The organism is Streptomyces sp. AM25, assembly GCF_058146165.1.
Genome location: NZ_JBKIWN010000007.1, coordinates 1 through 57671, shown reverse-complemented (window position 1 = coordinate 57671; position 57671 = coordinate 1). Strand labels below are relative to the sequence as shown.

The window sequence follows — 57671 nt, the reverse complement described above, 5'->3', positions numbered from 1 at the left end:
CAGGCTCTCGGACGGCAGCATGCGGGTGTCGGGGACGAGGTGGGCGAACGGGACGCCCTCCAGGTTCCGCAGCCCGATCAGCCGCTTGCGGACGAGGACGAGGTCCTCGTCGTGGGTGTCGACGGGCGGGGCGTCGTCGCGCGGTGGTGCGGGGGCGATGGCCGCGGGCGCTGCGGACCCGGCGGGAGCGGTCGTCACCTGGTGCAGGTGGCCGGCCAGGCCGTTGGTCACCAGGTGCTCGATCCGCGCCCGGGCCCCGGTGCCGCGGTCCGCCGCCCGCTGCACCTTGCCGCGCAGCCGGAGCAGCGCCGCGCCGAACTGGTGGTCGGACAGGGCGACTCCCCGGCCCGCGGTGAACGCGGTCGCGAGGCTGACGTCGAAGATGCCGTACTGCTCCAGGTGGATCAGCGCCTCGGCGGCGCAGCGCCGCCGCTCGCGGTCGCTCTGCGGCTGGACGGGCTGCGGGACGAGCGGGCCCCGGTACCAGGCGAAGGTGGCGTGCCCGGACTCGGTGTGGCAGGAGACGGGCAGGTAGCCGTCCCGGAGCCGGTCGGCCACCTCCTTCTGGTCGTCGCCGGACAGCGGGCGGTCGCCGGGCGGCACGCGCAGCAGCAGTGCGGAACCGTCAGCACCCTCGGTGTCGACGAAGTGCCGGGTGAGGGCGTCGAATCCGGGGGCGTGGTCGGGGATCGTCTCGAACGACCAGGACCAGAGCGAGATCAGCCGCAGCGTCTCGTCGGGGCCGTCGTAGGTCTCCTTGGTGCTGTCGGGCAGGTACGCCTGCCAGCCCTCCAGGGAGACCAAGTGCGCCACGTACCGGCCGCCGGCCGCGCGGGGCAGCCGGGTGCCGACGACGACGGCGTAGTCGCCGACCTGGATCAGGTCGGCGCCGAGGGCCGGCCCCTGGTGCTGCTCGTTGACCCGGCGGACGTGGGTCAGCAGCGGCAGTTCGGCCGCGGTGGGCGCGACGGCGTGGAAGACGGACCGGGGCACCCGGACGGTGCGGCACGTCTTCGGCCCGTCGTCGGGCGCGACGGGGTCGGTCTTCGTGTCGAAGGCGGGCAGGACGACCCCGGGTTCGGTGCCGGTCAGCCGGTCCACCGTCTTCGGCTCGGTCTGCCCCAGGCAGTGCGGGTCGCCGGGCAACTCGCCCTCGCCGAGGACGAGGAGGGCCAGCCACGGCAGCGGCGTGCCGTCCGCCGCCTTCCCCTCGTCCCGCTCCCACGGCAGGGTCGCCCGGTCGAGGGTGACGTGCGGCAGGACGGTGTCGTAGAGGCCGGTGGCGCCCGGTGTCGGGTAGGCGCCGTGGATCCAGTCCGGCTGCACGGTGAAGCGCGGGGCACGGACCTCGATGTCCTGGGTCACCGCGGGATCCAGGTAGCCGTCGTCGTCGACCCGGGTCCCGTTGCGGGTCAGGGTCTGGTGCGCGGTGAGGGTGTAGCGCCCGGCGGTGACCTGGGGCACGAGCGAGTCGATGAACTGCACGTCCAGCGACGGATCGGGATCCGGGGCGTACTCGGGGTGGCTCATGCCGTACCGCCTTCGGTGGTTCGGGTGTTCTTGTCGGCCGGCGGCGGCACGGTGACGGCGAGCGCCACCGGGTCGTCGGTGAGGGGGACGGTGACGTCGAGCAGGACCGGCTCGGCGCCGGCGACGTCCACGACCTGAACGGCCCTGTTCTTCGCGCGGACGACGTACATCCGGTCGCTCGCGGTGGAGACCGCGAGCGCGACGGGCTGCGGGCCGACCCACACCGGGTCGCCCGCAGCCTGCGGCAGGGCGCCGGTCGTGTCGAACACGGACACCGTGCCGGTGGTGGCGTTGGCGACGTAGAGGCGCTTGCCGTCCGGGGACGCGGCGAGGGCGCTCGGGCGCGTGCCGGTCCGCAGCGTGGCGACGGTCTTCCGGGCCGTGACGTCGACGACGGTCACGGTGGACCGCCCGGCGTTGAGGGCGTACAGCCAGCGGCCGTCGGGATCCACGGCGAGACGGGTGGGGGACGGCCCTGCGGGCAGGTCGCCCAGTTCGACGGGCCACTTGTCGCCCGTGACGTCGATCGGGGTGACCACGCCCTTGTCGGTCTTGGCGAGGTAGAGCACCTGACTCTTGTCGTCCCAGTGGGCGGCGGGCACCACATCACCGGGAACCGCCTCGACGGGGTAATCGCGCTGCTTCGTCGGCGGATCGGTGCTCAGGTCGAGGAACTGGACCTGGTTCGGCTGGGCGAAGGCCGCGTACGCCCACTTGTTGTCGGGCGACACCGACAGACCACGAGGACCCAGGTCCATCCAGATCTGCTGCGTGATCAGCGAGGGGGCCGCCCCCGGCGGGTTGGCGGAGATGTCGCGGATGTCGACGCCCTGATGGGCGTCCACGGCGACGAGACGACGCCCGTCGGCGCCGACGGCCAGGCAGGGCGGAACACCCTGGAGGCCGAGCGTCACCGGCTCGTACGGCGTCAGGCTCTCCGCGTCGACCGGCGTCACCGTCCTCGACTCGCCCAGCACATAGAGCCGTTCGCTCGCGGTCGGCGTGCCCGGAATGGAGTGGTCCGGCTGCGCGTCGATGTCACCGGCCACCAGTCCGTCGGTGGCGGTCAGCCGCTCGTTGGTGCCGGGGCTCACCGCCAGGTAGTCCATGGCGGCGAAGAGCCGGTCGCGGGACTGGTCGACCAGGGTGCCGGTCATGCCGCCGGTGATCGCGCCCACCTTCGGCTGCACCGGTGCGGTGCGGGCGAAGAGGACCGCCGCCGTCGGCAGCGCAGCGGCAGCGGGCTTCCGCAGCGGCAGGATGCCGTCCGGCGTCCGGTCGTCGAACGCGATCGTCCCGGCCTTGATGTGTCCGGTCGTGCTGTGCTGTTCGGGCAGCGGCAGCCGCAGGTCGACACCCGTCAGCCCGCCGTCCACCTGCTGCGCGCTGTTCACCGTCAGCTTGCCGTCGTAGGCTCCCCACAGGGCGGCGGGCAGACTCGCCCGGTTCTGCGCCGTGTCACCGGCGTACCAGGTGCTGAGGTCGTGGACGTCCGCGCCCTTGCGCAGGGTGACCGTGAGGGTCGAGTCCAGGTCCTTGCCGCCGTCGCGGCAGGGGCGGATGTTGACCGCCGCGCCCGGGATGTCCTGGGAGGCGCCGGAGTTCTTCGCCAGGCTCAGCTTCGAGAGCGGGACGGCCGTGCGGACGGCGAACGAGAAGGCGCCGGGGGTCACCACCCACATCCCGCCCTCGTCCTCGGCGGGCATCAGCCCCTCCCGGGGCACCAGCCGGACGGCGTCCTCCTTGGCGGGAAGCTGCTTGGCCACGTCCTTCCAGTCGGCGGCCTTGGCGTCGCGGCCGCTGTCGTCGCCGAAGCCGATGGTGAACGAGATGAACCAGAGGTGGACGGTGATCTCACCGGCCGTCGGCGGTCCCCACAGCTTCAGCGAGGCGCCGACCTCGACGCTGATCGTCTCGCGGAACAGGCCCAGGTCGAGGACGTAGCTGACGCCGATGCCGATGCCGATGTCCGCCTCGAAGTGGAACGGCGCCCATTCGATGAGGAGGTCGGCGTACGCCGTGAGCCAGGCGTGCAGGTCGCCGGCGCGGTAGTTCACGTCCAGCGCACCGCCGGCCATGATGGCGCCCGGGGTGAGGGCGAAGTACGAGCCGCCGCCGATGGTCAGTTCCGAGGTGACCGGCCAGGAGAAGCCGAGCCGGGGCACCTGCGGATAGTGCGCGGGCACCGGGTACTTGGGGTGGTATCCGCCCAGGGTGAAGGCGAAGTCCCCGGCGTGCGCGCCCTCGAACCAGGTGTAGAGCGCGAAGCCGCCGGTGAGCACGCAGTTCTCGTCGAGGAGGAACGAGCCGGGCGCGAGCTGCGCGGTCACCTTCAGGATGCCCTCGCCGGCCCGGTACTTGGCGGAGAGCCCCAGCCGGACGCTCGCGTACGGGGTCCCCTCCTTGGGGAACTGCGCCGCGGCCGTGCCGAGCACCGCCACCGCGAAGTCGTCGCCGACCTCCAGGACCAGCAGCGCCTGCCCGGCGAGGAACTCGAAGACCTTGAAGTCCAGTCCGGCCGCGAACCACACCTCGCCGCTCGCCGGGCGCACCCAGGGGTCGTCCCCGCCCATCAGCTTCTCCAGGACCTGGAGCGGGTCGGCGGTCGTGAGGTCCTGGAGGAACGGGAACTCCAGCACCTTGTCGCCGTCGGGCAGCCTCAGGTCGGTGTTGAACCCGAAGCCCGCGGAGAAGCCGGTGATCTGGACGGGCGGCGGCCCGCCGAATTCGCCGTTCGCCCTGCCGAAGACGAAGAACGACGGCTGGCCGGGGTGCTCGACGGGGCGTGCGTACGCGCCCATGGCGGTGAGGCCGAACTCCTCGGCGTGGACGGCGAGTACGCCCTCGACGAGCGGGTCGTAGTCCTTGTCCTCCTTGACGACGAGCGCGCCCTCGATCGCCAGCGGGGGGCGGGAGTAGCCGACGCTCAGTCCGTCGAGCCGGAAGTGGACGTGCCCGGTGGACAGGTCGACGCCCAGGCCGAGTCCGTCCACGCCGATGGTGAGGCCGGCCATGCCGAGGGAGGCGTCGAAGAGCACCCACACGGTGCCGTCGGCGAAGCCGGCCCCGACGCGGCGCAGGGTGAGCGGGCCGGCGGAGCGCTGGACGCCGATCCAGGCGACCAGCGGGAGGCTGCTGCTGCCGCCGTCCTGGGCGAACGTCCTTGCCACGGCCTTGGTGTCACCGCTCTGCCCGCCGCCACGGACGGGGAGCGACGTCGTCCCGGTGCGGCCCGGCAGTTTGAGGTCGACCGTGAACGCCATGCCCTTGGCCAGCCCGTCGGCGGGCAGTCGGGGAAGCTTCGCGTCGGCGGCGGTCAGGGCCTTGTTGAGCCCGGTGACCCGGGCGGCGTCCAGCTTCTCGGAGGCTACCAGGGCGCCGAGCCCGCAGAGGCCGACGTCCTCGGCGTCGGGTATCTGCCCCTGGAGCAGGGGGATGTGGGAGAGCCGGGCGTCCAGGCCCAGCCCGGCCCGGACGGCCCACGCCCGGCTGCCCTCGGCGGGCTTGTCCGAGACGACGACCAGCGAGCCGCCGTTCGTCTCCTCGGCGGCGAGCACGATGGCCTTGCGGGCGGAGGCGTAGGCGACCGTGATCCCGTTCAGGGTGCCGAGCACGTCCAGTACTTGCTTGGCGGACGGGTCGGTGACGCCGAGGAGGCGGGCGAGGTCGGCGAAGGAGACGCCCTTCGAGTCGGTGCAGGTGGCCGTGAACTCGGCCTGCTGCACGTCCTTGACGGTGAACGTCAGCGTGCGGCCCTCGGCGATCTCCAGGGTGAGGGTGCCCGCGTACTCCTGGTCGTAGCCGGGCTCGCCGTCGGTGCGCTTGGCGAGCTCCACGGTGACGTCGAGGTCCGCCGCCGCGGTACCGAGCGGGAACGCGGCCTTCGCGTGCAGCCCGAACTTCTTCACCGCGCTGTCGTACGTGACCGTCAGCTGCTCGACGGTCACGCCCTGGAGGACCGGCGGCGCCTGGATCCCGAACGCGGCGAAGGCGTCGCCCAGGCCGACGTCGGTGGCGTCCAGCTCGAACTGCCAGCCGGCGCCGGTCGCCCAGGTGCCGTGGACGTCGACGGTCGCGTCGCCGAGCTGCCAGGTGGCTTTCGCCTCGGCGGACGTCGTGTCTCCCGCGTGGAGCAGGCTCAGCGTGACCTCGGACAGGGTGATGTCGTCGTTGACGTGCCAGACGTCCTTGACGTCCACGTCGATGCCGTAGCCCCAGGCGGGGTGGCCCAGTTCGGCGCCGACGGCGAGGCGTGTCACCGTGAGGCCGTCGGGCACGGGTACGTCCGGGAAGCGCCGGGCGAGCAGGGCGCCGAGCGCCAGGGGGCCGATCAGGGAGCCGTGGAGGGACTTGCCGGGCAGGTCCACCCCGACGTCGACCACGACGTCCTCGGCGAGGGTGACGCGTCCCCCGAGCACGGCGGCTGCCGCGCAGGCCTTGCCCAGCGGGTCCACCACGGAGAAGTCCGCGTACAGGCCGTCCAGTTCGACGAGTCCGGGCAGCGGCTTCCAGGAGTGGCCGAGTTCGAGCCGCATGCCCGCGGCCAGCCAGCGGACGGCCGGGGCGCCGCCGCCCTCCGGCTCGTCGAGGGCGAAGCTGAGGGAGAGCGAGGTCAGGCCGAAGGACGCGCCCTGGACCACGTCGTCGGGAAGCAGGTCGAAGCCGCCTCCGGGCAGGTCGGCCCAGGGGCGCAGGGCGTCCGGTCCGGACAGCGGCACCGTGCCGAACTCGCCCGCGAGCCGCCAGCTCTGCCCGTCGTCCGCGGGCGGGTAGCCCCAGATGTACGGCCTCGTGGTCGCCTGTTTGTCCGGGAACAGCAGTTCCACGCCGCAGCCGACGACGGGCTGCGGACCGGCGTCGCCGCCGGGCTCGATCCCGAACACCAGGTGCTCCGGGCCGAGGCCGATCCGCTCCAGCGCCGAGGGGACCGGGGCGAGCTCGGCGGGCAGGACGGCGCCGCCGGGGAGGAGGGTGACGTCGATGCGGATGCCTTCGACGGTCTGGCCGGTGGCGTCCGTGAGGAACACGACGTGCGCGGTGGACGCGTCCTGGCCGGTCAGCGTGACCCGGCCGGCGGCCCGGAGGCCGTCGGTGTCGACGAGCGTGACGTCCTGGACGTCGAGCACGGCGTCGGGCAGGAAGCGGGCGAACAGGTCGTGTGCGAGGTCCAGTTGGAGGAATCCGGGTTCGACGCGGAGGTGCCGGTCGCTGCGGGCCTGTTCCAGGGCGGCGCACAGATCGGTGGTGTTCAGTGGCATTGGGCTGGTCCCTTCCTACTCGTACCAGATCTCGAAGGAACCGGGTGCCGCGTCGTCCAGCCGCAGGTGCCAGTCGACGCCGCGCCATCCGGTCGCCGTGCCCGTCGCGTTCGGCACGGCCATCGAACTGAACAGGGGGTCGGTCGCCGGGAGGTGCACGAAGGGGCCGCGGGGGCCGGCGGTGTCGTCCTGCACGACGTAGCCCCAGTTGGCCGGGGTCTTCGCCGTGGGGGCCGGGATGCCGTGCGCCGTGCGCACCGTCTGCCAGTGGGGAAGGAGCCGGTTGGTGATGTTGCTGCGCGTGCACGTCGCGGTCTTGCCGCCGAACGCCTTGGGGCCGGTGCTGACGAAGAGGCCGTCGGGGGTGGTGTGGTCCAGCCAGGCGTTGTCCGTGGACGTCACGCTGCCGTGGTGCCCGATCTTGAGCCACAGGTTGCTCTCCCGGCGGCACAGGGCGTCCGCGGTGCCCGCGAGGTAGCGCTCGTTGAGCGTCACGGCATCGGCCATGAGCAGCACCTTCTGGCGCTTCCCGAGCGCGTCCGGCTCGCCCTGGACGACGGTCACCAGGCTGGAGGCGTTGGCGATGGCCTCCTTCGGGCCGGACTCGTACTTGTACACGTCGTTGAGGTTCTCCGGCCCGAGCACGCCTCCGACCATGAGCACGTCGGCCCCCAGGGGCCTGGTGCCGGAGAGCATGGACTGCGGCGACGACGGCATCGTCACCAATTGGGGTTGTTTCATTACCCGTTGGCCGCTCGGCCCTGCGAACGTTTTCCAGTGGTGGAACAGCGTCCACAGGAAGTCCCCGCCGCGTTCGCGGTAGTCCAGCGGGTGGAGGGCGTACATGACCTGCCGGATCGTGTACTTCAGCTGGGGCGGGTCCAGATCCGACAGCAGGACGCGCTCCAGCAGGTTGAAGTGGTCCTCGTCGGGATGGGTGACGACCAGGCAGTCCAGGGTGTAGGGATTGCGCAGACGGCTGAGGTACTTGTCGAGCTTGCCCTGCAGCCGGGTGACCATCTGCTCCTTGGCCGATGCCGTCGTCGGCGTGGCGACGGGGTTGAGGGGGGCGAGCGGCTCGGTCGAACCACAGTCGATGAGCACGGCGTGCGTGCCGACGTTCTTGTTGCTCCGGTCGTAGAACCAGAGCAGCGTGCAGTCGCCCTGCCCGACATTGAAGAAAACGACCTCGACCGGCATGTACCTCTCCGCGCCACGGGGACCAGGGACGTCCCGGCCGCCTCAGCACTCCCCCGTGGCCGGGACAAGGGAGAATCATGGACCGGCCCGACCGGGCGTTCGTCCGCTCGGACACCTTTCCGGCCATGCGGCCACGCGGCGTGATCGCGCCATCGCGGCCGGATGACGCACCCGGGCGTGACCAGCGGCGCAGCATGACCGTTGCCCGGCAGGCAAGTTACCGACCGTCACCGCTGCCGCTCTCCGCACAGGCGGGGACACGGAAAGTGTCCGAAGATCGACGACGGTGCCCGCCCACCGTGGCGGTGGGCGGGCAGGATCGACGGTTACGGCGCGGGCCGCTCCAGGTACCCGGTCGTGTAGAAGTACTCCAGGTACCGGTCCAGCAGCTCCGCATCCACGGGCGGGCACGTCAAACCGCTTCCGGCGAGGTCGCGTTCGACGTTGGCCCGGCCCAGGGCGGGGAAGGTGTCCTCGAAGTACATCTCCTTGACCGACATGTCGGCCTTGTTGCTGCGGTCCACGCACAGCGACACGAACGGGGCCGTGGCGCTCGTCGGGTGCTCCGCCACGTGCCGGACCAGCTCCTCCACCCATTCCTCGTACGGGAGTTCGCGAACGGGGTGACCGGCCGCGCGCATGCGGCCGAGCATGTCGTGGAAGTCCGCCGGGCGCGGGTTGGTCAGGTGGTAGGTGCGGCCGGCCGCGGGCCGCGTCGTGGCGATGTGCACGATCGCGTCGGCCAGGTAGTCCACCGGGACGAAGTCCATCGGCAGCCGGATGTCGGGGGCGAGCCCGGTCTCGGCGACGGTCTTGAACAGCGAGCAGATCGCGGTCTCGGTGTTGCAGGCGCCCGTGCGCCGGTCGCCGGTGATCTCGTACGGGCGGTAGACCGCCACCGGCACGCCCTGGCGGGCGGCGTCCTGCAGGACCTGTTCGGCGACCCACTTGCTCTCGGCATAGCCCATGGTGAGCCGGTCGGCGTGGTCGAGCGGCAGGTCCTCGTCGACCTGCCGGACGCCCGCGGTGCCGAAGCCGGCCACCACCGCGATGGTCGACAGGAAGTGCACCGGCACCCCGCGGCGGGCCGCGAGCCGGACGATCTCCCGTGTGCCGTCGACGTTGGCGCTGCGCAGCGCCTCGTACGGGTAGAGGAAGTTGACCTGCGCCGCCGAGTGGACCACGAGGTCGAGGGTGCGGGCGAGTTCCTCGGCGCGGTCCGGGTCCAGGCCGAGGCCGGGCCGGGCGAGGTCGGCGGGGAAGCACACGATGCGGTCGGCGTCCTCGGGGCGGGCCAGGCCGTACCGGGCCAGGTTCCGGAGCACCTTGTGCCGGGCGTGCGCCTCGTCGCGGCTGCGCACGGGGCAGTGGACGCGGGCCCCGGTGGTGCGCAGGAAGCGGTCGAGGAGGAAGGCGCCGACGAACCCGGAGGCGCCGGTGAGCAGGACGTCCCGGGGCTGCTGCCACCGGGGTTCGGGCCCCTCCCGCGGCGGCAGGTCGAGGCCGAGGCGGCCCTCGGCGTGGAAGTCCACGGCACGGTCCTCGGCGGAATCGTTCCTGCCCTGGACCTCGGCGACGGCGGAGGCGAAGCCGTCCAGCGTGGGACGGCGCAGCAGGCCGTGGATCAGCGTGCTGCCGTGCCGGGGGTCGAGGTCCAGCGCGGTGAGGGTGCGGGTGACGGCCTCCGCCGCGAGGAGCGAGTCGCCGCCCAGACCGAAGAAGTCGTCGCCGGGGTCGGGGCGCACCGCCAGGACCGTCTGCCACACCTCGGCCAGCGTCGCGTGCAGGCCGGAGAGCGGTGCGGGGGCGGGCCGTCGGTCGTCGTCCGGGCCGGCCAGTGCGCGCAGCCGCTTCCGGTCGACCTTGCCCGCGGACGTCACCGGGAACTCGGCGATCTCCGTCAGCCGGGACGGCACCGCGGCGGCGGGCAGCCAGGCGGCGAGCTGTTTGCGGACGCTGTCGACGGGCACGGCGGTGCCCGGACGGGCCGGCGTCACGTAGGCGGTCAGCAGGTCGCCGTCCAGTTCGACGACGGCCTCGCCGACCGTGTCGTCCGCGCGGATGCGGGCCTCGACCTCGTCCAGTTCGATGCGGTGTCCGCGGAGTTTGACCTGCCGGTCGGCCCGCGCGCGGTACTCCAGCACGCCGTCCTCGCGCCGGACGGCGCGGTCACCGGTGCGGTACAGGCGGGCGCCGGGTTCGAAGGGGTCGGCGACGAAGCGTTCGGCGGTCAGTTCCGCGTCGCCGAAGTACCCCAGGGCCAACCCGTCCCCGCCGACGAACAGTTCGCCCTCCTCTCCCGGGTCCGCGGCGGTGCCGTCCTCGCGCAGCACGTGGCACGAGGAGTTCTCCAGCGGGCGGCCTATGGGCACGGCGGTGGCGCCGGCCGGCACGTCGTGCACCAGGTGGGCGGTCGACACGACGCTGTTCTCGGTCGGGCCGTAGAAGTTGACCACCGTGGTGTCCGGGCAGGCGTCCAGCACGGCGCGGGCCAGGTCCGGGGCCATCGCCTCGCCGCCCGCCGAGACGAACCGCAGCGTCCGCAGGGCGTGCGGCCGGGTGCGCGCCACGTGGTGGAACACCCCGGTGGTCAGGTAGGCGATGGTGACCCGGTCCTCCAGGAGGCGGGCCTCCAGGGCGGCGGGGGACAGCAGTTCCTCGCGGTCCACCAGGACCAGGCAGGCGCCGGCGAGCAGGGCGGACCAGATCTCGATGGTGGAGGCGTCCGAGGACAGGCCGTAGGCGTGGAGCACCCGGTCCCCGGGCCGCGGCCGCTGGGTGACCAGGTCGGACGCGGCCAGCCGGAGCACGCCGCGGTGGGGTATCGCCACCGGCTTGGGGCGGCCGGACGAGCCGGAGGTGAACATCACGTAGGCGCGGCCGTCCGGGCCGGGCCGGTGCACCGCGTCCTCGGCGGGCGCCGGCCGGGCGGCTGCCGGGCCGTCGAGTTCGACCCGGGTGCGCACCCGCCGGAGGCGCCAGACGCCGCCCGGGAGCGTCACGACCGTGTGCACTCCGGCGTCCTCGGCCATGGCCTGCAGCCGCTGGGGCGGGAACGTGTCGTCGAGGGGGACGTAGGCGGCGTCCGCCTTGAGCACGCCGAGGAAGCCGACCAGCGCGTCCAGGGAACGGCCGCCGTACACGCCGACGTTGTCGCCGGGCCGGACACCGGCGTCGCGCAGCCGGCCGGCCAGTGCGTCGGACCGGTCCTTGAGCTCGCCGTAGGTCAGGGCCCGGCCGTGGTGCACTGCGGCCGTCGCGCGCGGACGGCGTTCCGCGCGGGCGTCGAACACCTCGTGCAACAGCCGGTCCGGTGCGCAGGATTGTCCTGCGTCCCATAAGTCCTGCGGATTTCGCGATTCTTCTGCGCGCATACCCCGTCCGGCGTGCAGAGCCGGCTCGGGACATGCGGTCGTGTCGAGCGACACCAAGGTGGACACTCTCCCGTACTGCCTGTTTCCGGTGATGGACTGTCGTGCGTTCCGCGGCATTCCGGCGCGGCTCAGCTGAACTCCGCCGCGAACGCCGAGAAATCGGCAGTGCGCCACCGCTGCGGCCGCATGCGCAGGAGAATGTCCTCGGCCAGCTGGTGGCGATTGGCCTCCAGATAGGCGGGCGCCGTCTCCGCGTCCAGGTACCGGTGCGCCAGGGCGTCCCGGTCGGCCGGAGGCACGGGATCCTCGACGGCCACGACCGGCCCTTCCACGCTCACGTACCGGTACGGCGCCGTCTCGTCCTGCACGCACAGGCTGAACCGGCCCGCTTCACGGACGAGCCGGCCCTTCACCGAATCCCGCCCGGTCTGGACGATCACCTCTCCGCCGGGGCGGTAGTCGTACCAGACCGGCACGAGCAAGGGCGCGCTCTCACCCCGCGGATCGTCCACTCCCAGAACTCCGACGTGCAGACCGGCGAGAAAATTCTCCCGGTCCTCGACGGACATGCCAATGTCCATTGCGCATTACCTCACTTCGGGACGTTGTGCCGACGCCTTTCGAGAACCCGTACGGGAATCGAAGGGCGCCGTCGCCAAAGCTGGGAACCGATGACCACAACCGTCAACGGCGCCTCGGCGGCCCCAAAAGCACTGCCCTGCCCATCCCCTTTCAATCACCCCGGAAGTCGATTGTCCGAAAACGATCAGGAGCGGTCCGGAGCGGTTACCGCAGGTCTCGGCCGGCATCGGACGTCGCGGCACCCCACGGCCGGACCGGCGCAGCCGGCCGGGGAGACTGGTCCCATGACCGTCAAAGGTGTGCTCTTCGACTTCTCCGGAACCCTCTTCCGCATCGAGTCCGCCGAGTCGTGGCTGCGGGCGGCCCTCGGCCAGGAGGAAACACCCCTGAGCGAGGACGAGTTGCAGGTGCTGGCCCGGCGACTGGAGGAGGCGGGGGCGCAGCCCGGCGGCCGGCTCCCGCGGGCCGTGCCGGCGCATCTCGCCGCGGCGTGGGCGCAGCGGGACACGAGCGCGGAGGACCACCGCGCCGCGTACACGGGGCTGGCCCGCGAGGTGCCGGTGCCCGGTCCGCGGCTCCACGACGCGCTCTACGCACGCCACATGGAGCCCGCCGCGTGGCTCCCGTACCCCGACGCGGCCGGCGTGCTGGCCGCGCTGCGCCGGCGGGGCGTGCGGACGGCCGTCGTGAGCAACATCGGCTGGGACCTGCGGCCGGTCTTCCGCGCGCACGGTCTCGACGAACTGGTGGACGCGTACGTCCTGTCCTACGAGCACGGCGTGCAGAAGCCCGACCCGCGGCTGTTCGAGGCGGCGTGCGCCGCCCTGCACCTCCCGCCCGCCGAGGCGCTCATGGTCGGCGACGACCCGCGCGCGGATGCGGGGGCGGCGGACGTGGGGTGCGCGGTGCGGCTGGTGGAGCACCTTCCGGTCACGGAACGGCCCGACGGGCTGCGGCCGGTGCTGGACCTGGTGGGCTGACGGCCGGCGACGGCCCCCGCGCGCGGGGGCCGTTGTCAGTGCCCCGTCCTACGCTCATGAGCATGCCCTCCCCTTCCGACTCCCCCGCGCGCCGCGACGCGGCCGCGCTCAACGCCGAGATCCGTGCGTTCCTCTCGGCGCGCCGCGACCGTGCGCTGACGCGCGAGGAGCGCGCCGAGTACGAGGCACTGCGGGCGCGTTGGGTGGAGGCGGTGCGGGCCGGGCTGGGGACGGCGGCGTGAGGCGGGCCGCCTCAGCCGGCGGGGGCGGGCTCCTCCGGTACCGCGGCCGCCTTGTCGGCCCACGCCCGCAGCGCGGCACGGCTGTTGAAGTGCGCGACGTTGTGGTCGATGCCGCCGGACTCGCTGTACTGGTGGAACGTCCACGCGTGCTGCACGCCCGGGTGCCCCGCCGAGTGGTCGGGGTCGGCGATCCACAGACCGTCTCCCGCATTGTCGGTGGTGTCCCGGTGGAACCAGTAGTCGCGGTTGCAGTACAGCACGACCCGGTGCCCGGGGGCCTTGGCCCTGGCGTCGGCGAGCCAGCGGTCCTTGTCGTGGCCGGAGACGCCGGAGTCCTCCCAGTCCAGGGCCAGGACGTCGCCCTTCCGTAAGGCGATCTTGTCGAGGAAGTAGCGGCACTGGGCGGACATGGAGCCCGCGGTGACGAAGTGGTAGTAGCCGACGACGAGCCCGTGGTCGCGGGCCCGGTTGCGCTGCGCCACCCACTTCGGGTTGACGTAGGACGTGCCCTCGGTGACCTTCACGAAGACGAAGTCCACTCCGCTGACGGAGTAGTTCACGCTGTTGTGACTGCTGACATCGATGCCGTGGAGCATTCCGGTCTCCTCCCGGTGGGGGCGGACGGAGCGGACGGGGATGTTCGAAGTATCGTTCCTGCACCGGGGGGTGCGGCAATATCTCCGCAGCCTGTTCGATTGTCAACTTCTCTTGTAGCGCGCAGTTTTACGGCCATGACGGCCACCACGACCGCATCCACCGGCACGACCGCGGCGAGCACGGCGGCCGACCCGCCGCCGCCCGCACCACTGCGGCGGCCGGTCCGGCAGGTGGCGGCCGTGGCGGCGTTCACCGTGGCGCTGGCCTGGCGGGCCGACGCCCGGCGGCTCAGCCTGGTGCTGGGGATCCAGCTGGTGCAGGGCGCCGGACTCGGCGTGGCCCTGCTGGCGACCCAGCGGACCCTGGCCCGGGCCACTCCCTGGGCCGGCGGCGCAGGGCTCGCCGGGCGGCTGCTGCCCTCCGCCGGGGCCGTGGCCGGGGTGGCCGCGATGGCACTGGCCGGCGGGCTGCTGCGGGTCGTCGTCCAGAACGTGCAGCGGGTGCTGCGGCTGAACGTGGACCGGCTGGCCACCCAACAGGTCCTGGACGCCGCCCTGAACGCCGACCTGGCCACGTTCGAGGAACCGGACTTCCACGACCGCCTGCAGCGCGCCGTGTCCGCCTCCCGCTTCCAGCCGCTGCTGCTGGTGGTCACGCTCACCAGCCTGGTCCGGACCGCCGTCTCCCTGCTCGCGGTGGCCGTGTCGTTCGCGGTCCTCGCGTGGTGGCTGCTGCCCTCGCTGCTGCTGATCGCCCTGCCGGTGCTGCGCAACGCGCGGCGCGTCCGCCGGGCCCGCCACGACCTGCACCTGAGCCTGGCGGAGAACCGACGGGTGCGGCAGTACGCCGAACAACTGCTGACCGGCCGCGAAGAGGCCCCGGAGATCCGCGCGTTCGGCATCGGCCCGGCGCTGCGCCGCCGCTGGTCCGAGCGGTACGAGGCCGAGATCGCCCAGGAGGCCTCGCTCGCCCGGCTGCTGGCGGGCCGGCAGGCGCTGGCCCGGCTGTCCTCCGACCTCGCCGCCGCCGGTCTGCTCGGCCTGCTGCTGTGGCTGGCCCGCACCGGCCTGCTGAGCGGGGCGACCGCGGCGACCGCGCTCATGGCCCTGCTCCTGCTCGGCACCCGGGCCCAGTACCTGGGCGACCTGCTGTCCACGACCGGCGAACAGATCCTCTATCTGGACGACTTGCGCGCCTTCGCACCCTCCGGCAACCCGGCGCTGCCCCGCGCCGCCGCGGCCGCGGCTCTGCCCTCACCGCCCGCCTTCCGCGTCCTGGAGGCGCGCGGGATCACCTTCACCTACCCCGGCGCGGCGGCACCGGCCCTGCGCGGGGTCGACCTGACCCTGCCGGCGGGCCGGACCGTCGCCCTGGCAGGGGCCAACGGCTCGGGCAAGACCACTCTGGCCAAGCTCCTCTGCGGCCTCTACACCCCGCAGCACGGCCGGCTGCTGCTGGACGGCGAGCCGGTCCCCGACCCCGCCGTGCTGCGGGAGCGGACGGCCGTGGTCTTCCAGGACTTCGTGCGGTACAAGTTCACCGCCGAGGAGAACATCACCCTGGGCCGCCCCGACCTCCCCGGCACGACGGACCGCGCCCGCCACGCGGCCCTGGCCGCCGGTGCCGACGCCTTCCTCGCCGCGCTGCCCGACGGCTACGCCACCCGGCTCGGCAAGGAGTTCACCGGGGCCACCGACCTGTCCGGAGGGCAGTGGCAACGCCTCGCCCTGGCCCGGGCGTTCTACCGCGACGCACCGTTCGTCATCCTGGACGAACCCACGGCCGCCCTCGACGCCCAGGCCGAGGCCGCCCTGTTCGCCCGCATGCGGGCGCTGTGCGCCGGGCGCACGGTCGTGCTGATCTCCCACCGCTTCTCCAGCATCCGCGCGGCGGACCACATCTACGTCCTCGACCGGGGCCGCATCGTCGAGGAGGGCAGCCACCGGGATCTCATGGCGCGCGATGGTGCGTACGCGCGGCTGTACCTGACGCAGGCCGCGACGTACCTCGCCGATTGAGGGGCCGCGCCCGTAAGGGGCGCGGGGCTGTATCGACGTGCGGCTCCGCCGCGTGGGCGCGACCGGCCACGACGCGCCCGCAGTCGACGTTCTCGGGGCTCCGCCCCGGACCCCCGGGGTGGTGCGTCGGCTGCAGGCCGGCGGTGGCTGATCGCGCCCACGCGGCGGAGCCGCCCCGCGCCCCTACGGGGCGCCTTACGGGGCGCCGCGAAAGGCCCGCAGCAAGCGCTCCGCTGCCACGCCGGCCGGCAACGTACCCTCACGCACCTGCCGTTCAAGATCCGGCCCCAGCCGCCGCACCTCGGGGTGGCCGTGCAGCTCGGACAGCAGCTGGTCGCGGACCATGGACCACGTCCACTCCACCTGCTGCGCGCGGCGCCGCCCGTCCAGCCCGCCCGTCGCGGACAGCACCCGGCGGTGCTGCTCGATCCGCTCCCACACGGTGTCCAGCCCGGTGTTCTCGCGCGCGCTGCACGTCAGCACGGGCGGGTTCCAGGAGGCGTCCGGCGCCTGCAACAGGCGCAGGGCCCCGGCCAGTTCGCGTGCCGCGGCCCGGGCGTCGCGCTCGTGGGGGCCGTCCGCCTTGTTGACGGCGACGACGTCGGCGAGTTCGAGGACGCCCTTCTTGATGCCCTGGAGCTGGTCGCCGGTGCGGGCGAGGGTGAGCATCAGGAAGGTGTCGACCATGCCGGCCACGGCGGTCTCCGACTGGCCGACGCCCACGGTCTCGACGAGCACCGCGTCGTAACCGGCCGCCTCCATCACCACCATGGCCTCGCGGGTGGCCCGCGCGACCCCGCCCAGGGTGCCCGCGCTGGGCGAGGGCCGGACGAAGGCCGCGGGGTCGACGGCGAGCCGCTCCATGCGGGTCTTGTCGCCCAGGATGCTGCCGCCGGTCCGGCCGGAGGACGGGTCCACGGCCAGCACGGCGACCCGGTGGCCGAACCCGGTGAGCATCGTGCCGAAGGCGTCGATGAACGTCGACTTGCCCACGCCCGGCACGCCCGTGATGCCGATCCGGCGCGCCGCACCGGTGTGCGGCAGCAGCTCGGTCAGCATCCGCTGGGCGGCTGCACGGTGGTCGGCCCGTGTCGACTCGACGAGGGTGATGGCCCGCGCGACGGCGGCCCGCTTGCCGTCGAGCACGCCCTTGACGTACGCGTCGATGTCAATCGTGCGCGCCATGGGCGCTCACAGCTCGTGGCCGAGGACCCCGGCGAGGGTCTTCAGCAGGTCGTGGGCGGCGTCCGGGACGACCGTGCCGGGCGGGAAGACCGCGGCGGCGCCGATCTCCAGGAGGACGGGGACGTCCTGCGGCGGGATGACCCCGCCGACGACGATCATGATGTCCTCCCGTCCCTGCTCGGCCAGTTGCTCACGCAGCGCCGGCACGAGCGTGAGGTGGCCGGCGGCCAGCGAGGAGACGCCGACGATGTGCACGTCGGCCTCCACCGCCTGCCGGGCGACCTCGGCCGGGGTCTGGAAGAGCGGGCCGACGTCGACGTCGAAGCCGAGGTCGGCGAAGGCGGTGGCGATGACCTTCTGGCCGCGGTCGTGGCCGTCCTGGCCCATCTTGGCGACCAGGATGCGAGGGCGGCGGCCCTCCTCCTGCTCGAAGGCCTCGACCAGCGCGCGGGTGCGCTCGACTCCGGTCGATGCTCCGGCTTCCTCGCGGTACACACCGGAGATCGTACGGATCTGCCCGGCGTGCCGCCCGTACACCTTCTCCAGGGCGTCCGAGATCTCGCCCACGGTGGCCTTGGCGCGGGCCGCGTCCACGGCGAGGGCGAGCAGGTTGCCGTCGAGACCGGGACCGGGCTCCGAACCGGCGGCGCGGGTCAGGGCGTCGAGGGCGTCCTGGCAGGCCGCCTCGTCGCGCTCGGCGCGCAGCCGCCGCAGCTTCTCGATCTGCTGGGCGCGCACGGAGGAGTTGTCGACCTTGAGTACCTCGATCTGTTCGTCGCTGTCGACGCGGTACTTGTTGACGCCGATGACCGGCTGACGGCCGGAGTCGATGCGGGCCTGGGTGCGGGCCGCGGCCTCCTCGACGCGCAGCTTGGGGATGCCCGCGTCGATGGCCTGGGCCATGCCGCCGGCCGCCTCGACCTCCTCGATGTGCTGCCAGGCGCGGCGGGCGAGGTCGTGGGTGAGCCGCTCGACGTAGGCGCTGCCGCCCCACGGGTCGATGACCCGGCAGGTCCCGGACTCCTGCTGGAGCAGCAGCTGGGTGTTGCGGGCGATGCGGGCGGAGAAGTCGGTGGGCAGGGCGAGCGCCTCGTCGAGGGCGTTGGTGTGCAGCGACTGGGTGTGGCCCTGGGTCGCGGCCATGGCCTCCACGCAGGTGCGGGCCACATTGTTGAAGACGTCCTGGGCGGTCAGCGACCAGCCGGAGGTCTGCGAATGGGTGCGCAGGGAGAGCGACTTGGTGTTCTTCGGGTCGAACTGCTTGACCAGCCGGGCCCACAGCAGCCGGGCGGCGCGCAGTTTGGCGATCTCCATGAAGAAGTTCATGCCGATGGCCCAGAAGAACGACAGGCGGGGCGCGAAGGCGTCCACGTCGAGCCCCGCGCCGAGTCCGGCCCGCAGGTACTCGACGCCGTCGGCGAGGGTATAGGCCAGCTCCAGGTCGGCCGTGGCCCCGGCCTCCTGGATGTGGTAGCCGGAGATGGAGATGGAGTTGTAGCGCGGCATCTTCTGCGAGGTGTACGCGAAGATGTCGGAGATGATCCGCATCGAGGGCCGGGGCGGATAGATGTAGGTGTTGCGGACCATGAACTCCTTGAGGATGTCGTTCTGGATGGTCCCGGCCAGCTTCTCGGGCGGTACGCCCTGTTCCTCGGCGGCGACGATGTAGAGCGCGAGGACGGGCAGGACGGCGCCGTTCATCGTCATCGACACGCTCATGCGGTCCAGCGGGATGCCGTCGAAGAGCTGCCGCATGTCGTAGATCGAGTCGATGGCGACGCCCGCCATGCCGACGTCGCCGGTGACGCGCGGGTGGTCGCTGTCGTAGCCGCGGTGGGTCGGCAGGTCGAAGGCGACGGACAGGCCCTTCTGGCCGGCCGCCAGGTTGCGCCGGTAGAAGGCGTTGGACTCCTCGGCGGTGGAGAATCCGGCGTACTGGCGGATCGTCCAGGGCTGGTTGACGTACATCGTCGGGTACGGGCCGCGCAGGTAGGGCGCGATGCCCGGGTAGGTGCCGAGGAAGTCCAGCCCGTGCAGGTCCTCGGCGGTGTAGAGCGGCTTGACGCCGATGCCCTCGGGGGTCTCCCAGACCAGGTCCTCGGCGCTGTGGCCGGTGTGCTCCTTCAGGGCGGAGCGCCAGGCGGCGTGGTCCGCGGAGGCGGCGGCCGGACCGAGGCCGATGCCGGAGAAGTCAGGAATCCGCATCACGCCACTCCCATGCGGTCGAGGACGGAGGAGAGCACGGCGACCGCGTCGCCGCCCGCGAAGACGAACTCGTCGACTCCGGCTCGTACATATGCTTCCCGCTGCTCCGTGCCCGGCCGCCCGGCGAGGAACACCCGGACGGCGCCTGCGGACTTGAGCGCCGCGGCGACGTCCTCGGCCTGCTCGGCGTACAGCTTGTCGCCCGAGCACAGGCAGGCGATGCTCGCGCCGCTGCGGGCGAAGGCCTCGGCGACGGTCGCGGCGTCGACGGTGGCCGGTTCGTGGACGGGCTCGATGCCGCCGGCCCGGAAGAGGTTGGCGGCGAAGCCGGCCCGCGCGGTGTGCGCGGCGGCCGGGCCGAGGGCGGCGAGGAAGACGCGGGGCCGGGAGCCCGTGGTGTCCAGGTGGGCGTCGGAGCGGGCCCGCAGGGCCTCGTAGGCCTCGTCGCGGCGCACCCTCGGCAGCCCGCCGGGTGGCGTGGCGGGGGCGGGTTCGCGGTGCACCGGCTGCTCGCCGAGGTGGGGGAACTCGCTGACGCCGGTGATGGGTTCGCGGCGGGTGGCGAGGTCGGCGGAGCGGCTGCGCCAGGTGGCGGCGAGCCGGTCGGCCACCAGGCCCGAGCGCAGGGCGGCCTCCTGTCCCCCGGCGCGCTCGATCTCCTGGAACCAGTCCCAGGCCGCGTGCGCCAGTCGGTCGGTCAGGCTCTCGACGTACCAGGAGCCGCCCGCCGGGTCGATGACGCGCGCGAGGTGGGACTCCTCCAGCAGGACGGCGGAGGTGTTGCGGGCGATCCGGCGGGCGAAGGCGTCGGGCAGTCCGAGGGCCGCGTCGAAGGGCAGCACGGTGACGGCGTCCGCGCCGCCGACGCCCGCGCCGAGGCAGGCGACCGTGGTGCGCAGCATGTTCACCCACGGGTCCCGACGGGTCATCATCACTGCGGAGGTGACGGCGTGTTGGCGCTGCGCACCGGCCGCCGCGGCGGCGCCGCTGGCCTCGGCCACCCGGGCCCACAGCCGCCGTGCGGCGCGGAACTTGGCGATGGTGAGGAACTGGTCGGCGGTGGCCGCGTAGCGGAACTCCAGCTGGCCGCAGGCCTCGTCGACGGTGAGCCCGGCGTCGGTGAGGGCGCGCAGGTAGGCGACGCCGGTGGCGAGGGAACAGCCGAGCTCCTCGGCGGCCGAGCCGCCGGCGTCGTGGTAGGGCAGGGCGTCGACGGTCAGGGCACGCAGGCCGGGGAGTTCGCGGGCGCAGCGGGCGGCCAGTGCGGCGGCGGATCCGTCGTCGTCCTGTCCGGTACGGGCCAGGGTGCCCAGCGGGTCGGCGCCCAGGTTGCCGGTGAGGGCTGTGCGGGGGACGCCGCGCTCGTCGCAGAGCCGCAGCAGGGCCTCGGCCGCGGGCCCGGTCTCCGCGCCGGCGTCGAGGACGACGGCGGCCAGGTCGAGGTAGACGCCCTCCAGGGCGGTGGTCAGGCCGGAGACGGGAAGTCCCGTGGGGCCGACGGTCAGCCAGAGGGAGGTGACCCCGTTCTCCAGGTCGGCCAGGACGGCCTCGTTGGCCTTGCGGGGGTCGGACTCGCGGTGCTGCTGGCGTACGTCCCAGCCGGAGACGGCCGTTGCCCCCGCCCGGCCGCCGCGCACGAACGGCGGGAAGCCCGGGTGGCCGGCCGCGCCCGCGCCGTTCTCGGCGGTGTAGAGCGGGCACGTGGTGAGCCCGTCCTGGAGCGCGGTGGCCAGCACGTCCTCGGCCGCCGCCCCCGCCGCGTCGGTGCCCGCTTTGCTCAGCACGCCTTCGACAAGACGCTGCCATTGCCCGCGGGTCGCATCCGGGAACTCGGCGGCCAGGGAGAAGCCATCATCAGGCAGGACCGTCATGCTCCGAAGGCTAGGCGAGCCGGTGCTCACCGCAGCAGGGGCAAGGGCTGTGACCTTGGCCTCTTCCGTGTTCATGCGACTGCGGGTTGTGTGTGGTTGCTCGCGCAGTTCCCCGCACCCCTACGGGGTCGCGGTACTTCAATCGCGCCCCGTAAGAGGCGCGGGGCTGTATCGATATGCGGCTCTGCCGCGTGGGCGCGACCAGCCACCGCCGGCCCGCAGCCGACGCACCGCCCCGGGGATCCGGGGCCCTTACGGGGCGCGTTCGTGCCGCCCCGGCACGACGAACTCGCACCACACCGACTTGCCCGTACCGCGCGGCTCCACGCCCCACACGTCGGCGAGCCGGTCGACCAGCAGCAGCCCCCGGCCCGACACCCCCGACTCGCCGGGCTCCCTGCGCCGCGGCAGCACACTGGACTTGTCCTCGACCTCGACGCGCACCCGGCGCTGCGGGCCGGTGATCATACGGATCGTCACCACGGCGGCGCCCTCGGTGTGCAGCAGGGCGTTGGTGGCCAACTCGTCGGCGACCAGCTCGATTTCGTCCGAGCGCTCCCGGGCACCCCAGGCCCGCACGGCGGCGCGGATCATGTGGCGGGCGGCGGAGAGGGCCTCGGGGTCGGCGGGGGCGATGTGCTGCTGGAGCCGGCCGCCGCCGCGGACGGGCTCGCCGTGACGGCGCAGCAGCAGCACGGCCATGTCGTCCTCGCCGATGCGCTCGCCGCTGGTCTCGCACAGCCGGTCGGCCAGGCTCTGCAGTTCGTAGGGTCCGTCGCGGATGACGGCCGCGAGCTTCTGCATGCCCTCGTCGAGGTCGGCGCCGGGCTCCTCGACCAGGCCGTCGGTGAACATCAGCAGGGTCTCCCCCGGGTCCATCTCCATGGTCGTCACGGGGTAGTCGAGCGGCCCGAACTCGGCCGAGAGGCCCAGCGGCAGCCCGCCGGCGACGGGCAGCCGCCGGCAGGTGCCGTCGGCGTGCCGCAGCAGCGGGTCGATGTGCCCGGCGCGCACGAGCTGGACGACGCCGGTGGAGAGGTCGGCCTCGGCATAGAAGCAGGTGGCGAAGCGGTCGGTGTCCAGTTCGTGCAGGAAGGTGGAGGCGCGGGCCATCACGGTGCCCGGGGCGTGCCCCTCGGTGGCGTAGGCCCGCAGTACGATGCGCAACTGGCCCATCACGGCGGCGGCTTGGGTGTCGTGTCCCTGGACGTCGCCGATGACGGCCCCGACCCGGCCGCCCGGCAGCGGCACCACGTCGTACCAGTCGCCGCCGACGTCGCGGCCCATGCGGGCGGAGCGGTAGCGGACGGCGATCTGCGCGCCGGGGATGTCGGGGATGCGGCGCGGCAGCATGGCCTGCTGCAGACCCTCGGCGAGGTCGTGCTCCTGGTCGAAGAGCATGGCCCGGGCGATGGCCTGGGCGAGGCTGCTGGCCAGGGCGATGAAGAGGTTGCGCTCCTGCTGGGTGAAGCCGCGGGTGTCCCGGTAGAGGATGCCGAGGGCGCCGATGGGCCGGCCCTGGGCGACGAGCGGCAGATAGGCGGCGGAGCAGATGCCGATGCCCGTGATGTTGTCCCACAGCCAGGGGTAGCAGGCGGCCCACTCCTCGCGGGACTCGATGAAACGCGGGGTGACGGTGCGGATGACCTCGCTCATGGGGAGGTTGTCGTCGATGCGGGTGTAGAGCGTGCCGGGGATGTAGTGCTCCGAGGGGCCCTCGGCGACCAGGTGGACGCGCCCGGCCTCGACGAGGCCGAGGACGAGGAGGTCGGACCCCAGGTGCTCCACGGACCGGGGGTCCTTGAAGAAGTCGATGACGTCCTGGACCGTCCTGGCGTGCGCGAGGGCGGCGGTGGTCCGCTCGACGACGCTGGTCTGGTGGCGGTGGACCTCCTCGGGCCCGGACGGCCGGGCGGAGTGCCCGAGCTCCTCGGTGGCGTCGCGGAGGATGCCGATGACGCGGCTGGGGCGGCCCTGCTCGTCGCGCCGGATGAAGCCCTGGGTGTGGGTCCAGCACAGGGAGCCGTCGGCGGTGCGGACGCGGAAGTAGGCGCCGTAGGAGTCGCTGCCGTCCTTGAGGGCCGTGGAGATCAGGGCGTCGAGGCGGGCGCTCTCGGCACGCGGCACCGGCCCGACGAGCGAGGTGGGGTCCCCGTCGAACTCCTCGGGGCGCATCCGCAGGACGGCGAGCGCCCCGGGGTCCAGGTGCAGCCGGCCGCTGTCGAGGTCCCAGTCGAAGCTGCCCATGCGGTTGAGGGCGAGGCTCAGCCCCGGGCCCGCGGGCCAGTCGTCCGGCAGGGACGGGTCCGGCTTCGCTGCGGCGTCCGGCATCGGTGCGGCGGCCGGTGTCGTGTCCCGGTCAGCCGCTCCCCGATCAACCATAGGGACACTCTGCCACCATTTGCCCGTTTATTCGATGCGACTGCGCAGGGTGACGGCACGGCCCGAAGCGGTACGGAGTGTGCGGACGCCGGGTAGGGGTCACCGTGGAATCCAGGGCCGCCGGAAATCCGAGGAGCGCGGGGATGGAGTGGTTCACGGCATCCGGGTACTGGCTCAGCCGGCTGGTGCTGCAGCGCATGCTCGCCGTCGTCTACCTGGTGGCCTTCCTGTCGGCGGCCGTGCAGTTCCGCGCGCTCATCGGGGAGCGGGGGATGCTGCCGGTGCCGCGGTTCGTGCGGTTCGTGCCGCTGCGCCGGACGCCCAGCGTCTTCCACCTCCACTACTCGGACCGCTTCTTCGCCGCGTGGGCCTGGGCCGGCGCCCTGCTGTCCGCCGCGATCGTCGCCGGCGCCGCCGACGCGGTGCCGCTGGGGGCGGCGATGGCGATGTGGGCGGTGCTGTGGGTGCTGTACCTGTCGATCGTCAACGTGGGGCAGACCTGGTACTCCTTCGGCTGGGAGTCGCTGCTGCTGGAGACGGGCTTCCTGGCCGTCTTCCTGGGCAACGCCCGTACGGACCCGCCCGTCCTGGTGCTCTGGCTGCTGCGCTGGCTGGTCTTCCGCGTCGAGTTCGGCGCGGGGCTGATCAAATGGCGCGGCGATCCCTGCTGGCGCGATCTGACCTGCCTCTACTACCACCACGAGACGCAGCCCATGCCGGGGCCGCTGAGCTGGTTCTTCCACCGGCTGCCGCGGCCCCTGCACCGCGTGGAGACCGGCGCCAACCACGTGGCCCAGCTGATCGTGCCCTTCGGGCTGTTCCTGCCGCAGCCCGCGGCGAGCGTGGCGGCGGGACTGATCATCGTCACCCAGCTCTGGCTCGTCGCCTCGGGCAACTTCGCCTGGCTGAACTGGATCACGATCGTCATCGCCCTGTCCGCCGTCGACGGCAACGCCGCCGCCGAGCTGTTCTCCCTGCCGCGCCACTCCCCCGGGCCCGGCGCGCCCGTCTGGTACGAGGTCCTCGTCCTCGCCGTCACCGTGTTCGTGCTCGTCCTGAGCTGGTGGCCGGTGCGCAACCTGCTCTCCCGCCACCAGCGGATGAACATGTCCTTCAACCCCTACCACCTCGTCAACACCTACGGCGCGTTCGGCAGCATCAACCGCCGCCGCCACGAGGTGGTCGTCGAGGGCACGGACGAGGAGCACCTCACGCGGGAGACGGTGTGGAAGGAGTACGAATTCAAGGGCAAGCCCGGCGATCCGCGGCGCGTGCCACGGCAGTTCGCGCCGTGGCACCTGCGCCTCGACTGGCTGATGTGGTTCGCGGGAATCTCGCCCGGGTACGCGGAGGACTGGTTCGGCCCGTTCGTCGAGCGGCTGCTCACCAACGACCCTGCGACGCTGAGGCTGTTGCGCCACAACCCCTTCCCCGGCACTCCGCCCACGCACGTCCGCGCGCAGCTGTACCTGTACCGCTTCACGACGTGGCAGGAGCGGCGCGAGACGGGGGCGTGGTGGCACCGCACACTGGAACGGGAGTGGCTGCCGCCGGTGGCGTTGGTGAAGCGGTAAGTGGCGCCCCGTAAGGGGCGCGAGGCTGTCCTTGATATGCGGCTCCGCCGCGTGGGCGCGAGCAACCACAACGAACCCGCAGCCGGGCTCAGACCCGCACCAACCCCCACCGCTCCCGCTCCCCCGCACTGAGCGGCGGCTCCGCCGAGGGCAACCGCCCGGGCCCCCGCAGCACATGAAGCGCAACCCCGGGAGAGAACAGGGCCGACAGCGGCCGCGACAACGTCATCACCTCCAACAATGGCCGCGTGACAGCCGGGTTGGCGGTCGCAGTCAGGATCGTCCGCTGCACATACCCCCGCAGCAGCCGGGCCGCCACCGGCGGCCGGCCGCCGATCACCCCGGGGTAGTTGACGTCCTCACCGGTCGCCAGATCCCAGGCGGGCCCCGCCGCAGCAGCAGCCGCCTGCTGCGCACGCCGGGCGAACCCCGGACCACCCGCCCCCTCCGCCCGAAGGACGACGCGCAGGGCGGCCGCACTGTGCGCGGCCACCGACATGCCGTGCCCGTAGACCGGGTTGTACGCGGCCAGCGCATCACCCATGGCGAGGAAACCGGCCGGCCACTCCGGGAGCCGCTCGAAGTACCGGCGCCGGTTGACGGTGGAGCGGGTGAGGTGCACCTCGGTCAGCGGCTCGGCGCGGGCGATGAGGTCGGCCACGATCGGGTGCCGCAGCGTGCGCGCGTAGGGCTCGAAATCCCTGATGTCCCGCGTGGGTTCACCGCCCCGGGTGCCCGCGAGGGTGACGATCCAGCGCCCGCCCTCGATGGGCATCAGGGTGGCGCCCCGCCCCGGGCGCGGCGTGCCCGCCTCCGCCTGGACACTGACCACGGGAACGTCCTCCGCCCCGGGCGGCGCACGGAACACCCGCGTCGCGTAGACCAGCCCCGAGTCGACCGTCCTCTCACGGACTTCGGGCAGCCCGAGTTGCGCCAGCCACTGCGGCGCCCGGGAACCGCGGCCGGTGGTGTCGACCACGAGGTCCGCCGCGAGGTCCTCGGCGCCGTCCCCGCCGTGCAGACGCACGCCCGTCACCCTGCGCGCGGTCCCGAGCAGGCCTGCGGCCTCGGCGCCCTCGTGCAGCGTGATCCCCGGCCGGGCCAGGACCTGTTCGCGCACGACGGCGTCGAGCAGGTCGCGGCTGCAGGCGATGACGTACTCCATCTCGGGCCAGCGCGGCAACCAGCCCTGTGCCAGGAGGGAGATCACCCCGGTCGGCAGGGGGATCCGCAGGGCCCCCGCCGCCAGCCACTGCTCGGCGATGCCGGGCAGCAGGGTCTCCATCACCCGCACGCCGCCGGACATCATCAGGTGAGCGTGGCGGGCCTGCGGCACCCCTCTGCGCGCACGGACGGTGTCCGGCAGCCGGTCGCGCTCGACGACCACGACGTCGTGACCGTGGTCCGCGAGCACCGCCGCGGCCAGCATTCCGGCCATCCCGCCACCGAGCACCACTGACCGGCGGCCGTTCGCACTGCTCATCCCGGACCTCCTGACGGCTGTCTGTCTGGTCTCCCCATACCGCGCCCGTCCCGAACACATGCGGGCGAACGGGCCGTGGCGCACGGTGGGGTGTGGAGGTGGGTGCAATGTCCGCCATGGGGCCGGTGGAGGCGCTGGAGCGCATCGCGTTCCTGCTGGAGCGCGACCGGGCGCCCACCTATCGGGTCAAGGCCTTCCGCACGGCGGCCGGGGTGATCGCCGCCATGCCGGAGGAGGAGGTGCGCCGGCGCGCGGCCGACGCCTCGCTCACCCAGGTCAAGTCGATCGGCCCCAGGACGGCCGCCGTGGTCGGCGAGGCGCTGGCCGGCAGGGTGCCGGAGTACCTGGCACACCTGGAGCAGGAGTCCGGCGGCCCGCCGGCCGAGGGCGGCGAGAAGTTGCGGGCGGCGCTGCGCGGTGACTGCCACCTGCACTCGGACTGGTCGGACGGCGGCAGCGGCATCGAGGAGATGGCCCGCGCGGCCCGGGACCTGGGCCACGAGTGGGCGGTACTGACCGACCACTCCCCCAGGCTGACCGTCGCCCGCGGCCTCTCCCCGGAGCGGCTGCGCGGCCAGCTCGACGCGGTCGCCGAGGTGAACGAGCGCCTGGGCGACGGCTTCCGGCTGCTGACGGGCATCGAGTGCGACATCCTCGCCGACGGCTCACTGGACCAGGAGGAGGAACTGCTGGAGCGGCTGGACGTGGTGGTCGCCTCGGTGCACTCGAAACTGCGGATGGACGCGGAGGGCATGACCCGCCGTCTGGTGGCCGCCGTCGCCAGTCCGCTGGTGGACGTGCTGGGGCACTGCACGGGCCGGCTGCTGGACGGGCGGGGGCGGCCCGAATCGGAGTTCGACGCGGCGATGGTCTTCGCGGCCTGCGCCCGCTTCGGCACCGCCGTGGAGATCAACAGCCGCCCCGAACGGCTCGACCCGCCGCGCCGGCTGCTGCGCCAGGCGCTCGACGCCGGCGTGCTGTTCGCGATCGACAGCGACGCCCACGCCCCCGGCCAGCTGGACTGGCAGAGCTACGGCTGCGCCCGCGCGGAGGAGTGCGGGGTACCGGCGGGCCACGTGATCACCACGTGGCCCGAGGAGCGGCTGTTGGAGTGGACGCGGTCTCACCCGTACGGGTGAGCGGGCGAGGGGCAGCGCCCCGTCAGGGGCGCGGGGCCCCTGACGATTTGCGGCTCCGCCGCGTGGGCGCAACCAGCGCCCACCGACCCGCCCGGATACCTCGACTGCGGGCGCGTCGTTGCTGGTCGCGCAGTTCCCCGCGCCCCTTACGGGGCGCCCCTTCACGGAACGTGCCCGCGCGTCACGTCAGTGGTCAGCGGTGCCAGCAGGTCGCCGAACTCCTCGGCGCGGTCGAGGACCTGCTCGGGCGTGAAGGCCAGCTCCCCCGGGTCGCGGCAGGCCGCGACCTCGTCCCAGGTGACAGGGGCGGCCACGGCGGGCCGTTCACGAAGGCGAAGGGTGTAGGGGGCGGCGGTGGTCTTGGCGCTCGCGTTCTGCGACCAGTCGATGAGCACCTTGCCGCGGCGCTCGACGCGCGTCATGGAGACCACCACCAGACCGGGGTGCTCGCCCATCATCCGGGCGGCCAGCTCCTTGGCGTAGCCGCTGACCGCCCGGCCGGAGGCGGGGTGGACGGGCGCGTAGAGGTGCAGCCCCTTGGAGCCGGAGACCACGGCGTGGGCGGTGAGGCCGTCGTCGTCCAGCAACTGGCGCAGCCGCTGGGCGACGCGGCAGCAGACGACGAGGTCGGTGCCGGGCCCCGGGTCCAGGTCGAGCACGAGCCGGTCGTGCCGGTCCGGCCCGGCGTCCGCCGTCCACTGCGGGACGTGCACCTCGTAGGCGCCCAGATTCACCATCGCGACGAGCGCGGCGGTCGAGTCGATCACGACCTGCCCGGTCACCCCGTCCCGGTGCTCCACGGACACCACCCGCACCCATCCGGGCGCCCCCGGGGGCGGGTTCTTGGCGACCCAGCTCTCCCCCTCCGGCCCCTCGGGCGCCCGCACGAACGAGGCGGGACGCCCGGCGGTGTGCGGCACCATCGCGGGCGCGATCCGCGCGTAGTACTGCAGCACCTGCGCCTTGGTGTGCCCCGTGGCGGGGAAGAGCACCCGGTCGAGATGGGACAGCGACAGCCGGCGGCCGTCGACCTCCACCACCTGCCGGTCCGGAGTGACAGGCATAAGGTAGGAATTCCCCGCGGAGGGACAAATCCATGCGCACCATGTGGAAGGGCGCGATCGGTTTCGGCCTGGTCTCCGTGCCCGTACGCCTCTACGCCGCGACCCAGGAACACGGCATCAGACTGCACCAGGTCCACGCCGGGGACGGCGGCCGGATCCGCCTCAAGCGCGTGTGCGACAGCTGCGGCGAGGACGTCCCCTACGAGGAGGTCGCCAAGGGCTTCGAGGACGACGAGGGCCACACCGCGGTCGTCACCCAGAGCGACCTCGCGGGCCTGCCCCTGCCGAGCAAGAAGCTCATCGACGTCCTGGCCTTCGTCGAGGCCGACCGCATCGACCCCCTGCAGCTGTCGAGCTCCTACTACCTCGCGCCGGACAGCACGGCCGCGGACAAGCCGTACGTCCTGCTGCGCGAGACCCTCAAGAAGACCGACCGCGTCGCCGTCACCAAGATCGCCCTGCGCACCCGGGAGTCCCTGGCCCTGCTCCGCGTCCACGAGGACCTGCTGACCCTGCACACCATGTACTGGCCCGACGAGATCCGCGACAGCACCGACCTCGCCCCGCCGGCCTCGGTGACCGTGCGCCCGCAGGAACTGAAGATGGCCACGAGCCTGATGGACACGCTCTCGGAGGACTTCGACCTCGACTCCCTGGAGGACGAGTACCAGGTCGCCCTGGACGACCTCATCGCCGCCCACCTGGACCACCGCCCGGTGACGAGGAAGGCCACCACCAAGGCGCCCGACAACGTCATCGACCTGATGTCCGCCCTCCAGGCGTCCATCGACCGCGCCGCCGGGAAGCCGGAGGGGGCGAAGGCGGGGACGAAGCCGAAGAAGGCGGCGGCGCGTCGTGAGCCGGCCAAGGCCAAGGCCGCGCCGAAGAAGCAGGCGGCGAAGAAGAGCAGCACCCGGAAGAAGGCGGGCTGACCAGGTCAGACCACCGGCGTCAGCTCGGTCCTCGCCCTGTCGGCCAGCCCCTCCGCCCCGCACTCCTCGGCGATTTCGAGGCCCTCCCGCAGTTGTCCCGCCGCCTCGTCGTCACGGCCTGCCCGGCGCAGCGCGGCACCGCGCTCCACCAGGGCGGACGCGTACTCGAAGCGGCACGGCGACCTCCGCAGGTACTCCACCGACCGGTCCAGCTTGACCAGCGCGTCCTCCGGCGTGACCACCCGGGCGGCCCGCCGCAGCGCCTCGCCGATGGCGGTGTCGGTGCCGAACCGCATGGCGTGCTGCACGGCCTGGTCCGCCAACGCGCGGGCGCGTTCGGGCTCTTCGGGTGCGACGGCCGCCGCCAGGTCCAGGGCCCACGGAGCCCAGAGGGTGTTGTGCCGACCGCGCTCGCTCAACCGCCGCCCGGCACCCTCCAGTTCGGCGACGGCCTCCTTGGTCCGTCCGATGGCGAGCAGCAGCTTCCCGGCCACGGACGCCGCATCGGGCATCACCATGGCCGGAGGATAGGGCGGGCCGAACGTGTACTTCTCCGCCACGGCGCGGGCCTCGTCGACCCGGCCGCGTGCCAGCAGGGTGTCGACGAGCATGCAGGTCCCGTCCCACTGGATCGGCAGCCCCGGACCCAGCCGGTCCGCCAGGCGGAGCCCTTCGCGCAGGAACTGCTCGGCGAGCTCCAGCCGGCCCCGCCGGAAGTGGACGAGGCCGAGGTACTCGTGGGCGAAGGCCAGGTGGGCACCGCGCCATCCGGAGATCTCGAAGGCGCGCACGGCCTCGGTGAAGAGCTCCTCGGCCTGGTCGAGACGGTCCGTGAAGGCATAGGTGATGCCGATGATGCTGGGGATCTCGAAGCCCCACTCCGAGTTCGTCCACCCCAGGCCCTCGGGGAGCCGGTTGCCCGTCAGGGTGCGGTCGGCGCGGTCGACGACCTCCATGGCGTCATCGGCACGGATCATGCCGTCGAAGGCGTGGAGCGCCAGCAGGGCCCGCTCGGCGTTGTCGCGCCCGCGGAGGCGGCCGGCGAGTGCGGCGACCTCCCGGGAGCGCTCGTGCGCCCCGTCCTCCTCCAGCTGAATCCCCTTCCAGAGGAAGTGGGCGGCCTGCAGCCGCATCCGGTCGGGGCCCGTCGGCGTCCTGGTCGCCTGATCGGCCACGACCTTCGCGGCTTCGGCCAGTTGGCTGTTGTGCGCGTACGCCTGGGACAGGCGGAACGTCGCGTTGACGCGCAGGCCGTCCGGCAGCCCCGGCAGATCGAGTGCTGCACGCAGGTGGTTGATGGTGGCGGGCGGCGAGGTCAACAGGGCCGAACAGCCCAGCTCGTACAGCACGCTCGCCCTGTCCTCGTCGGGCGGCGGCTCGGCCAGCGCCCGTTCCAGACAGCGGGTCGCGGCCTCGGGAGCGCCGACGGCGAGGTGTTCCTGGGCCGCTCTGCGCAGTTGCCGCACCAGGTCCGGGTCGTCGTCGGGGTGGACTTCGAGGAGATGCCGCGACGCCATGGCGGCGCCCTGCCCCGCGTTGGTGAGCGCCCAGGCCGCCAGCCCGTGCATCGCGGTGCGCGTGGCGGGCGGGATGGCCTGGTAGACGGCGGTGGCGATCAGGGGATGGACGAATTCGAGCTCGGTGACGCCGACGAGGATCCGGGCCTCGCGCAGCCGGTCCGCACAGGTCAGCCCTTCCGAAGGGCTCATACCGGCGACCATGGCCGCCATGCGGGGCGCGATCTCCGTACCGAGCACGGCGGCCGCCCAGGCGAACCGGGTCGTGGACGTGCCGAGTTGTTCGAGACGGGTGACCAGCCCGCTCCCGCGGGCGGCGGCACCGAGCTCGCGGAGCAGGGCCGCCGATTCCTCCGTGGGCTTGAGGCCGCGGTCCCGGGACTTGGCGATCAATTCGACGGCCTCGTACGGATTGCCGCCGGTGACGGCCCAGATCTCGCGGCAGAAGGGGTCGTCGGACCGCTCGCCCAGGGCGCCGCGCACCAGCTCGGCCACGGCTGCGGGAGTGAGCGGGTGCAGGACGACGGGGCGGTGGCCACGGCCGTCCACCAGGTCCGCGAACGCGGGGACCTTTTCGGGCAGTTCACGGGGCCGGTAGGCGGCGACCAGGAGGACCGGCAGCTCCCCGAGCCGCACGGCGAACGAACTGATCCAGTTCAGCGACTCCGCATCGACCCAGTGTGCGTCGTCGACCACCAGGATCAACGGTCCGTGCCGCATGGCGAATTGAGCGACCAGCCAGTCCAGACCGTCGCGCACGCCCTGCGGGTCGGGCTGTCCGCCGGACGGCGGCGCGATCCCCAGGGCCGGACCCGAGATGTCGTGCCAGGCGCCGAGCAGTTCCTCGCGCTCCGCCGGGGTCATGGGAGCCAGGGCGGGCTGCAGCAGTTGCCGGACGACGTGGAAGGGAACGGTTTCCGCACCCTTGCTGCCGCGGGCGGACAGCACGGTGCAGCCGCCGAGTTCGGCGGCGATCCGCCGCACCTCGCCCAGCAGCGCGGTCTTCCCGGTACCGGCCTCGCCGTTGCAGAGCAGCAGCCCGCCCCGGGGCCGGCCGCGTTCGGGACCGCCGCACAGCTCCTCGACCGCCAGCCGGGCCGCCCCGATCTCCCGCTCGCGCTCGAACAGGGCGGTGTGCGGGCGGCGTTCGTCCAGATGCCCGGTCATGACACTGCCCTCCCATTGAGTGTGATGAGGCGAGCCTAGCCCCGGCGGCGAGCCTTGGGGCGAGGTTCGCAGGACAGACTACTCACGGACTCGGGCCGGCCTCCGTACGCACAGATCCGCACTACTCAAATACATTTTCGATAACAGCTGATGCAGGGGGCATTGTGATGCCTTTCGAATTCGGTCGTCACCCCATTCTGCGAATATGACAACTTCCCGTCGGAGCACCACGCGACCGGCTACGCTCCATCTCGCGCAGCGGGTTGTGGCGACTGCAGCACGCTGCCGTCTGCCGCTGCGCTGCCGCGACCGGAGAACCTCCGCACCCCCTTCGCGCTCGGGTGGCTCCCCTTTATTCCCACGTCGCCCCCACGATTTGTTTCCGAGCGCCCGAGGTTCTCGATGGTTGGTACTGGATCGTCACATCAAGTCAGGCGGCCCGCCTCCGCACTCATATGGCTGGTCCCCCCTGTGGTGCTGGCGGTCTGCACGGCCACCGCCGCAGTATTCGCGCCACTCGGCGTGCGCACCCCGGCGGTCTGGTGCGGATCGGCGGCCACCGTGGCCGTCGCACTCACCTCCTTCGAGGCGGTGCGCCGGGGGCGGGTCATCGCCTCCCTGCGGCGGCGGTGCACAGAGCAGGAAGCCGTCCTCAGGCGCCGGCTCGCGCAACAGGAGCGCGAGACCCAGCGATTGGCCCGTGAGCTGCTGCCGCACACGGTCACGCTGCTGCAGAGCGGCGCCGGCGCCGAAGAGGTCCTCGGCGCCGTCGCCCAGCCGAACCCGTTCGACCCCGCATTCGCCGCCGCGCACCGGTCGGTCCTGCGCTCGGTGATCGACGCCGTGCAGGCCGAGGAGGGCCTGCGCGACTCGGCCCACCGGGCGTTCGTCAACATCGCCCGCCGGATGCAGGCCATCGTGCACCAACAGGCCACCGACCTGCGGGAGATGGAGGACCGGCACGGCAACGAGCCGGAGGTCTTCAGCGACCTGCTCCACCTCGACCACGGGACCGCGCTGATCGGCCGCCTCGCCGACAGCATCGCGGTCCTCGGCGGCTCCCGGCCGGGCCGCCAGTGGAAGAACCCGGTGCCCCTCTACAACGTGCTGCGGGGCGCCATGTCCCGGGTGATGGACTACCGGCGGGCGGACCTGCACTCGGTGGCGGACGTCGCCATCACCGGCCCCGGGGTGGAGCCGCTGATCCACGCCGTCGCCGAACTGCTGGACAACGCCACCCGGTACTCCCCGCCGCAGACCCGGGTCCATCTCACCGCCGTCGAGGTCCAGTCGGGGGTGGCCGTCGAGATCGAGGACGCCGGCGTCGGGCTCACCGAGGAGGCGCGCCGGCGCGCCGAGGCCGTGTTCGAACTGGCCGACCGCGGTCTCGACCTCAACGACCTCGGTGAGACCCCGCGCCTGGGCCTCGCCGTGGTCGGCAAGCTCTCCAAGATGTACGGGTTCAGGGTCTCGCTGCGCTCCTCCGCCTACGGCGGTGTCCGCGCCGTGCTGATCGTTCCGCAGAGCCTGGTCACGGCGAGCGCCACTCCGGGCGGCGAGATCGCCCGCGCCGCCACCCTGCCGCCCCCCAAGCCCCGGAAGAAGCCCGGCCGTCCCCTCCCGCCGCCCCCGGCCCTGGAGTTGCCGGGCCCGGCCTCCGAGACCCCGGGCGGGCTTCCCCAACGCCGGCGGCGGGTACCGGGCATGAGCCCCAGGGCCGGGCGCGGGGGCGCGGCCGACCGGACGCCGGGCAGCCGCAGGCAGCCTTCACCGGCCGAACCCGTACAGCCGGGCATCTGGCTGTCCGCCTTCACCGACGCCATCAACGGCAAGGAGCCCGCGGGCGGTCAGGGCAGCGAACAGTGATGAATCGTCGGACAAGAAAGAGTGGCCAAGTGACGCAGCAGCGGTTCAACATGGACTGGATGCTCAAGGATCTGGCATCCAGTGTTCCGCAGACCCGCCACGTGATCGTGCTGTCCTCGGACGGCCTGCGCATGGCTCAGCACGGCACGGACACGGACGCCGCGGACCGGCTGGCCGCCGCCTGCGCAGGGCTGCAGAGTCTGTCGGCGGCCGTGGCCGCCGAATTCCCGCAGGGCGACGGGCAGATGCGCCTCGTGGTCATCGAGGTCGACGGCGGCTTCTTCTATCTGATGGCCGCCGGTGCCGGCGCCTATCTGGCGGTGCTGGCGGACGACGACGTGGACGCCGGCCTGATGGGGCAGCAGATGCGGGACCTCGTGGCGCGCATCGGCGAGCACCTCTCCAGTCCGCCCCGTGTCACCGGGCCGGTGGCATGAGCAAACCCGAAAGGGCATGGGATCCCGGCAATCCGGACCGCCTGTACATCCTCACCAGCACGAGCGACGGTACGGGCAAGGAAGTCAGAATCGATCTGGTCACGCTGGTCGTCTCCCGCACGGAAGGCGACCCCGGCCTGCAGCCCGAGCACTGCGCCATTGCCCGGATGTGCGACTACCCCTTGTCCGTGGCCGAGATATCCGCCTATCTCACCCTGCCCGTCAGCACGGTCACCGTTCTGCTCAAAGACCTGCTGACGCGTGAACTCGTGGAGGCCAGACCGCCGGTCCCGGTCGCCACGGTGCCCGACGCCCGACTCCTGGAGGCGGTGATGCATGGACTACAGAATCTCTGATTCACCCGCAGGGCCCAGGAGGGAGGACTTCCTCCCGGCCACGACCGCGGCGGCCGTCAAGGTGGTGATCGTCGGTGGTTTCGGGGTCGGCAAGACGACCCTGGTGGGCACGGTGAGCGAGATCAGACCGCTGACCACCGAGGAGACGATGACCCAGGCCGGTGTCGGCGTGGACGACCTCGCCGGCATCGAGCAGAAGATCGAGACGACCGTCGCGATGGACTTCGGGCGGATCAGCATCAACGAGCAGCTGGTGCTGTATCTGTTCGGCACCCCCGGCCAGGAGCGCTTCTGGTTCCTGTGGGACGGCCTCTTCGAGGGTGCCCTCGGGGCGGTGGTCCTGCTCGACACGCGCCGCCTGGAGGTCAGTTACGAGGTGGTCGACCTCCTGGAGGAGCGCGGTGTGCCGTTCGTCGTCGCCGTCAACACCTTCCCCGGCGCGCCCGTTCATCCCATGCCGGAGCTGCGGGCCGCCATGGACCTGCCCGACGAGGTGCCGCTGTTCGCCTGCGACGCCCGTGACCGCATCTCCTGCCGCGACACCCTGCTGACCCTCATGCGCTACCTGTACGCGCTCGCCCACCGATCCCCGGAGTCACAGTGACACCACCAGACGAACACTCCCGTACCGAGATCGCGACCGCTCCTCCCCCGCAGTGCCCGGCACACGCCTACGGCACGGGTGGCATGGTGCGGCTGTACGGGCCCGCCGCGGAGGCCGACCCGATTGGCCTGTACGAGCAACTGCGCGAACGGTACGGTGCGGTGGCCCCCGTGCTGCTGCAGGGCGATCTCCCCGCCTGGCTGGTCCTCGGCTACCGCGAGAACCTCGACGTCATGCGCACCCCCTCGCGTTTCTCCCGCGACTCCCGCAACTGGCGTGACATGAGCGAGGGCAAACTCACCCCCGAGCACCCGCTGGCCCCGATCTCGACCTGGCAGCCCATCTGCGCCTTCGCCGACGGCCAGGTGCACGAGCGCTGGCGGGGTGCCATCAACGACTCCATGGGGCGTTTCGACCGCCGTGGAATGCGCCGGCACATCACCCGGTTCGCGGGACAGTTGGTCGACCGGTTCTGCACCACCGGCAACGCGGACCTGGTCGACGACTTCGCCGAACACCTCCCCATGCTGGTGATGACCCAGCTCATCGGCATGCCCGAGGAGTACGGTCCGCGTCTGGTCAAGGCCGCCCGCGACATGATCAAGGGCACGGAGACGGCGGTCGCCAGCAACGCGTACGTGCAGGAGACGCTGCGCAAACTGGTGGTGCGCAAGCGGGCCGACCCCGGGCCGGACTTCACCAGCTGGCTGCTGGAGCACCCGGCCGAGCTCACCGACGACGAGGTCCAGCAGCATCTGCGCCTGGTGCTCATCGCCGCGTACGAGACCACCGCCAACCTCATCGCCAACACGCTGCGCATGGTGCTCACGGACCCGCGCTGCCGTGCCAATCTGGCGGGCGGGCACATGACGCTCCCGGACGCGGTCGAGCAGATCCTGTGGGACGAGCCCCCGTTCACCACCATCCTGGGCCGCTGGGCGACCCAGGACACGGAGCTCGGCGGACACAAGATCAAATCCGGTGACCCGCTGGTGCTGGGCCTCGCCGCCGCCAACCTGGACACGGCGATCCGGCCCGACCCCACCGCCCCCGTCCACGGCAACCGCTCCCACCTCGCCTTCAGCGGAGGGGCCCACGAATGCCCCGGCCAGGACATCGGCCGGGCCATCGCGGACACCGGCATCGAGGCGCTGCTGACCCGGCTGCCCGACATCCGGCTGGCCGTGCCGGAGGACGAGCTGGCCTGGGTGTCCGCACTGATGTCACGTCATCTCGTGGACCTGCCCGTGGAGTTCACACCCCAGCAGCCCCAGCCGATGGCCCTCCCCGAGCTGCCGGCTCCGGCCCCGGCGGCGCCGGATGCCGAGGAGCCCGCCGATTCCGCCCCGGACCGGGCCCTGCCGGCCCCGTCGGCCTCCACGCGACGGTCCTGGTGGGCGTCGCTCACGCGGTGGCTGCGCAGGCGGTGACGGGAGCGTCGAGCTGCTCCCACCACCAGGCCGCCGACGCTATGGGCAGCGGAGCGGTCCCGGGATCGCGAGGACTGTCCCGCCAGGTGATGCCGTAGGTCGCTCCCGGAACCGGAAGGTCGTACCGGTTCCGGGGGCTGGCATAGCGGGGAGCGGCGTCCATCCACCGGATGCAGCCGGAGATGTAGTGTCCCAGTGCCTCCAGATAACGCCGCAGGTGGAGTCCGGCGTTCCCGGCGATCTGCGCCCGCAGCTCCAGGAAGAGCGTCATGGTGCGGTCCCTTATGGCCAGGGCCTCCTCCAGGGCCTGTTCCGCCGGGCAACGCAGCTGGTGTGCGAGGACGTTGACGATGTTCTGGTCCGTCGTCTCCTGACTGTCCTCCTTGGCGTACGAGAAGAGGTCGTTGTCGCAGCTGACGATGAAGCCGGCCGCCTCGGTGAGCGCCTGCACCGGGGCCGAGTACAGCTCGTGGTCCGGGATGTGGATGCCACCGGCGATCTCGCTCCAGGAGAGGGAGAAGCGGGTGCCGTTGATGGAGGGCCGCATGGCGACGTAGTCGGACAGGCTCGGCATCACGCCCCGCTCGACATTGCTGACCTGCCATGCGGCGCCGAAGAGCCAGTCCCGCATCCCCTCGGCCACGCGCCGGAGTTGTACGGGCGTGGTCATCGCGCGGGTGCGCGCGGCGAGGTCCTCGAGCGCCGCGTCGAAGGGGGTGCTGCCGAGCATGCCGGAACCCGGCGCCTCCAGGCAGCGTGCTATCCGCGCATTGAGGTCGACGATCGCGGCGGTCCTGACGTCGGCGGCACCGGTGTCGTGGCAGATGTCGTCGAGGGCGAAGGCCCAGTGGTTCCACTCGATGAACAGCAGCAACGGTTCGTCGTCGCCGTGGGGGATGATGCGGCAGCTGAAGTCGGCGCTGTGGGTCGCGATGCTCCAGGCCCGGTCCCTGGCGTTGCCGAAGATGCCGGTGGAGTCGAGCCAGGCGATGGCCCGTTGTTCGAGCCGGCCGACCCTCGGGTGGATGGCCGGCTCGATCGGGCAGTAGAAGGGGGGCAGCCGCCAGCCGATGGCCGACGGGCGAGGGCGCGCCGAGGTCTCCGTCATACTGCTCACCCTCCCAACCGGAACAACAGCATCCGCGTCTCCACCGCATGATCGCGCCACGCGCGGAACAACTTCCCGTGCGCCAGGGCCGATTCCACCAACCGCTTCTCGTCGATCGGCGAGGCCACCCCGGTCCGTTCCGCACGGTCCAGCTCGGCCGTCGTCCAGGCCATGGACTGGACCCAGAACTCCGCGACCCGGTCGGTGATGTCCTCGTCCTGCTCCAGCTCGAAGCCGGCCGCCTCGGCCGCCACGATGTACTCGGCGAGGGTGCCGAGCCGGGTCTTGTAGTAGCCGTCGATGAAGGACGTCCACTCGGGGCGGCACAGGAAGTGCTCCTGGATGCCGAACCAGCTGCCCGGCCTGAGGGCCTTGGCGACCACGTTGAAGAGCCGTTCGCGGTCCATGTAGCCCGAGCTCTCGATGGCCACGGCCGCGTCGTAGCGCTGTTCGTCGCAGAGGTCGTGGATGTCGCCGAGGACGGGGGTCACCAGGTGCTCCACACCGGCCTGCTGGACCAGGTCCGCCATCACGGGGACGTGCTTGGCCGTCACCGTCATCGCCGTGACGGAGCAACCGTACTCCTGGGCCCAGTAGATGGAGCCCCCGCCGAGGCCGCAGCCGATGTCGAAGAGGTGGGCCGGCGGGGCGTCCTTGACTCCCCAGATGAGGGCGGCGTGGTCGAGGGCCCCTTCCTGGGACTCGAAGAGGCGGCGGCGCAGGACGCTCTGGGCCACGGTGGTGTTGGGTGCGGCCGCGGTGTCGAACAGGCCCACATGGAAATGGACCCGTGGTCCGGGTCCGTACTTGTGCAGGATGTCCGCGGTTTTCCTCGAGTAGTACGACGGCACCTGTGTCTCGTCGCGCCCTGTGACAGGGGCGGCGGTCACCTCGGCGACAAGGTTCTCCATGATCCCTCCGAGACATCGGCTGTCGGTGGACGCAGGAACGGCGCCGGGCACTGTGTGATCACGGACGTGAGTCACGCCGCCGCCCGGCGACAAACGACCAGCATTCCTGTCCACTTTTGTGCGGTACCTGCCCAGGCCCGTCCATCGATAACCCGCATTACGTACCGACCTGCGCCTTTCTGGCGCGTCTTTTACGGATCGTCTCGGATCGTTTTGTAGCGAAACGCGAAGCTTGAGGACCGCTTGGCGATCGGAATGGCTGAAAGCTGCGCACCGTTGTCGGAGTTTTGGCCTGTCGGGAGAGGAGGATCCGGACGCGCGGCTTATGGCCGGATTTCGCGTGTCCGCGAGGTGTACGGACGATTCCGGGGGGCGCCCGACTATGCACGCGCCCCTTGACGGGAGGGATTCCCGAGCAAGGCGGCGGTTTCCGGGAGTGCCGTGGCATCGTGGGATCCTCACCCAGCCGGAGCGAGGGAGGCGCGGACATGGTCCCGTCGGTCGGCCTGAGGAAGCGGTTCCGGTTCTCCGCACGGTCCGGCCCCTGGCCGCGCGGCGCCGCGGCGGTCGTGGCCGGCGCCCTGCCCGCCCTGGCCTTTCCCGCGCCCGCACTGTGGTGGCTGGCCTGGGTGGCCCTGGTGCCCTGGCTGCTGCTGGTGCGTTCGGCGGGGACGGCCCGGCGGGCCGCCCTGGAGGGCTGGCTCGGCGGTGCGGGTTTCCTGCTCGCCGTGCATCACTGGCTGCTGCCCAGCCTGCACGTCTTCATCCTCGTCCTGGCCGCGCTGCTGGGGCTGCTGTGGGTGCCGTGGGGGCTGCTGGTGCACCGGCTGCTGGGCGGTTCGCCCGGTCCGGGAAGGATCGCGGCGGCCCTGCTGGTGGTGCCCTCCGGGTGGCTGCTGGCCGAACTCGTGCGCTCCTGGCAGTACCTGGGCGGGCCGTGGGGGCTGCTCGGGGCGAGCCAGTGGCAGGTGGCACCCGCACTGCGGGTCGCGTCGGTGGGCGGCGTCTGGCTCGTCGGGTTCCTCGTCGTCGCCGTCAACACCGCGCTGGCCGCGCTGATTTCGGCCCCCGGCCCCCGCGGCCGCACCACCGCCCTGGCGGGCGGGCTCGCCTGCGCGGCGGCCGTCGGCGGGATCTGGCTGGGGGCGCCGCTGCCGCAGGGCGCCGGGGCGGTGCGCATCGCGGTCGCACAGCCCGGCGTGATCGACGGCGTCGGCAGCGTGCAGCGGCGCTTCGACCGCGAGGAGGAGCTCACCCGCCAACTGGCCGGGCGGCGCGTGGATCTGGTGGTGTGGGGCGAGAGCAGCGTCGGCGAGGACCTCGGGCAGCAGCCTCGGTTGAGCGGCCGGCTCGCCGCGCTGTCGCGCACGGTCGGCGCGGACCTGCTCGTCAACGTGGACGCCCGGCGCTCGGACCGGCCGGGCATCTTCAAGAGTTCGGTGCTGATCGGGCCCGACGGGCCGACCGGCGACCGCTACGACAAGATGCGGCTGGTCCCCTTCGGCGAGTACGTCCCGGCGCGCTCGCTGCTGGACTGGGCGACTTCCGTGGGCAAGGCGGCGCAGGAGGACCGCAGGCGCGGCGACCGGCAGGTGGTGATGCGGCTGCCGGAGCGGACCGGGGGCGGGCTGCGGATCGGCCCGCTGGTGTGCTTCGAGTCGGCCTTCCCGGACATGAGCAGGCAACTGGCCCGGGACGGCGCCCAGTTGCTCATCGCCCAGTCGGCGACCTCCACCTTCCAGCACAGCTGGGCCCCGCTCCAGCACGCCTCGCTGGCCTCGATGCGCGCCGCCGAGACCTGGCGGCCGATGGTGCACGCCACGCTCACCGGCGTGAGCGCGGTCGCGGACGCGCGCGGGCGGACCGTGGGCCCATGGCTGGGCACCGGGCGCAGCACGGCCGTGGTCTACGACGTGCCGCTCGCCCGGGGCACCAGCCCGTACGTCCGGTTCGGCGACTGGACGGCGCACGGCGCGCTGGCCGTACTGGCCGTCTTCTGTGTCGTGGAGGGGGTGAGCGCCCGCCGACGGCGCGTCGGCTCGACGCGCTCTGCCGGTGTCACCCGGTGATCTCCGTGACGATCCGCTCGCACAGCTCGTGCGTACGCAGCGCGTCCTCCGCGTCCAGCACCTTGCCCGCCTGCACCGCGTCGAGGAAGGCGAGCACGCACTGCTCGATACCGCGCTGACGGGCCACCGGCACCCAGTCGCCGCGGCGGCGGACGCTCGGCTGGCCCTTGTGGTCCACGATGTCGGCGAGGTTGAGCACCTGCCGCTTGGTGTCCTGACCGGAGACCTCCAGGATCTCCTCGGTCGAACCGCTCATCCGGTTCATGGTGCCGATGGCGGTGAAGCCGTCGCCGGACAGCTGCAGCACCACGTGGTGCACGAGCCCGTCCTGCACCCTGGCCCGGACGTCCACGTGGTCGACGGTCCCCGGCACGAGGAAGCGCAGGGTGTCGACGACGTGGATGAAGTCGTCGAGGACGAGCGTGCGCGCGTCCTCGGGCAGGCCGACGCGGTTCTTCTGCATCAGGATCAGGTCGCGCGGGTGGTCCACGCACTGCGCATAGCCCGGTGCACAGCGGCGGTTGAAGCCGACCGCCAGCGAGACCTGCCGCTCCTGCGCCAGGCGGACGAGCCGCTCGCTCTCCGCGAGGTCGTAGGCGAGCGGCTTGTCGACGAAGACCGGCACCCCCGCCTCCAGGAGGCGGGTGACGAGGGCGGGGTGCACGGCGGTCGGCGCGTGCACGAACGCGGCGTCGAGGCCGGCGGCGAGCAGCGCATCGAGGTCGGTGTGCCGGTGCGCGGCGGGCACCCGGTGGGTGTCCGCGACCCGGTGCAGGGTCGCGGGGGTACGGGTGTGGAGGTGCGGCTCCAGTTCGGGGTGGGCGGTGAGGACGGGCAGATACGCCTTCTGCGCGATGTCCCCGAGTCCGATGACGCCGACCTTCACCTGTGACCTCCTTGGTGTTCCACCTCCGCCCCCGCCTCGGCAGCATACGTGGAGGCCGGCGGGCGCCAGTCGGTGATCCCCTCGTACCCGCGCAGGAGCAGGCCCGGGGCGAAACGGCCGGCCGCAGTGAGCAGGGCCTGACGGAGGAACAGGCCGGGAGCGCCGCCGGCCATGGCCGCCCGGCCGGCGCGGGCCGAGCGGCGGACGACGTCCAGGGTGCGCGGGAGCCGGTCGCGGGTGTAGGCGTCGAGACCTCCGGCGGCTCCGGGTATTGCGTGGTGGGCGAGGACGACGGCGTCCTCGATGGCCTGGTTGCCGCCCTGGCCGAGGTGGGGGGTCATGGCGTGGGCGGCGTCGCCCAGCAGGGCCGTGCGGCCGCGGTGGTAGGCGGGCAGCGGCCGGGTCATGGAGCGGACGTCGTGGCGCAGGACGTCGCCGGGGGCGACGGCCGCGAGGATGGCGGGGACCGGGTGGTGCCAGGTGCCGAAGAGGCGCAGCAGCTCGGCCTTTTCATCGTCGGGGGCGCGGCTCCCCTCCGGGGCGAGGGCCGAGGCATAGGCGTAGACCCGTCCGTCCTTGAGCGGCTGGGTGCCCCACAGCCTGCCCCGGCCCCAGGTCTCGTGCGGCGGGAACGGCCGTTCCGGGGCGGGGACGACGACGCGCCAGGTGGTGAATCCGGCGTACGCGGGCCGGGGGTGGCCGGGGAACAGGGCGCTGCGGACGGCCGAGTTGATGCCGTCGGCGCCGACGACGAGGTCGGCCTCCAGCTCGCCGTCCTCGGTCGCCACGCGGGCGCGCCGGTCGTCGGCGCCGGGGTCGGCCAGCCGGGCGGCGGTGCCGGTGCGCAGTGCCCCGTCGGGCAGGCGGGCGGCGAGCAGGCCGGCGAGGGTGGCCCGGTGCAGGAGGACGAGGGGTCCGCCGCATCGTTCTGCCACGGCGGCGCCGTCGGTGCGGGCCAGCCAGCGGCCGCCCGGGGTGAGCAGCCCGGCGTCGCCCTGCCAGGCGGCGAGTGCGCGGATGTCGTCGCCCAGGCCGATGACGTCGAGGGCGCGCTGGGCGTTGGGGGCGAGGGAGATGCCGGCGCCGACCGGTTCGAGGGAGGGCGCGCGCTCCAGGACGGTGACGTGCCAGCCGCGCCGGTGCAGGGCGGCTGCGGCGGTGAGGCCGCCGATTCCGGCGCCGATGACGACGGCTCGGGGGGTGCGGGACATGTCCACGGTGGGGCTCCTCGCCACGCGACGATGCGGGCACTACAGATGTAGTTTCCTTGGATCCGAAATTACTACAGCCGTAGTGAGGTGGCTAGATTGACCCCATGAACACCGCACACACCGACCGCGCTCCGGGCCGGTCCCGCGCCGATCTGGTCGCCGACGCCGCCGTCGCCCTCCTCGCCGAGCGCGGCCTGCGGGGCCTGACCCACCGGGCCGTCGACGAGGCCGCCGGACTGCCGGCCGGCTCGGCGTCCAACGTCGCCCGCACCCGCGCGGCCCTGCTGGAGGCGGCGGTGCGGCGGCACGCGCAGCGGGAGGCGGAGTTGATCCTTCCGCACGAGATGCCGGACCCGGCCGACGGGCTCGACGCCCTGACCGACACCCTCGCCCTCGCCCTGCACCGTTCCCTGACCCGCCACCGCGAACTCGCCCTCGCCCGCTACGAACTGGCACTGGAAGCGAACCGGCGGCCCGAACTGCGCGCCGTCTACGACACGCTGGGCCTGGGCTTCCGCGCACCGCTCGTCGCCCTGATGACAGCCGCCGGTTCCGCCGAACCGGAGCGGCACGCGATGTCGGCGCTCGCCTGGTACGACGGGATGCTGTTCTCCTGCGTCGCCGGGCAGTACCACACCGAGGTGCCGGAACAGGCGCAGCTGCGCGCGGGGTTCGCCGAGTTGCTGCGCGGCATGCTGGGCGGATGACCTGCGGATAATCTGTGGCGCGGCTACGTACGAGGCGTCAGGATGTCGCGCATGACGACCACGGACCGCACGTTCCCGCCCTACGTAGCCGACGACGAGCGCAGCAGCCTGGAGAGCTGGCTCGACTTCCACCGCGCCACGCTCGCGGAGAAGTGCGCCGGCCTCGACGACCACCAGCTGCGCGAGGCCTCCGTGCCGCCGTCGATGCTGACGCTGCTCGGCCTGGTGCGGCACATGGCCGACGTGGAACGCTCCTGGTTCCGCCGGGTGTTCGCCGGCGACACGACCGCCGAGCCGCTGTTCTACACGGACGAAGACCCCGACCGGGACTTCCGGGTCTGCCCGACGGGCACCTGGGACGAGGCCCACGCCGCCTGGCAGGCGGAGATCGCCGCGGCCCGCGACGCGGCGCAGGGCCACGCGCTGGACGAACTCAGCGCCGGCCGCCGGCACAAGGACGGCTCACAGGTCGACCTGCGCTGGATCTACTTGCACATGATCGAGGAGTACGCCCGCCACAACGGCCACGCCGACTTCCTGCGCGAGCGCATCGACGGCGCGACCGGCAGCTGACCGGAGCGCGGCCGGGCGGATGCCTCCCCCTCACCCCTGCGGGGCCTTCCCAACTCCCCGCGCCCGCAAGCAGGGTTGGACGAGTGCATCGAATGCCCGCAGCGGCGGCCCTGGTGGCGGTGGCGATGTCGGCCGCCGTCGGCTGCGTCTCCGTCTCCCAGCACTCCTCCGCGCCCGGCGGCCGGCCGGCCGCGCGCCCCGGCATGGTCCAGGGCAGCGCGCGTGAGGGCCTGACCGTCACCGGCCCCGGCGCCTCGACACCGGCGGCCCAGCCGTCGGCCCCCTCGGCCGACGGGGCCCAGGGCAGGGCGCAGGGCCCGGTGGGCGATCCGCGGGATCCGCACGACCCTCACGGCCTTCCCGACCCTCGTGACCCTCGCGACCCGAAGGAACCGGCCGAGCCGCGGGAACCGGCCGAACCCGGGGAGCCCGGGGCCGCGTCGCACCCCGGAGGCTCCTCGCCCGCGGACCCCCCGTCCGCCGCCGGCCCGGACCGCAGCACGGGCCCCGCCGACTCCCGCCCGGCCCACCCGCCGGCCTCGGCACCCGAACCGGCGCCGCCGCCGGCTCCCCCGCCCCCGAACCGGCGCGCCGAGCCTGCACCCGCCCCGGCCCCACCGGCCCGCTCCGGCAAGGGAGTCTGCGGGATGGGCGACACCTACGGCAAATGGCAGCAGGGCGGCGACGCCTCGCGGATCTGCCACCAGGTGTACGGCTGATCCGCGGCCGGCCGGGGACTGCTCAAACCCTGCTCGGATCCTGCTCGGCCCCTGCTCAGACCGCGACGTCCGGGATCCGCCAGTCGATCGGCTCGTGCCCCTGCGCGGCCACGGCCTCGTTGATCTGGGTGAAGGGGCGGCTGCCGAAGAACCTCTTCGCCGACAGCGGCGAGGGGTGGGCGCCCTTGACGACGACGTGCCGCTCCTCGTCGATCAACGGGAGCTTCTTCTGGGCGTAGTTGCCCCAGAGCACGAAGACCGCCGGGTCGGGCCGGGAGGCCACGGCGCGGATGACCGCGTCGGTGAACTTCTCCCAGCCCTTGCCCTTGTGTGAGTTGGGCTCCCCGCCGCGGACCGTCAGCACGGCGTTGAGCAGCAGGACGCCCTGCTCGGCCCAGGGCAGCAGATAGCCGTTGTCCGGCACGTCGTAGCCCAGCTCCTCGCGCATCTCCTTGTAGATGTTGCGCAGCGACGGCGGCGTCCGGACGCCGGGCCGCACGGAGAAGGACAGGCCGTGCCCCTGCCCCGGGCCGTGGTACGGGTCCTGGCCGAGGATGAGGACCTTCACCCGGTCGTACGGCGTGGCCTCCAGGGCGGCGAAGACCTCGCCGCGCGGCGGGTACACCGGCGCCTTCGACCGCTCCTCCTCGACGAATTCGGTCAGCGCCTCGAAGTAGGGCTGCTCCAGCTGCTCTCCGAGGACAGCGTGCCAGGACTCGGGCAGCACGTCGGTGACGGTCACGTCGACAACCTCCGGTGTTCGTTCCGTTCTCGGAGGAAGAACTTACCGGCGGCCACTGACAACGCGGGCCCGAAGCCCGGACCCCGGGTCTCAGACCCCGGCGTTGAGGAAGAGCCCTCCGTCCACGACGAGGGTCTGTCCGGTGACCCAGCCCGCGGCGTCGGACAGCAGGAACGCGGCCGCACCGCCGATGTCCTCCGGCATGCCCAGCCGGCCCAGCGGGTACGAGGCCGCGGCCTCCTCCTCGCGGCCCTCGTAAATGGCCGCGGCGAAGCGGGTCTTCACCACTGCCGGGGCGATCGCGTTGACCCGCACCGCGGGCGCGAACTCGTGCGCCAGCTGCAGGGTGAGATTGACCATGGCGGCCTTGCTCATGCCGTAGGCGCCGATGAACGGGGAGGCCGCGACTCCGGCGACGGAGGCGATGTTGACGATCGCCCCGCCGTTCTCCTTCTGCCACGCCTTCCACGTCTGCTGCGCGAAACCGAGGGCCGAGACGACGTTGGTCTCGAAGACCTTGCGCGCGACGGCGAGGTCGAGCTCGGCGATCGGGCCGAAGACCGGGTTCGTTCCCGCGTTGTTGACGAGGTAGTCGACGCGGCCGTAGGCCTCCATGGCGCGCTCGACGGCCACGGCCTGGTGGGCCTCGTCATGCGCCTTGCCGGCCACGCCGATGCAGCGGTCGGGCCCGAGCTTCTGGACGGCCTCGGCGAGGGTGTCCTCGTTGCGGCCGGTGATGACGACGCGGTCACCACGGGCCACGAGGGCCTCGGCGACGCCGTAGCCGATGCCCCGGCTGGCGCCGGTGACCAGGGCCACTCTGCCGGTGGACAGCTGTTCCTGTGCAGTCATGATGCGTTCCTCCTGTCGGTTCCGGCGGTCAGTCGAGCGGCCCGCCGGCCACGTACAGGACCTGGCCGGAGACGAAGCCGGCCGCTTCGGCGGTGAAGAACGCGATGGCGTTGGCGATGTCCTCGGGCCTGCCGACGCGCTGCACCGGGATCTGCGAGGCGGCAGCCGTCTGGAAGTCCTCGAAGCTCATGCCGACCCGGGCGGCGGTGGCCGCGGTCATGTCGGTGGCGATGAAGCCGGGGGCGACGGAGTTGGCGGTGATGCCGAACTTGCCGAGCTCCTTGGCGAGGGTCTTGGTGAAGCCCTGCATCCCGGCCTTGGCGGCCGCGTAGTTGGCCTGGCCGCGGTTGCCGAGGGCCGAGCTGCTGGAGAGGTTGACGATCCGGCCGAACCCGGCGTCCACCATGTGCTTCTGGCAGGCGCGCGACATCAGGAACGCGCCGCGCAGGTGCACGTTCATGACGGTGTCCCAGTCGCTGTCGCTCATCTTGAACAGCAGGTTGTCGCGGAGCACACCGGCGTTGTTGACCAGGATCACCGGGGAGCCCAGCTCCGCGGCGACGCGGGCCACCGCGGCGTCCGCCTGTGCCGAGTCCGAGACGTCGCAGCCCACGGCGAGGGCCCGGCCGCCCGCCGCCGTGATCTTCTCCACGGTCTCCGCGCAGGCCGCCTCGTCGAGGTCGAGAACGGCGACCGCGCGGCCCTCCTCGGCCAGGCGGACGGCGGTCGCGGCGCCGATGCCCCGGGCCGCGCCCGTGACCAGGGCGACGCGCTGCTCGGTGGTGGACATATGCAGGTTCTCCTCACCTCGAAGGCGGCTCACCCGGCGTCCGACCGCCGTCCGACCACAGGTGAGCAACTGCTTAGTAACTCGGCCGATCAGACGCTAGAAGCCCCGCCATCCCCTGTCAACGCCTCACGGTGCCCCGACGGCCGTCACCGCACCAGCAGGTCGAGGAGGCGTTCCGTCTCGCCTTCCGGATCCGCCGTCAGCCCGGTGTGCACGGGGCCGGGCTGAACGACCGTGCTGCGCGGGGCGATCAGCCAGCGGAACCGGCGCCCGGCGTCGTCGCAGGCCGCCTGCCCGGCCCGGTCGCCGCCCGCGCACACCCCCTCCACCGCGTGCAGCGCGGCCCGGACGCCCGCGACGTCCACGGTGGGGTCGAGCGCCCGCAGCCGGTCCTCGTCGAGGTGGACGGAGGCCTTCACGAAGGACCTGGCCTGGCAGTAGACGACGACACCGGCATTGATGAGCTCACCGCGCTCGACCCGCGGGACGACCCGCAGCAGCGCGTACTCGAACACCTCGCGCCCGTTCTGGCGTCCGTTGCGCCCGTTCACTTCTTTCCGGCCCTTCCGTCCAGCCTGACACGCACCCATTCCGGCGCCTGCGAGGGCTTCTCCGCAGTACGCTCCCCGAGCGTGATCCGCTCGCCGATCCCGGCGGCGCGCTCCAGCAGCACCTCGACATACGCCCGGCGCACGGCGTCCGGGCCGTCGAATCCCGGTTCCCCCTCGAGCCACTCGTCGGGCACGTCGGCCACGACCTCGGTCAGCAGCTCCTCGGTCACCCGCGGGGCCAGCTCGGCCGCCGCGGCGGCGACGTCCGGGCCGAAGGAGGCCAGCACGTGGTCGGAGGCGTCGTACGCCCTGCCCGCAGCGGCCGCCGCGGTGGGCCAGTTGTGGTGCCAGATCATCGTCGCGCCGTGGTCGATGAGCCACAGCCGCCCGTGCCACACCAGCAGATTGGGGTTGCGCCAGGAGCGGTCGACGTTGCCCACGAGCGCGTCGAACCACACCACCCGCCCGGCCTCGGCAGCGTCCGTCTCGAAGGCGAGCGGGTCGAAACCGAGGGCGCCGGGCAGGAAATCCATACCGAGGTTGAGCCCGCCGCTGGACTTGAGCAGCGCCTGCACCTCGGGGTCGGGCTCGCCGCGGCCGATGACCGGATCCAGCTCGATCGCCGCCAGCTCGGGCACACGCAGCCCCAGTCCGCGCGCCAGCTGCCCGCAGACGACCTCGGCGACGAGCGTCTTGCGGCCCTGCCCCGCACCGGTGAACTTCATGACGTACGTCCCGAGATCGTCGGCCTCGACGATGCCGGGGAGAGAGCCACCCTCACGCAACGGCGTGACGTAGCGGGTGGCGGTGACTTCTGGCAGCATTTTCCCAGGCCGTCCCGCTTCTCAACCTTGCACTCGACAGCGGAGGCTGGGGTAAGGCAAGACGAGAAGCCGACCGCAATCAGCGCTGGGGGGAATCTGGGGAGCTTCGGCCGGCATCCTGATCCCCCTGTCTCCCCAGCAGCCCGTCGATGGCGGTGCGACCCTTGCTTCCAGCCTCCGGCATGAAGTGAGCATAGTAACCGAGCGTGATAACCGGCGAGGAATGCCCGAGCCAGTGCGCCGAAGTCACCACGGATTCACCCGCCTCCAGCAGGATGGAGGCCTAGGTGTGTCGCAGCACGTGGAATCCGTCGTTCGGTGCTGCCTCCCATTGCCCCCGCCCCGACCGGAACGTTCAGGAGGAGAGGAGCGTGCCCAGCAGGGCGAGCAGAACGCACAGCCCCAGGTTGGTTTTCCGGTGGTGCAGGAAGATCGCGGCGAACTCGCGGATGGTTGCGCTGGGCCAGAAGTAGGCGGCGGTGGGCGCGCCGATGACATGGCCGTTGACGCCGGTGCGGCGTGCCGTCAGGGCGGCACGGAAGACGTGGAAGTTGTTGGTGACGACGACGCAGCGGTGGTCCGGTTCGCGCTCGTGCATGAGGGCGTGGCTGAAGCGCAGGTTCTCCTCGGTGGTGCGTGAGCGGTCCTCGCGTACGACGTGGTCCTCGGGGACGCCACGCGCCGTGAGGTAGGCGGCCATCGCATCGGCTTCGGGGAGGTCTTCGTCGGGGCCCTGGCCGCCGGAGGTGATCAGCACGGGAGGCCTGCCTCGCGCGGCCTGCCGTTCGTACACCGCACGCGCCCGCTCCAGCCTGCTCGCCAGCAGGGGCGGTACCCGGGACCCGCCGATGAGGCCGGAGCCGAGGACGACGATGAAGTCGACGTCCTGGCGGACCCTCAGCCGGGCGTAGAGGAAGGCGTAGACGAGGAACGAGAGGAAGAGGTAGGAGATGTAGCCGACCACCAGGATGACCGCGCCCGCGACGCGCCCCAGCAGCCTTGAATCGGTGGTGGAGACGGTCGCGGCGAGCGCGACGCAGCCGAGGATGCCGAGTCCCGCCAGCCCCGAGATCAGATTGGCGGGGCGTCTGCCTTCCTTGCGGATCATCTTCACCCCGTTCGCGATCAGGAGGAGCGCGAGGACGAAGACGCCCAGGGCGAGGAGCAGGAGGACAAGGGTCACCGCCGTGACCAGCGGCTCGGGTGTGCTCCCCCGGGCCACCCGGCCGAGCAGTGCCACGGCCAGGAATACCAGGGTCAGGCCGAGGAGGACGGCGTTGCTGAAGCGGCGGGGGTCACGCCACACGCGGGTGAGAAGGAGGAGGAAGGACAGTCCGGCGGCAGCAGCGAACACGGGGTACGGCATACGTTCGTCTCAACTCCGGTTTTTCTTCGGATGGTTGAAGCAAGGTCAGCAGTGGCCGATCACTCCGGACGCGGGTCTTCCTGACGTGTGACCGCCCTCAGCAGGGGGCGGCTGAGCGCACTTGCCGCCAGCAGTCCGGCGATGCCGGTACCGAAGCAGACGCCGAGCAGGGCGATGCCTCGGGTGTCGAGGGAGGAACTGCCGCCGAGGAGGGTGAGCGGGGCTGCGCAGAAGACGCCGGTGAGGACGGCACCGCCGGCCAGTACGGCCACAGGGATGAGGGTCTCCCTGCGGCGGGCCGCGTCCAGGGTCCGCAGCGGGGTGCCGGCGAGGCGGAGCAGGCCGTAGGTGCGGCGGCGGTCGAGGACGGTGGAGGCCGCGGTGATGCCTGCGGAGGCGATGGCGGTGACGAAGGTGATGCCGAGGACGAGCCGGGTGGCGGTGGAGAAGTCCTCGGCGAACAGCTTGCCGGACCAGTTGATGTCGGTGCCGGTGACCGGGTACTGGCCGGGCACGAGAGAGGCCAGGGCGGTGCGGGCGCGGTCGACGTTCCGGGGGCCGCCGGGCACGGTGATGGTGACCTGGACGCTGTGGTGGCCGCCGCCCGTGGCGACCCAGTCGGTGTCGGTGCCGACCTTGGCGGTGATCCCGGCGTGCGTCAGCCGGTCCCGTACGTCCTGCTGGACCATGGCCGACCGGCTTGCGGGCACGGCCACGGCGAGGGTGTCGGGGCTGCCCCAAGGGGAGTTGCCGGTGACGCCGAAGAGCGCGAAGAACCCGGCGACGAATCCGGCGAGGGTGAGCCCGGAGACCGTACGCCACCCGCTCTTGGGGTCGTCGAGCAGGCGGCGGCCCGCCAGCAGGGTCGCGGGCTTTCCGGCGGCGGCGCTGACGATACGGCCGAGGACGCCGACCACCCACGGGCCGACCACGGACAGGGCGAGGAAGACGACGGCGAAGAAGAGGAGGACGCCGTTGACCTCGTCCTTCTTGTTGTCGGTGAACCACCAGTAGCCGCCGAGCACCGCGACGAAGGCCACGGCGCGCAGCAGGCTCATGCGGGGTGCCTGCGAGCGGCGCGCCACGCCCAGCGGGCCGACCACGACCTGGCGCAGACCGGCGAGCGCGCTGACGACCACCAGGGCGACGGCTCCGGCGAGGACGCCGAGCAGCACCGGAAGCCCCACCCACAGGTCGGCCGTGTACCAGAAGCCGCCCGCCACGGGCACCTCGGCGGCGGCCGGTATCAGCAGTGCGTAGCCGGCGGCGCCCAGCAGTGCGCCCGCCGTGCCGGTGAGGGCGGCCTCGGCGGCGGTCATCCCGGCGATGCGGCCGGGGGTGGCGCCGATCAGGCGCAGCGCGGCGAGCCGCTGGTCGCGGCGGGAGACCGACAGGCGCGCGGAGGATGCGCCCAGGACCAGCAGGGGCACGACGACGAGGATGGTGGCGACTTTCGCGAGGGCCGCGTACTGCTGGCCGGTCCCGTACGGCACGGGCCGCCCGGCGAAGTCGGCGACACGGGTGGGGGCCACGGTGTCCCCGGGGCGACGCGGGTCGGCTTCGCGCGGGGCGGTGACGGCGGCGGCGTCCGGCTTGTGGCCGACGACGGCGACCAGTTCGCCGGGGTGGGCCAGTGCCGCGCGGCCCAGGGTGCCGGCCGGTTGGCCGGAGACGGGGTGCCGGTCTGCGGGAAGCCGGTGCAGCAGGTCGGCGAGGGCCGGGGAGACCCATACTTCGCCGGGTCCGGGGAAGCGGGGCAGGCCGGGCGGGGCCAGGGCCTTCTTGCCGGGCAGTTGCGCAACGTCGACGACGGTGACCGGGGTGCCGCCGCTGAAGGTGGTGCCGACCGCCTCGACCGCGACCGCGGCTGCGGACGGCACGGGGTTGCGCCAGTCGGTGCGGTCGCCGCGTTGCTGGAAGCCGAGGTTGGTGGCCACGCAGAGGAGCAGCAGCGCGGTGCTCACGGCGGTCGCGGCGACGGCGAGACCGGTGGCGAGCAGCCCGGTCCGCCCTCCGGCGCGGGTCAGCCGCCAGGTGAGGGTCCAGGTGGTGCGGTCCAGTGCCCTCATCGGCCGTACCTGCCGTCCGCGTCGTAGCCGGCCGGGTGCCGAGGTGCGGGAAGCCGGGGTGTCTGCGGGGCGGCGTGGTCCTCGGCCCGGGCGGCCGTGTCGATGGCGGGGCCTGTGCCCGGTGCGGGTCCGTCCTCGGCCAGACGGCCGTCGCGGACGTGAACGGTGCGGTCGCACCAGCGCGCCACGTTCACGTCGTGCGTGACCACGACGAGCGCGGCGCCCTGCCGGCGGGTGACGTCCACCAGCAGGCTGATGACCTCCATGCCCGTGGCCTGGTCCAGCGCGCCCGTCGGCTCGTCGGCGAAAATCACCTCCGGGCCGCCGACCAACGCCCGCGCGATGGCCACCCGCTGCGCCTGCCCGCCGGACAGCTGACCGGGCCGCCGGTTCTCCTTGCCCGCCAGGCCCAGCGCCGGGAACCACTCCCGCGCCCGCCGGACCGCCTGGCGGCGCGGCATGCCGCCGAGCATCAGCGGCAGGGCCACGTTCTCGTCCGCGGGCAGCTCCGGCAGCAGCTGGCCGGACTGGAAGACGAAGCCGAAGCAGGTGCGGCGCAGTTCGCTGCGCTCCGGCTCGCCCAGGTGGTCCACCCGCTCTCCGGCCAGCAGCACCTGGCCCTCGTCCGGCCTTTCGATGCCGGCCAGGCAGTGCAGCAGGGTGGACTTGCCCGAACCGGAGGGCCCCATGACGGCCAGCGACCGGCCCGCCGGGACGGACACGTCGACGCCGGCCAGGGCGCGGGTCAGGCCGAAGGACTTCATCAGGCCCGTCCCGGCCAGGGCGGGGGCTGCGGGGGCCGTGCCGAACGAGGTCATCGGGCTGTCTCCGTGGTGACGTGGCCGTGGCGGCAGGGCGTCGGCCCGGCCGGGACGACGTGGCGGGTGGGAATCTGCATGCCGTCGACGATCCCGCCGCACCGCCACGCTCGTCCTCGGCCACCGTGCCGGTACGAGCCCCTCGGGGTCGGCCTGCAGGCCGACCCTCGTCTCGGCCGTACGTCAGTACCCTTCAGCCCGTGGAACCCGATACTCCGCTCTCTCCGTTCGTCCGTCGGCTGCTCATCGGCGCGCTCGGCACCGGCCTGGCCCTGCTGTGGCTGCTCGACCTGGTGGGCCTCTTCTCCACCATCGGCGGCGTCGGGCCGCTCCGGCCGCTCACGCTGTGCTTCGGCACGCTCACCGCCTTGGCCCTGCTCTTTCCCGACCGACGCCCGGGCCCGGGGTTCCGTGCCGGCTCCGCGGCACTGGGTTCGCTGGCGCTGACCACGGCCCACGCCGTCCTCGACCCCCTGGGCTTCTCCTGGGGCCTGCTGGAGACCGTGGGCCTGCTGGCCCTGCTCGTCGGCACCGCGCGCCGGGTGCGGCGGCCCGCCGCGGCAGTGGCCCTGTCGGCGGCGCTCGGCATCGCGGTGATCGCCCTGCCGCTGCGCGCGGGCACCGGCGCCGACATCCTCACGTTCGCCTTCGTCCTGACCTTCGCCGTCGGCGGGGCCGTGGGCCTGGGCTGCTACCTGCGCCTGCTGGACGCGCGCCGGGCCCGCTCCGTGGCCGCCGTCCGCCAGAACGAGCGCATGGAACTCGCCCGCGATCTGCACGACTTCGTCGCCCACCACGTCACCGGCATCATCCTGCACGCCAACGCCGCGCTGATGGTCCAGGAGACCTCGCCCGAGGAAGTCAGGCCACTGCTGGAGGGCATCTCGCGGGCCGGGTCGGAGACCCTGGACTCCATGCGCCGTCTGGTACGGGTGCTGCGCGAGGACGACCACCGGCTCCTGCGCCCGGACGAGGTGCTCACCGAACTGGACCGCCTGGTCTCCTCGTTCTCCGGCCACGGCACCGAGGCGGAGCTGGACATCGCGCCCGCCGTGCGAGGGGTCCCGCTGGCTCCCGAGGTGGAGACCTCCGTCCACCGCGTGGTGCAGGAGGCACTGACGAACGTGCGCCGCCATGCACCCGGCGCGGACGTCGTCGTCCGCCTCGACCTCGACCGGCACACCGGCAGCGATCTGCTGCGGGTCGAGGTGCGCAACACGGCCCCGGCGGCGCGCTCCGCAGTCCCGGCCGGCGGCAGGGGCGGCTTCGGCCTGGTCGGGCTGCGCGAACGCGTGGAGGCCGTGGAAGGCTCCCTCACCAGCGGCCGGACGCCGGACGGCGGCTGGAGCGTGAAGGCCGTCTTCCCCGTACTGACGGCTGTGGAAGTATCGCCCGCATGAACGGTCCCGGTGGCGCAATCGGGACGAACGGAGCCAACAGTGAGGCCGATGCGGTGAACGAAGCGAGCGACAGGGAGAAGGAAGCCAGGACACGGGTGCTGATCGCGGACGACCAGGAGATGGTCCGCACCGGCTTTCGGCTGATCCTGGGCACGCAGCCCGACCTGGAGGTCGTCGGCGAAGCGGCCGACGGCGCCGCGTGCGTCGAACTCGCCCGCAGGCTGCGCCCCGACGTGTGCCTCGTCGACATCCGCATGCCCAGGCTGGACGGCCTCGACGTCACCCGCGCCCTGGCCGGGCCCGGCGTTGTCGACCCCCTGCGCGTGGTCGTGGTGACCACCTTCGACCAGGACGACTACGCGTACACCGCCCTGCGCAACGGCGCCTGCGGCTTCCTCCTCAAGGACGCCGCCTCCAACCTGCTGATCGAGGCCGTACGGTCCGCCGCCCGCGGTGACGCCCTCATCTCCCCCGCCGTCACCGTCCGCATGCTCAAGCACCTCGCCGGACGGCAGCCGGAGACCGCCGCTCCCCACCCGCTCTCCGATCGGGAACTCGACGTCGTACGCCTGCTGGCGGTGGGACGTACCAACCAGGAGATCTGCGACGAGCTGTACCTGTCCCTGGGCACCGTCAAGACCCATCTGGCCAACATCAAGGACAAGTTGGGCCTCCGCAACCGCGTCGAGATCGCCGCCTGGGCCTGGGACACCGGCACCGTCCGCGAACGCCAGACCCCGTCCGCCTGAGACCGTCTTCCCTCTCTCCTCCGGGGTCGGCCTGCAGGCCGACCCCGGACCGCCCATGTCGGCCGACGGGCCGAAGCAGTGCGACCGCCCGGCGGGTCACCCTCCTGGAGACAGCTGTACCGCAGCAAACACACCCCGAGGAGAGACCCGTGACCGTGAAGTACATCGCTGTGGGCCTGGCGGCGACCGTCGTCGTCGTGGGCGGCCTGGCCGTGACCCTTCCCGAGCTGCTGAGCACCGAGTCGACCAGCACGGTCGGCTCCACGGCAACGGCCGTGCCCCGCGCCGAAGTCGAGAAGCAGGTCCGCGAGAACTACGCCCTGCCCCTGGTGCAGAAGAAGCCGCAAGAGGTGAACTGCGCCGGAGACCTGAGCACGCAACAGAACGCGACGGTCGAGTGCACGGTCACACCCAAGGACGGAAAGAAGCAGCGCATCGCGGTGTCCGTGACCGCTATCAGCGGGACCAAGGTCTCTTACGACTACGCGGTGGTGACCGGCTAGCGCAACGGCACAACGACGGAACGACGGATCATCGGCCGACAGGCCGATGCCACCCGTCCCGCAAGCCGATGTACCGCACGGCCTCCACCAGCATCGTGAATCCCATGCACCGCACGACACCTGCTCACGACAGCCCAACCGCCCCCGCGCAACGGAAACCCGCACCGCATTCCGCTTCCAGAGTCACCGCACTCGATGCCCTGCGCGGCTTCGCCCTGTGCGGCATCCTGCTGGTCAACGTCAACCAGATCACCGGCATGAGGACGACGAACGCCTCCTACGAGCCGTACCCGATACCCCACGCCCTGGATCTGCTCGTCCAGCACCGCTTCTTCCCCGTCTTCTCCTTCCTCTTCGGCCTCAGCTTCGCGGTCTTCCTCGACAGCGCGAGCCGACGATCCGAACACCCCCGGTTCCTCCTGATCCGCCGCCTCATCGCGCTGGGACTGCTCGGCCTCGCACACCAGACCCTCCACCCCGGTGAGGCACTGACCCCCTACGCGATCGTCGGGCTCGTCATCCTCCTCCCCGCCACCTGGCTGCCGACCTGGCTCGTCCTGACCGGCGGCCTGCTCGGCACCGTCGCCTCGGTGACCGTCACCGGCGGCGGCATCCCCAGCATCCCGGGCCTGTTCCTCCTCGGCCTCGCGGTCGCCCGCCTGGGCGTCCACCGCGCCCTGGAGCGCCACACCCGCCGACTGGCACTCGTCCTGCTGCTGGCCGCACCCGCTGCCGCCGCGACGGCCTGGTGGCAGCACACATACCCCGCCGCGGGACCGCTCGCCACCCGTATCGCCGGCGGTGCAGGGCTCCTTGGCGCGCTGGCCTGCACCACGGCTCTCCTGCTCGTGCTGCGAACTCCGCTCGGCCGACCCCTGTCGGCAGTGCTGGAACCACTGGGGCGGATGGCCCTGACGAACTACGTCACCGCCACACTCGCCGTCGTTGCGGCCAACCCGGTGCTGGGCCTTTCCGGCTCGGCCCACTGGGGCCGGGCCATGGCACTGGCCGCCGGCATCCTCGCTGCCCAGGCCGCGTTCAGCCACTGGTGGCTGCGTCACTTCCGCTACGGGCCCCTCGAATGGTGCCTGCGCTGCATCACTTGGTGGAGCGTCGTGCCCAATCTCCGGACGACAGCCGAGTTCTGAGGATCTGTTGATGACTGAGCAAGGCGGATGCAGTTGGCGACTGAGCGAAGGCTCGCCGGGCTTCTCCTGCGGTGATGGAGGGCTGCTTGCGGTCGCGGGCGAACTGGTGGACCGCGCGGACGAAGCTCGCCAAGAAACCGCTGAAGTCGGCGCGGTGGAAGGCGTGGTGCAGTTGTCGACCGTCGCGACAAGCTCGCCGATCCAGCACTCCGCCATCTCGGGGACCATCAAGCCATCGTTGTGGTCGAGCAGCTGACAGGGTCGGTGACACCGTCAAGCGTTACGACTGGAAAGGCCCCGGCGGTGCTCCCCGGATCGAGTTCGAGGTTCCGTACAGTCAGCTCAAGGAATTCAACTCGCTTACGCTGAAATGTACCTGGATACCTGGAGGGATCGGTTGACAGACATGGGGTTGCTTCTGCACCAAGAGGCCGACGTAACGGTCGTCGCGGTCCGGCCGTGGGGGTTGGATGTTGAATCCCGGGACGGAACCCGGGGACTGATCGACAATACCAAGGACGCGGAGTGGCCCTCGGGCGACCGATCCGACATCGTCGGCAGACAGTTCCATGTCGTCGCGCTCGACGACGAGCGTGATCCGGCCAGACTCAGCGCACTCGACGTGGATCTGGAGATCGCCCGCAGGCTGAGGGACAGGGCGATTGCAAAGTCGCGGTGATCG

Annotated in this window: 45 protein-coding genes and 1 pseudogene (1 of these 46 running past the window's edge); 21 read left to right on the top strand and 25 right to left on the bottom strand. The window is 72.4% G+C overall.

Annotated features, from left to right (window positions below; genetic code table 11):
* From ACLHRZ_RS10780 to ACLHRZ_RS10760, 5 genes are all read right to left on the bottom strand, one after another.
* Nucleotides 1-1530, bottom strand: partial view of a hypothetical protein gene (locus ACLHRZ_RS10780; protein WP_490418105.1) — the 5' portion only. 669 nt of this gene lie to the left of the window's left edge; only the first 1530 of its 2199 coding nucleotides appear in the window; the start codon lies at nt 1528-1530; its stop codon lies beyond the left edge, outside the window.
* Entirely contained in the window at nt 1527-6788 is a 5262-nt protein-coding gene (locus ACLHRZ_RS10775) for a DUF6603 domain-containing protein (protein WP_490418104.1), read from the bottom strand. Before ACLHRZ_RS10775 ends, ACLHRZ_RS10780 begins: the two co-directional genes overlap by 4 nt.
* 15 nt (nt 6789-6803) lie before the next feature.
* A complete protein-coding gene (locus ACLHRZ_RS10770) occupies nt 6804-7988 on the bottom strand; it encodes a ComEC/Rec2 family competence protein (protein ID WP_490418103.1) in 1185 nt (394 codons plus the stop codon).
* Between the two features lie 326 nt (nt 7989-8314).
* A complete protein-coding gene (locus tag ACLHRZ_RS10765) occupies nt 8315-11281 on the bottom strand; it encodes an amino acid adenylation domain-containing protein (protein WP_490418270.1) in 2967 nt (988 codons plus the stop codon).
* 209 nt (nt 11282-11490) lie between these two features.
* On the bottom strand, nt 11491-11943 hold the full coding sequence (locus ACLHRZ_RS10760; protein WP_490418102.1) for a pyridoxamine 5'-phosphate oxidase family protein: 453 nt from the start codon (nt 11941-11943) through the stop codon (nt 11491-11493).
* A gap of 285 nt (nt 11944-12228) precedes the next feature.
* Here ACLHRZ_RS10760 and ACLHRZ_RS10755 point away from each other — a divergent pair, with 285 nt between their 5' ends.
* Both ACLHRZ_RS10755 and ACLHRZ_RS10750 read left to right on the top strand, forming a co-directional pair.
* Nucleotides 12229-12924 (top strand): HAD family hydrolase, encoded by a 696-nt coding sequence (locus ACLHRZ_RS10755; RefSeq protein ID WP_490418101.1) that lies wholly within the window; start codon nt 12229-12231, stop codon nt 12922-12924.
* Nucleotides 12925-12986: 62 nt separating this feature from the next.
* Nucleotides 12987-13166 carry a hypothetical protein gene (locus ACLHRZ_RS10750; protein WP_490418100.1) on the top strand — a complete coding sequence of 60 codons (180 nt, stop codon included), beginning with the start codon at nt 12987-12989 and terminating at the stop codon, nt 13164-13166.
* An 11-nt stretch (nt 13167-13177) separates the two neighbouring features.
* Here the strand turns inward: ACLHRZ_RS10750 and ACLHRZ_RS10745 are convergent, their stop codons facing one another.
* A complete protein-coding gene (locus ACLHRZ_RS10745; RefSeq protein ID WP_490418099.1) occupies nt 13178-13762 on the bottom strand; it encodes a glycoside hydrolase family 25 protein in 585 nt (194 codons plus the stop codon).
* Between the two features lie 135 nt (nt 13763-13897).
* On the opposite strand from ACLHRZ_RS10745, the gene ACLHRZ_RS10740 reads away from it, so the two are divergent.
* Nucleotides 13898-15781, top strand: coding sequence for an ATP-binding cassette domain-containing protein (locus tag ACLHRZ_RS10740; RefSeq protein WP_490418098.1), 1884 nt, complete (start codon nt 13898-13900; stop codon nt 15779-15781).
* Between the two features lie 195 nt (nt 15782-15976).
* Here the strand turns inward: ACLHRZ_RS10740 and meaB are convergent, their stop codons facing one another.
* From meaB to ACLHRZ_RS10720, 4 genes are all read right to left on the bottom strand, one after another.
* The gene (gene meaB, locus ACLHRZ_RS10735; protein ID WP_490418097.1) at nt 15977-16966 is read right to left on the bottom strand and encodes a methylmalonyl Co-A mutase-associated GTPase MeaB; all 990 of its coding nucleotides are present in this window, start codon (nt 16964-16966) and stop codon (nt 15977-15979) included.
* A gap of 6 nt (nt 16967-16972) precedes the next feature.
* A complete protein-coding gene (gene scpA / locus ACLHRZ_RS10730) occupies nt 16973-19171 on the bottom strand; it encodes a methylmalonyl-CoA mutase (protein WP_490418096.1) in 2199 nt (732 codons plus the stop codon).
* The gene (gene mutA, locus ACLHRZ_RS10725) at nt 19171-21042 is read right to left on the bottom strand and encodes a methylmalonyl-CoA mutase small subunit (protein WP_490418095.1); all 1872 of its coding nucleotides are present in this window, start codon (nt 21040-21042) and stop codon (nt 19171-19173) included. The genes scpA and mutA overlap by 1 nt, the downstream gene beginning before the upstream one ends.
* Before the next feature lie 252 nt (nt 21043-21294).
* Nucleotides 21295-23373 (bottom strand): SpoIIE family protein phosphatase, encoded by a 2079-nt coding sequence (locus tag ACLHRZ_RS10720; RefSeq protein ID WP_490418269.1) that lies wholly within the window; start codon nt 23371-23373, stop codon nt 21295-21297.
* Between the two features lie 194 nt (nt 23374-23567).
* Between ACLHRZ_RS10720 and ACLHRZ_RS10715 the strand changes: the two genes are divergently transcribed.
* Nucleotides 23568-24998: a lipase maturation factor family protein gene (locus ACLHRZ_RS10715; RefSeq protein WP_490418094.1), complete on the top strand. Its 1431-nt coding sequence runs from the start codon at nt 23568-23570 to the stop codon at nt 24996-24998.
* 88 nt (nt 24999-25086) lie between these two features.
* Here ACLHRZ_RS10715 and ACLHRZ_RS10710 read toward each other — a convergent pair whose 3' ends face one another.
* Nucleotides 25087-26481 carry an NAD(P)/FAD-dependent oxidoreductase gene (locus tag ACLHRZ_RS10710; protein WP_490418093.1) on the bottom strand — a complete coding sequence of 465 codons (1395 nt, stop codon included), beginning with the start codon at nt 26479-26481 and terminating at the stop codon, nt 25087-25089.
* 116 nt (nt 26482-26597) lie between these two features.
* Here ACLHRZ_RS10710 and ACLHRZ_RS10705 point away from each other — a divergent pair, with 116 nt between their 5' ends.
* A complete protein-coding gene (locus ACLHRZ_RS10705) occupies nt 26598-27620 on the top strand; it encodes a PHP domain-containing protein (protein WP_490418268.1) in 1023 nt (340 codons plus the stop codon).
* Between the two features lie 161 nt (nt 27621-27781).
* Here the strand turns inward: ACLHRZ_RS10705 and ligD are convergent, their stop codons facing one another.
* Complete coding sequence (gene ligD / locus ACLHRZ_RS10700; protein WP_490418092.1) at nt 27782-28684, bottom strand: non-homologous end-joining DNA ligase; 903 nt, start codon at nt 28682-28684, stop codon at nt 27782-27784.
* Nucleotides 28685-28716: 32 nt separating this feature from the next.
* On the opposite strand from ligD, the gene ku reads away from it, so the two are divergent.
* The gene (ku, locus tag ACLHRZ_RS10695) at nt 28717-29616 is read left to right on the top strand and encodes a non-homologous end joining protein Ku (RefSeq protein WP_490418091.1); all 900 of its coding nucleotides are present in this window, start codon (nt 28717-28719) and stop codon (nt 29614-29616) included.
* Between the two features lie 5 nt (nt 29617-29621).
* On the opposite strand, the gene ACLHRZ_RS10690 is transcribed toward ku, so the two are convergent.
* Entirely contained in the window at nt 29622-32300 is a 2679-nt protein-coding gene (locus ACLHRZ_RS10690) for an ATP-binding protein (RefSeq protein WP_490418090.1), read from the bottom strand.
* A gap of 402 nt (nt 32301-32702) precedes the next feature.
* On the opposite strand from ACLHRZ_RS10690, the gene ACLHRZ_RS10685 reads away from it, so the two are divergent.
* The 5 genes from ACLHRZ_RS10685 to ACLHRZ_RS10665 are packed head-to-tail and all read left to right on the top strand — an operon-like array spanning nt 32703 to nt 36993.
* A complete protein-coding gene (locus ACLHRZ_RS10685; protein WP_490418089.1) occupies nt 32703-34166 on the top strand; it encodes a sensor histidine kinase in 1464 nt (487 codons plus the stop codon).
* A gap of 50 nt (nt 34167-34216) precedes the next feature.
* Nucleotides 34217-34603, top strand: a complete 387-nt coding sequence (locus ACLHRZ_RS10680) for a roadblock/LC7 domain-containing protein (protein ID WP_490418267.1) — start codon at nt 34217-34219, stop codon at nt 34601-34603.
* On the top strand, nt 34600-34959 hold the full coding sequence (locus ACLHRZ_RS10675; RefSeq protein WP_490418088.1) for a DUF742 domain-containing protein: 360 nt from the start codon (nt 34600-34602) through the stop codon (nt 34957-34959). The genes ACLHRZ_RS10680 and ACLHRZ_RS10675 overlap by 4 nt, the downstream gene beginning before the upstream one ends.
* Complete coding sequence (locus tag ACLHRZ_RS10670) at nt 34940-35563, top strand: GTP-binding protein (protein ID WP_490418087.1); 624 nt, start codon at nt 34940-34942, stop codon at nt 35561-35563. The genes ACLHRZ_RS10675 and ACLHRZ_RS10670 overlap by 20 nt, the downstream gene beginning before the upstream one ends.
* Nucleotides 35560-36993 (top strand): cytochrome P450, encoded by a 1434-nt coding sequence (locus ACLHRZ_RS10665; RefSeq protein WP_490418086.1) that lies wholly within the window; start codon nt 35560-35562, stop codon nt 36991-36993. Before ACLHRZ_RS10670 ends, ACLHRZ_RS10665 begins: the two co-directional genes overlap by 4 nt.
* Here ACLHRZ_RS10665 and ACLHRZ_RS10660 read toward each other — a convergent pair.
* Together ACLHRZ_RS10660 and ACLHRZ_RS10655 are read right to left on the bottom strand one after the other, a co-directional pair.
* A complete protein-coding gene (locus ACLHRZ_RS10660) occupies nt 36968-38101 on the bottom strand; it encodes a terpene synthase family protein (RefSeq protein WP_490418085.1) in 1134 nt (377 codons plus the stop codon). The two genes, ACLHRZ_RS10665 and ACLHRZ_RS10660, sit on opposite strands and share 26 nt — an antisense overlap.
* Before the next feature lie 5 nt (nt 38102-38106).
* Complete coding sequence (locus ACLHRZ_RS10655) at nt 38107-39012, bottom strand: SAM-dependent methyltransferase (protein WP_490418084.1); 906 nt, start codon at nt 39010-39012, stop codon at nt 38107-38109.
* 488 nt (nt 39013-39500) lie between these two features.
* On the opposite strand from ACLHRZ_RS10655, the gene lnt reads away from it, so the two are divergent.
* Nucleotides 39501-41081 carry an apolipoprotein N-acyltransferase gene (gene lnt, locus ACLHRZ_RS10650; RefSeq protein ID WP_490418083.1) on the top strand — a complete coding sequence of 527 codons (1581 nt, stop codon included), beginning with the start codon at nt 39501-39503 and terminating at the stop codon, nt 41079-41081.
* On the opposite strand, the gene ACLHRZ_RS10645 is transcribed toward lnt, so the two are convergent.
* A complete protein-coding gene (locus tag ACLHRZ_RS10645; RefSeq protein ID WP_490418082.1) occupies nt 41071-41967 on the bottom strand; it encodes a Gfo/Idh/MocA family protein in 897 nt (298 codons plus the stop codon). The two genes, lnt and ACLHRZ_RS10645, sit on opposite strands and share 11 nt — an antisense overlap.
* Entirely contained in the window at nt 41964-43178 is a 1215-nt protein-coding gene (locus ACLHRZ_RS10640; protein ID WP_490418081.1) for an FAD-dependent monooxygenase, read from the bottom strand. The genes ACLHRZ_RS10645 and ACLHRZ_RS10640 overlap by 4 nt, the downstream gene beginning before the upstream one ends.
* Before the next feature lie 104 nt (nt 43179-43282).
* Between ACLHRZ_RS10640 and ACLHRZ_RS10635 the strand changes: the two genes are divergently transcribed.
* The 3 genes from ACLHRZ_RS10635 to ACLHRZ_RS10625 all read left to right on the top strand — a co-directional run bounded on the left by ACLHRZ_RS10635 (nt 43283) and on the right by ACLHRZ_RS10625 (nt 45177).
* Complete coding sequence (locus ACLHRZ_RS10635) at nt 43283-43885, top strand: TetR/AcrR family transcriptional regulator (protein WP_490418080.1); 603 nt, start codon at nt 43283-43285, stop codon at nt 43883-43885.
* A gap of 51 nt (nt 43886-43936) precedes the next feature.
* Entirely contained in the window at nt 43937-44458 is a 522-nt protein-coding gene (locus tag ACLHRZ_RS10630; protein ID WP_490418079.1) for a DinB family protein, read from the top strand.
* Nucleotides 44459-44541: 83 nt separating this feature from the next.
* Nucleotides 44542-45177, top strand: coding sequence for a hypothetical protein (locus ACLHRZ_RS10625; protein ID WP_490418078.1), 636 nt, complete (start codon nt 44542-44544; stop codon nt 45175-45177).
* A 55-nt stretch (nt 45178-45232) separates the two neighbouring features.
* Here ACLHRZ_RS10625 and ACLHRZ_RS10620 read toward each other — a convergent pair whose 3' ends face one another.
* The 8 genes and pseudogenes from ACLHRZ_RS10620 to ACLHRZ_RS10585 all read right to left on the bottom strand — a co-directional run.
* Complete coding sequence (locus ACLHRZ_RS10620) at nt 45233-45919, bottom strand: uracil-DNA glycosylase (RefSeq protein WP_490418077.1); 687 nt, start codon at nt 45917-45919, stop codon at nt 45233-45235.
* Between the two features lie 90 nt (nt 45920-46009).
* The gene (locus ACLHRZ_RS10615; protein WP_490418076.1) at nt 46010-46771 is read right to left on the bottom strand and encodes an SDR family oxidoreductase; all 762 of its coding nucleotides are present in this window, start codon (nt 46769-46771) and stop codon (nt 46010-46012) included.
* 28 nt (nt 46772-46799) lie between these two features.
* Complete coding sequence (fabG, locus tag ACLHRZ_RS10610; RefSeq protein WP_490418075.1) at nt 46800-47561, bottom strand: 3-oxoacyl-ACP reductase FabG; 762 nt, start codon at nt 47559-47561, stop codon at nt 46800-46802.
* Between the two features lie 146 nt (nt 47562-47707).
* Nucleotides 47708-48112, bottom strand: coding sequence for a DUF3037 domain-containing protein (locus ACLHRZ_RS10605; protein ID WP_490418074.1), 405 nt, complete (start codon nt 48110-48112; stop codon nt 47708-47710).
* Nucleotides 48109-48936 carry a HipA family kinase gene (locus tag ACLHRZ_RS10600; protein WP_490418073.1) on the bottom strand — a complete coding sequence of 276 codons (828 nt, stop codon included), beginning with the start codon at nt 48934-48936 and terminating at the stop codon, nt 48109-48111. Before ACLHRZ_RS10600 ends, ACLHRZ_RS10605 begins: the two co-directional genes overlap by 4 nt.
* Before the next feature lie 355 nt (nt 48937-49291).
* Complete coding sequence (locus tag ACLHRZ_RS10595; protein ID WP_490418072.1) at nt 49292-50290, bottom strand: YdcF family protein; 999 nt, start codon at nt 50288-50290, stop codon at nt 49292-49294.
* Between the two features lie 71 nt (nt 50291-50361).
* A complete protein-coding gene (locus tag ACLHRZ_RS10590) occupies nt 50362-52371 on the bottom strand; it encodes an FtsX-like permease family protein (RefSeq protein WP_490418071.1) in 2010 nt (669 codons plus the stop codon).
* A gap of 137 nt (nt 52372-52508) precedes the next feature.
* A pseudogene (locus ACLHRZ_RS10585) lies at nt 52509-53189 on the bottom strand (ABC transporter ATP-binding protein); the annotation flags it as partial.
* Between the two features lie 200 nt (nt 53190-53389).
* On the opposite strand from ACLHRZ_RS10585, the gene ACLHRZ_RS10580 reads away from it, so the two are divergent.
* The 6 genes from ACLHRZ_RS10580 to ACLHRZ_RS10555 all read left to right on the top strand — a co-directional run bounded on the left by ACLHRZ_RS10580 (nt 53390) and on the right by ACLHRZ_RS10555 (nt 57668).
* Nucleotides 53390-54589: a sensor histidine kinase gene (locus ACLHRZ_RS10580; RefSeq protein ID WP_490418070.1), complete on the top strand. Its 1200-nt coding sequence runs from the start codon at nt 53390-53392 to the stop codon at nt 54587-54589.
* A 119-nt stretch (nt 54590-54708) separates the two neighbouring features.
* A complete protein-coding gene (locus tag ACLHRZ_RS10575; protein WP_490418266.1) occupies nt 54709-55338 on the top strand; it encodes a response regulator in 630 nt (209 codons plus the stop codon).
* A gap of 149 nt (nt 55339-55487) precedes the next feature.
* The gene (locus ACLHRZ_RS10570; protein ID WP_490418069.1) at nt 55488-55841 is read left to right on the top strand and encodes a DUF4333 domain-containing protein; all 354 of its coding nucleotides are present in this window, start codon (nt 55488-55490) and stop codon (nt 55839-55841) included.
* A 104-nt stretch (nt 55842-55945) separates the two neighbouring features.
* The gene (locus ACLHRZ_RS10565) at nt 55946-56989 is read left to right on the top strand and encodes a DUF418 domain-containing protein (protein ID WP_490418068.1); all 1044 of its coding nucleotides are present in this window, start codon (nt 55946-55948) and stop codon (nt 56987-56989) included.
* A 10-nt stretch (nt 56990-56999) separates the two neighbouring features.
* Complete coding sequence (locus ACLHRZ_RS10560) at nt 57000-57245, top strand: hypothetical protein (protein ID WP_490418067.1); 246 nt, start codon at nt 57000-57002, stop codon at nt 57243-57245.
* A gap of 150 nt (nt 57246-57395) precedes the next feature.
* Nucleotides 57396-57668 carry a hypothetical protein gene (locus ACLHRZ_RS10555; protein ID WP_490418066.1) on the top strand — a complete coding sequence of 91 codons (273 nt, stop codon included), beginning with the start codon at nt 57396-57398 and terminating at the stop codon, nt 57666-57668.
* Nucleotides 57669-57671: the final 3 nt, after the last annotated feature.

Excerpts from the sequence above, each read along its gene's own strand:
- ACLHRZ_RS10775 (WP_490418104.1), bottom strand. The coding sequence starts at position 6,788 with ATGCCACTGAACACCACCGATCTGTGCGCCGCCCTGGAACAGGCCCGC.
- ACLHRZ_RS10770 (WP_490418103.1), bottom strand. The coding sequence starts at position 7,988 with ATGCCGGTCGAGGTCGTTTTCTTCAATGTCGGGCAGGGCGACTGCACG.
- ACLHRZ_RS10760 (WP_490418102.1), bottom strand. The coding sequence starts at position 11,943 with ATGGACATTGGCATGTCCGTCGAGGACCGGGAGAATTTTCTCGCCGGT.
- ACLHRZ_RS10755 (WP_490418101.1), top strand. The coding sequence starts at position 12,229 with ATGACCGTCAAAGGTGTGCTCTTCGACTTCTCCGGAACCCTCTTCCGC.
- ACLHRZ_RS10750 (WP_490418100.1), top strand. The coding sequence starts at position 12,987 with ATGCCCTCCCCTTCCGACTCCCCCGCGCGCCGCGACGCGGCCGCGCTC.
- ACLHRZ_RS10745 (WP_490418099.1), bottom strand. The coding sequence starts at position 13,762 with ATGCTCCACGGCATCGATGTCAGCAGTCACAACAGCGTGAACTACTCC.
- ACLHRZ_RS10740 (WP_490418098.1), top strand. The coding sequence starts at position 13,898 with ATGACGGCCACCACGACCGCATCCACCGGCACGACCGCGGCGAGCACG.
- meaB (WP_490418097.1), bottom strand. The coding sequence starts at position 16,966 with ATGGCGCGCACGATTGACATCGACGCGTACGTCAAGGGCGTGCTCGAC.
- scpA (WP_490418096.1), bottom strand. The coding sequence starts at position 19,171 with ATGCGGATTCCTGACTTCTCCGGCATCGGCCTCGGTCCGGCCGCCGCC.
- mutA (WP_490418095.1), bottom strand. The coding sequence starts at position 21,042 with ATGACGGTCCTGCCTGATGATGGCTTCTCCCTGGCCGCCGAGTTCCCG.
- ACLHRZ_RS10720 (WP_490418269.1), bottom strand. The coding sequence starts at position 23,373 with ATGCCGGACGCCGCAGCGAAGCCGGACCCGTCCCTGCCGGACGACTGG.
- ACLHRZ_RS10715 (WP_490418094.1), top strand. The coding sequence starts at position 23,568 with ATGGAGTGGTTCACGGCATCCGGGTACTGGCTCAGCCGGCTGGTGCTG.
- ACLHRZ_RS10710 (WP_490418093.1), bottom strand. The coding sequence starts at position 26,481 with ATGAGCAGTGCGAACGGCCGCCGGTCAGTGGTGCTCGGTGGCGGGATG.
- ACLHRZ_RS10705 (WP_490418268.1), top strand. The coding sequence starts at position 26,598 with ATGGGGCCGGTGGAGGCGCTGGAGCGCATCGCGTTCCTGCTGGAGCGC.
- ligD (WP_490418092.1), bottom strand. The coding sequence starts at position 28,684 with ATGCCTGTCACTCCGGACCGGCAGGTGGTGGAGGTCGACGGCCGCCGG.
- ku (WP_490418091.1), top strand. The coding sequence starts at position 28,717 with ATGCGCACCATGTGGAAGGGCGCGATCGGTTTCGGCCTGGTCTCCGTG.
- ACLHRZ_RS10690 (WP_490418090.1), bottom strand. The coding sequence starts at position 32,300 with ATGACCGGGCATCTGGACGAACGCCGCCCGCACACCGCCCTGTTCGAG.
- ACLHRZ_RS10685 (WP_490418089.1), top strand. The coding sequence starts at position 32,703 with ATGGTTGGTACTGGATCGTCACATCAAGTCAGGCGGCCCGCCTCCGCA.
- ACLHRZ_RS10680 (WP_490418267.1), top strand. The coding sequence starts at position 34,217 with ATGGACTGGATGCTCAAGGATCTGGCATCCAGTGTTCCGCAGACCCGC.
- ACLHRZ_RS10675 (WP_490418088.1), top strand. The coding sequence starts at position 34,600 with ATGAGCAAACCCGAAAGGGCATGGGATCCCGGCAATCCGGACCGCCTG.
- ACLHRZ_RS10670 (WP_490418087.1), top strand. The coding sequence starts at position 34,940 with ATGGACTACAGAATCTCTGATTCACCCGCAGGGCCCAGGAGGGAGGAC.
- ACLHRZ_RS10660 (WP_490418085.1), bottom strand. The coding sequence starts at position 38,101 with ATGACGGAGACCTCGGCGCGCCCTCGCCCGTCGGCCATCGGCTGGCGG.
- ACLHRZ_RS10655 (WP_490418084.1), bottom strand. The coding sequence starts at position 39,012 with ATGGAGAACCTTGTCGCCGAGGTGACCGCCGCCCCTGTCACAGGGCGC.
- lnt (WP_490418083.1), top strand. The coding sequence starts at position 39,501 with ATGGTCCCGTCGGTCGGCCTGAGGAAGCGGTTCCGGTTCTCCGCACGG.
- ACLHRZ_RS10640 (WP_490418081.1), bottom strand. The coding sequence starts at position 43,178 with ATGTCCCGCACCCCCCGAGCCGTCGTCATCGGCGCCGGAATCGGCGGC.
- ACLHRZ_RS10635 (WP_490418080.1), top strand. The coding sequence starts at position 43,283 with ATGAACACCGCACACACCGACCGCGCTCCGGGCCGGTCCCGCGCCGAT.
- ACLHRZ_RS10630 (WP_490418079.1), top strand. The coding sequence starts at position 43,937 with ATGACGACCACGGACCGCACGTTCCCGCCCTACGTAGCCGACGACGAG.
- ACLHRZ_RS10615 (WP_490418076.1), bottom strand. The coding sequence starts at position 46,771 with ATGACTGCACAGGAACAGCTGTCCACCGGCAGAGTGGCCCTGGTCACC.
- fabG (WP_490418075.1), bottom strand. The coding sequence starts at position 47,561 with ATGTCCACCACCGAGCAGCGCGTCGCCCTGGTCACGGGCGCGGCCCGG.
- ACLHRZ_RS10600 (WP_490418073.1), bottom strand. The coding sequence starts at position 48,936 with ATGCTGCCAGAAGTCACCGCCACCCGCTACGTCACGCCGTTGCGTGAG.
- ACLHRZ_RS10590 (WP_490418071.1), bottom strand. The coding sequence starts at position 52,371 with ATGAGGGCACTGGACCGCACCACCTGGACCCTCACCTGGCGGCTGACC.
- ACLHRZ_RS10575 (WP_490418266.1), top strand. The coding sequence starts at position 54,709 with ATGGTCCGCACCGGCTTTCGGCTGATCCTGGGCACGCAGCCCGACCTG.
- ACLHRZ_RS10565 (WP_490418068.1), top strand. The coding sequence starts at position 55,946 with ATGCACCGCACGACACCTGCTCACGACAGCCCAACCGCCCCCGCGCAA.
- ACLHRZ_RS10560 (WP_490418067.1), top strand. The coding sequence starts at position 57,000 with ATGACTGAGCAAGGCGGATGCAGTTGGCGACTGAGCGAAGGCTCGCCG.
- ACLHRZ_RS10555 (WP_490418066.1), top strand. The coding sequence starts at position 57,396 with ATGGGGTTGCTTCTGCACCAAGAGGCCGACGTAACGGTCGTCGCGGTC.